45 protein-coding genes and 1 pseudogene (1 of these 46 running past the window's edge) are annotated in these 57,671 nt (G+C 61.4%); 17 read left to right on the top strand and 29 right to left on the bottom strand.

Annotated elements, in window-relative coordinates; all coding sequences use genetic code 11:
• Both ACWR1S_RS15800 and ACWR1S_RS15795 read left to right on the top strand, forming a co-directional pair.
• Window positions 1-679, top strand: partial view of a sterol desaturase/SRPBCC family protein gene (locus tag ACWR1S_RS15800; RefSeq protein ID WP_454564146.1) — the 3' portion only. Its footprint begins 467 nt before the window's first position; 679 of the gene's 1,146 nt are visible here — the last part of the coding sequence; the start codon falls outside the window, past its left edge; it ends in the stop codon at window positions 677-679.
• A complete protein-coding gene (locus ACWR1S_RS15795; protein WP_454564145.1) occupies window positions 676-1,752 on the top strand; it encodes an SMP-30/gluconolactonase/LRE family protein in 1,077 nt (358 codons plus the stop codon). Before ACWR1S_RS15800 ends, ACWR1S_RS15795 begins: the two co-directional genes overlap by 4 nt.
• Before the next feature lie 80 nt (window positions 1,753-1,832).
• Here ACWR1S_RS15795 and ACWR1S_RS15790 read toward each other — a convergent pair whose 3' ends face one another.
• Both ACWR1S_RS15790 and ACWR1S_RS15785 read right to left on the bottom strand, forming a co-directional pair.
• Window positions 1,833-1,997 carry a hypothetical protein gene (locus tag ACWR1S_RS15790; protein ID WP_007912545.1) on the bottom strand — a complete coding sequence of 55 codons (165 nt, stop codon included), beginning with the start codon at window positions 1,995-1,997 and terminating at the stop codon, window positions 1,833-1,835.
• 109 nt (window positions 1,998-2,106) lie between these two features.
• Window positions 2,107-2,349: a DUF465 domain-containing protein gene (locus ACWR1S_RS15785; RefSeq protein ID WP_454564144.1), complete on the bottom strand. Its 243-nt coding sequence runs from the start codon at window positions 2,347-2,349 to the stop codon at window positions 2,107-2,109.
• Between ACWR1S_RS15785 and ACWR1S_RS15780 the strand changes: the two genes are divergently transcribed.
• Together ACWR1S_RS15780 and ACWR1S_RS15775 are read left to right on the top strand one after the other, a co-directional pair.
• Entirely contained in the window at window positions 2,348-2,524 is a 177-nt protein-coding gene (locus ACWR1S_RS15780; protein WP_454564143.1) for a hypothetical protein, read from the top strand. The genes ACWR1S_RS15785 and ACWR1S_RS15780 overlap by 2 nt on opposite strands.
• A gap of 29 nt (window positions 2,525-2,553) precedes the next feature.
• On the top strand, window positions 2,554-3,075 hold the full coding sequence (locus tag ACWR1S_RS15775; protein WP_454564142.1) for a DUF4142 domain-containing protein: 522 nt from the start codon (window positions 2,554-2,556) through the stop codon (window positions 3,073-3,075).
• Between the two features lie 358 nt (window positions 3,076-3,433).
• Here ACWR1S_RS15775 and ACWR1S_RS15770 read toward each other — a convergent pair whose 3' ends face one another.
• A complete protein-coding gene (locus ACWR1S_RS15770; protein WP_454564141.1) occupies window positions 3,434-3,700 on the bottom strand; it encodes a hypothetical protein in 267 nt (88 codons plus the stop codon).
• 249 nt (window positions 3,701-3,949) lie between these two features.
• Between ACWR1S_RS15770 and ACWR1S_RS15765 the strand changes: the two genes are divergently transcribed.
• The 6 genes from ACWR1S_RS15765 to ACWR1S_RS15740 are packed head-to-tail and all read left to right on the top strand — an operon-like array spanning window position 3,950 to window position 9,375.
• Window positions 3,950-4,801: an STAS domain-containing protein gene (locus ACWR1S_RS15765; protein ID WP_454564140.1), complete on the top strand. Its 852-nt coding sequence runs from the start codon at window positions 3,950-3,952 to the stop codon at window positions 4,799-4,801.
• A gap of 2 nt (window positions 4,802-4,803) precedes the next feature.
• A complete protein-coding gene (locus ACWR1S_RS15760; protein ID WP_007912539.1) occupies window positions 4,804-5,166 on the top strand; it encodes an STAS domain-containing protein in 363 nt (120 codons plus the stop codon).
• Window positions 5,163-5,567 (top strand): anti-sigma regulatory factor, encoded by a 405-nt coding sequence (locus ACWR1S_RS15755; RefSeq protein WP_007912537.1) that lies wholly within the window; start codon window positions 5,163-5,165, stop codon window positions 5,565-5,567. The genes ACWR1S_RS15760 and ACWR1S_RS15755 overlap by 4 nt, the downstream gene beginning before the upstream one ends.
• The gene (locus ACWR1S_RS15750; protein ID WP_454564168.1) at window positions 5,564-6,574 is read left to right on the top strand and encodes an ATP-binding protein; all 1,011 of its coding nucleotides are present in this window, start codon (window positions 5,564-5,566) and stop codon (window positions 6,572-6,574) included. The genes ACWR1S_RS15755 and ACWR1S_RS15750 overlap by 4 nt, the downstream gene beginning before the upstream one ends.
• Complete coding sequence (locus ACWR1S_RS15745) at window positions 6,567-7,442, top strand: sensor histidine kinase (RefSeq protein WP_454564139.1); 876 nt, start codon at window positions 6,567-6,569, stop codon at window positions 7,440-7,442. The genes ACWR1S_RS15750 and ACWR1S_RS15745 overlap by 8 nt, the downstream gene beginning before the upstream one ends.
• On the top strand, window positions 7,432-9,375 hold the full coding sequence (locus tag ACWR1S_RS15740; RefSeq protein WP_454564138.1) for a response regulator: 1,944 nt from the start codon (window positions 7,432-7,434) through the stop codon (window positions 9,373-9,375). The genes ACWR1S_RS15745 and ACWR1S_RS15740 overlap by 11 nt, the downstream gene beginning before the upstream one ends.
• Before the next feature lie 212 nt (window positions 9,376-9,587).
• Here ACWR1S_RS15740 and ACWR1S_RS15735 read toward each other — a convergent pair whose 3' ends face one another.
• The 3 genes from ACWR1S_RS15735 to ACWR1S_RS15725 all read right to left on the bottom strand — a co-directional run bounded on the left by ACWR1S_RS15735 (window position 9,588) and on the right by ACWR1S_RS15725 (window position 15,188).
• On the bottom strand, window positions 9,588-12,221 hold the full coding sequence (locus ACWR1S_RS15735) for an excinuclease ABC subunit A (protein ID WP_454564137.1): 2,634 nt from the start codon (window positions 12,219-12,221) through the stop codon (window positions 9,588-9,590).
• 31 nt (window positions 12,222-12,252) lie between these two features.
• On the bottom strand, window positions 12,253-14,364 hold the full coding sequence (locus tag ACWR1S_RS15730) for an ATP-binding protein (RefSeq protein WP_454564136.1): 2,112 nt from the start codon (window positions 14,362-14,364) through the stop codon (window positions 12,253-12,255).
• Window positions 14,365-14,498: 134 nt separating this feature from the next.
• Complete coding sequence (locus ACWR1S_RS15725) at window positions 14,499-15,188, bottom strand: GntR family transcriptional regulator (protein ID WP_397482788.1); 690 nt, start codon at window positions 15,186-15,188, stop codon at window positions 14,499-14,501.
• Between the two features lie 114 nt (window positions 15,189-15,302).
• On the opposite strand from ACWR1S_RS15725, the pseudogene ACWR1S_RS15720 reads away from it, so the two are divergent.
• A pseudogene (locus ACWR1S_RS15720) lies at window positions 15,303-15,440 on the top strand (flavin reductase family protein); the annotation flags it as partial.
• Between the two features lie 147 nt (window positions 15,441-15,587).
• Here the strand turns inward: ACWR1S_RS15720 and ACWR1S_RS15715 are convergent.
• From ACWR1S_RS15715 to ACWR1S_RS15680, 8 genes are all read right to left on the bottom strand, one after another.
• Window positions 15,588-16,247, bottom strand: a complete 660-nt coding sequence (locus tag ACWR1S_RS15715) for a DUF799 domain-containing protein (protein ID WP_007912525.1) — start codon at window positions 16,245-16,247, stop codon at window positions 15,588-15,590.
• The gene (locus tag ACWR1S_RS15710) at window positions 16,244-16,615 is read right to left on the bottom strand and encodes a DUF4810 domain-containing protein (protein ID WP_454564135.1); all 372 of its coding nucleotides are present in this window, start codon (window positions 16,613-16,615) and stop codon (window positions 16,244-16,246) included. Before ACWR1S_RS15710 ends, ACWR1S_RS15715 begins: the two co-directional genes overlap by 4 nt.
• Window positions 16,616-16,644: 29 nt before the next feature.
• Window positions 16,645-17,331 carry a CsgG/HfaB family protein gene (locus ACWR1S_RS15705; RefSeq protein ID WP_162483052.1) on the bottom strand — a complete coding sequence of 229 codons (687 nt, stop codon included), beginning with the start codon at window positions 17,329-17,331 and terminating at the stop codon, window positions 16,645-16,647.
• 264 nt (window positions 17,332-17,595) lie between these two features.
• Window positions 17,596-20,694: an error-prone DNA polymerase gene (locus ACWR1S_RS15700; protein WP_454564134.1), complete on the bottom strand. Its 3,099-nt coding sequence runs from the start codon at window positions 20,692-20,694 to the stop codon at window positions 17,596-17,598.
• Window positions 20,670-22,085, bottom strand: a complete 1,416-nt coding sequence (locus tag ACWR1S_RS15695; protein ID WP_454564133.1) for a Y-family DNA polymerase — start codon at window positions 22,083-22,085, stop codon at window positions 20,670-20,672. Before ACWR1S_RS15695 ends, ACWR1S_RS15700 begins: the two co-directional genes overlap by 25 nt.
• 7 nt (window positions 22,086-22,092) lie before the next feature.
• Window positions 22,093-22,710, bottom strand: a complete 618-nt coding sequence (gene imuA / locus ACWR1S_RS15690; protein WP_454564132.1) for a translesion DNA synthesis-associated protein ImuA — start codon at window positions 22,708-22,710, stop codon at window positions 22,093-22,095.
• Window positions 22,710-23,327 carry a transcriptional repressor LexA gene (lexA, locus tag ACWR1S_RS15685; protein ID WP_454564131.1) on the bottom strand — a complete coding sequence of 206 codons (618 nt, stop codon included), beginning with the start codon at window positions 23,325-23,327 and terminating at the stop codon, window positions 22,710-22,712. The genes imuA and lexA overlap by 1 nt, the downstream gene beginning before the upstream one ends.
• A gap of 178 nt (window positions 23,328-23,505) precedes the next feature.
• Entirely contained in the window at window positions 23,506-24,423 is a 918-nt protein-coding gene (locus ACWR1S_RS15680; protein ID WP_454564130.1) for a LysR substrate-binding domain-containing protein, read from the bottom strand.
• Window positions 24,424-24,526: 103 nt separating this feature from the next.
• On the opposite strand from ACWR1S_RS15680, the gene ACWR1S_RS15675 reads away from it, so the two are divergent.
• The 3 genes from ACWR1S_RS15675 (at window position 24,527) to ACWR1S_RS15665 (ending at window position 29,038) form a co-directional block, all read left to right on the top strand.
• Entirely contained in the window at window positions 24,527-26,269 is a 1,743-nt protein-coding gene (locus tag ACWR1S_RS15675; RefSeq protein WP_454564129.1) for an amidohydrolase, read from the top strand.
• Between the two features lie 151 nt (window positions 26,270-26,420).
• Complete coding sequence (locus ACWR1S_RS15670; protein ID WP_454564128.1) at window positions 26,421-27,158, top strand: TorF family putative porin; 738 nt, start codon at window positions 26,421-26,423, stop codon at window positions 27,156-27,158.
• Window positions 27,159-27,379: 221 nt separating this feature from the next.
• Window positions 27,380-29,038, top strand: coding sequence for a phosphoethanolamine transferase (locus tag ACWR1S_RS15665; RefSeq protein WP_454564127.1), 1,659 nt, complete (start codon window positions 27,380-27,382; stop codon window positions 29,036-29,038).
• A 127-nt stretch (window positions 29,039-29,165) separates the two neighbouring features.
• Here the strand turns inward: ACWR1S_RS15665 and ACWR1S_RS15660 are convergent, their stop codons facing one another.
• The 11 genes from ACWR1S_RS15660 to ACWR1S_RS15610 form a co-directional block, all read right to left on the bottom strand.
• Window positions 29,166-29,444 carry a DUF971 domain-containing protein gene (locus ACWR1S_RS15660; RefSeq protein WP_322846956.1) on the bottom strand — a complete coding sequence of 93 codons (279 nt, stop codon included), beginning with the start codon at window positions 29,442-29,444 and terminating at the stop codon, window positions 29,166-29,168.
• Window positions 29,441-30,403, bottom strand: a complete 963-nt coding sequence (locus ACWR1S_RS15655) for a HEAT repeat domain-containing protein (protein ID WP_454564126.1) — start codon at window positions 30,401-30,403, stop codon at window positions 29,441-29,443. Before ACWR1S_RS15655 ends, ACWR1S_RS15660 begins: the two co-directional genes overlap by 4 nt.
• On the bottom strand, window positions 30,400-31,248 hold the full coding sequence (locus tag ACWR1S_RS15650; RefSeq protein WP_454564125.1) for an ABC transporter ATP-binding protein: 849 nt from the start codon (window positions 31,246-31,248) through the stop codon (window positions 30,400-30,402). Before ACWR1S_RS15650 ends, ACWR1S_RS15655 begins: the two co-directional genes overlap by 4 nt.
• Window positions 31,248-32,021, bottom strand: a complete 774-nt coding sequence (locus ACWR1S_RS15645; protein WP_454564124.1) for an ABC transporter permease — start codon at window positions 32,019-32,021, stop codon at window positions 31,248-31,250. The genes ACWR1S_RS15650 and ACWR1S_RS15645 overlap by 1 nt, the downstream gene beginning before the upstream one ends.
• 131 nt (window positions 32,022-32,152) lie before the next feature.
• Window positions 32,153-33,577: an ABC transporter substrate-binding protein gene (locus tag ACWR1S_RS15640; protein ID WP_454564123.1), complete on the bottom strand. Its 1,425-nt coding sequence runs from the start codon at window positions 33,575-33,577 to the stop codon at window positions 32,153-32,155.
• Between the two features lie 278 nt (window positions 33,578-33,855).
• The gene (locus ACWR1S_RS15635; RefSeq protein ID WP_042559450.1) at window positions 33,856-34,101 is read right to left on the bottom strand and encodes a 4Fe-4S dicluster domain-containing protein; all 246 of its coding nucleotides are present in this window, start codon (window positions 34,099-34,101) and stop codon (window positions 33,856-33,858) included.
• Between the two features lie 27 nt (window positions 34,102-34,128).
• The gene (locus ACWR1S_RS15630) at window positions 34,129-35,859 is read right to left on the bottom strand and encodes a fumarate reductase/succinate dehydrogenase flavoprotein subunit (RefSeq protein WP_454564122.1); all 1,731 of its coding nucleotides are present in this window, start codon (window positions 35,857-35,859) and stop codon (window positions 34,129-34,131) included.
• Complete coding sequence (locus ACWR1S_RS15625) at window positions 35,856-36,608, bottom strand: GntR family transcriptional regulator (RefSeq protein ID WP_454564121.1); 753 nt, start codon at window positions 36,606-36,608, stop codon at window positions 35,856-35,858. Before ACWR1S_RS15625 ends, ACWR1S_RS15630 begins: the two co-directional genes overlap by 4 nt.
• 190 nt (window positions 36,609-36,798) lie before the next feature.
• Window positions 36,799-37,758, bottom strand: a complete 960-nt coding sequence (locus ACWR1S_RS15620; RefSeq protein WP_454564120.1) for a Gfo/Idh/MocA family protein — start codon at window positions 37,756-37,758, stop codon at window positions 36,799-36,801.
• A 10-nt stretch (window positions 37,759-37,768) separates the two neighbouring features.
• Window positions 37,769-38,656, bottom strand: a complete 888-nt coding sequence (locus ACWR1S_RS15615; protein WP_454564119.1) for a Dyp-type peroxidase — start codon at window positions 38,654-38,656, stop codon at window positions 37,769-37,771.
• Between the two features lie 235 nt (window positions 38,657-38,891).
• Window positions 38,892-39,986 (bottom strand): AraC family transcriptional regulator, encoded by a 1,095-nt coding sequence (locus ACWR1S_RS15610; protein WP_454564118.1) that lies wholly within the window; start codon window positions 39,984-39,986, stop codon window positions 38,892-38,894.
• A 211-nt stretch (window positions 39,987-40,197) separates the two neighbouring features.
• On the opposite strand from ACWR1S_RS15610, the gene ACWR1S_RS15605 reads away from it, so the two are divergent.
• From ACWR1S_RS15605 to ACWR1S_RS15595, 3 genes are all read left to right on the top strand, one after another.
• A complete protein-coding gene (locus tag ACWR1S_RS15605; RefSeq protein WP_454564117.1) occupies window positions 40,198-41,145 on the top strand; it encodes a SphA family protein in 948 nt (315 codons plus the stop codon).
• Window positions 41,146-41,400: 255 nt separating this feature from the next.
• Window positions 41,401-41,595, top strand: coding sequence for a type II toxin-antitoxin system RelB family antitoxin (relB, locus tag ACWR1S_RS15600; protein WP_095123340.1), 195 nt, complete (start codon window positions 41,401-41,403; stop codon window positions 41,593-41,595).
• Window positions 41,528-41,869: a type II toxin-antitoxin system RelE/ParE family toxin gene (locus tag ACWR1S_RS15595; protein WP_127930382.1), complete on the top strand. Its 342-nt coding sequence runs from the start codon at window positions 41,528-41,530 to the stop codon at window positions 41,867-41,869. The genes relB and ACWR1S_RS15595 overlap by 68 nt, the downstream gene beginning before the upstream one ends.
• 47 nt (window positions 41,870-41,916) lie before the next feature.
• Here ACWR1S_RS15595 and ACWR1S_RS15590 read toward each other — a convergent pair whose 3' ends face one another.
• The 4 genes from ACWR1S_RS15590 to gspF form a co-directional block, all read right to left on the bottom strand.
• On the bottom strand, window positions 41,917-54,411 hold the full coding sequence (locus tag ACWR1S_RS15590; RefSeq protein WP_454564116.1) for a filamentous haemagglutinin family protein: 12,495 nt from the start codon (window positions 54,409-54,411) through the stop codon (window positions 41,917-41,919).
• Window positions 54,412-54,627: 216 nt separating this feature from the next.
• A complete protein-coding gene (locus ACWR1S_RS15585; RefSeq protein ID WP_454564115.1) occupies window positions 54,628-54,804 on the bottom strand; it encodes a hypothetical protein in 177 nt (58 codons plus the stop codon).
• Window positions 54,805-54,888: 84 nt separating this feature from the next.
• A complete protein-coding gene (locus tag ACWR1S_RS15580; protein ID WP_454564114.1) occupies window positions 54,889-56,001 on the bottom strand; it encodes a substrate-binding domain-containing protein in 1,113 nt (370 codons plus the stop codon).
• Window positions 56,002-56,613: 612 nt separating this feature from the next.
• Window positions 56,614-57,671 (bottom strand): type II secretion system inner membrane protein GspF (gspF, locus tag ACWR1S_RS15575; RefSeq protein ID WP_454564113.1); only part of this gene is annotated, 1,058 nt, incomplete at its 5' end.

Below are 57,671 nucleotides of genomic sequence, written 5' to 3'. Positions count from 1 at the left end.
CGAAGTGTTCCACGCCTGCGAACATCTGCCGCCGCACAACCCGCTGACACGCCTGCCGTGGATCCGCCAGATGCGCCGTCTGCACGAACTGCATCACCGCCGCGAGCGCATGCAGGCGCGCAACTTCAACATCGTCCTGCCGCTGATGGACTACCTGTTCGGCACCCTGTCCTGGGAGCCGGAAACCGCCCCTTTGAGTTATTCGAGAATGCCCATGACCCGCCTGCAGCACACCATCGATATCGCTGGCGACCCCATCGCCGTGCTCGCCTACGCCGCCAGTGTCGGTCGCTGGCCGGAGTGGCACCCGTCGTCGCTGAAGATCGACGGCCCGCCCGGCCCGCTGCATGCCGGCTCACGCTTTGAAGAGGACATTCATGCCGGCGGGCGCGCGGGCCACTTGAGTTGGGAAGTCAGCGAATACCTTCCCGGCCGGCGCTGGTGCGCGCGGGCGCAAGGCGATCATGGCTTGTCGTTGCTGCTGACCTATGAATGCAGCGCCGAAGGCAGCGGCACGCGGTTTGTACGCACGCTGGATTATCGCTTCGACGGTCTGGGCATGCGCATCGCCAATCACTTGCTGCTCAAACGGCGCATCGAGCGCGAATCCGCCGCATCAATGCTGGCGCTGCGCGACATGGCCGCCCGCTACCTGGCCTCGGCGAGGGCCAGCGCGTGAAGCGACGACATCTGCTGTTGTTGCTGATTCTCATCGTCATCGCGTTCTTATTGTTGATGCCCACCAAAGTCGAACCCGTCGCCTGGACACCGGCGCCAGCACCCTCGCTGAAAGAAGGCATTTACGCCGAGAACCAGAAACTCAAAGGCGCAGCGCGGGTCGGGCCGAGCGACATCGAAGGGCCGGAAGCGTTGCTGCTGGAGAGTGACTTCCTGATCACCGGGCTGCACGACGGTCGACTGATCCGTACCAGCCTCGACGGCCAGCAACGCAAAGTACTCGCCGACACCGGTGGCCGTCCGCTGGGCCTGGCCCGGCATCCGAACGGCATGCTGGTGATCGCTGATGGGGTCAAGGGCTTGCTGTCCCTTGATGCGCAGGGTCAGTTGATTCCTTTGACCACGGCGGCCAACGGTCTGGCGTTCGGTTTCACCGATGACGTGGCCATCGACGAGTCCGGGCATTACGCCTATTTCAGCGATGCTTCCAGTCGTTGGGGTTATGGCCATGACGGCGAGGCAATCATCGAGCATGGCGGCGACGGACGTCTGCTGCGTTATGACTTCCAGAGCGGTAAAACCAGCGTGCTGCTGGACAAACTGGAGTTCGCCAACGGCGTGACCCTTGGCCCCGACGACGCCTATGTGCTGGTCAATGAAACCGGCGCTTACCGCATCAGCCGTTACTGGCTGACCGGGCCGAAAGCCGGCACTCACGACCTGTTCATCGACAACCTGCCGGGGCTGCCGGACAACCTCGCATTCAATGGCAGCAACCGGTTCTGGGTGGCGTTGTATGCGCCGCGCAATGCCTTGCTCGACGGCACGGCCGGGCACCCATTCGTGCGCAAGATGATTGTGCGGGCGTTGACGGTTTTGCCTAAGCCGGTGGAGAAGCGCGGGTTTGTTTTGGGGCTGGATCTGGACGGCAAGGTGATTGCCAATTTGCAGGACGCGAGCAGTGGCAATTACTCGCCGATTACCACGGTGCGCGAGTATGGGCCGTGGTTGTATTTTGGCTCGTTGAAGGCGATGCATATGGCGCGGATGCCGTTGGATGCGGCACTGAAGTGAACCTGGCAGTTTTGTGGTGAATGGGCTGACGTCTTCGTCGGAACGCCGCCCGGAGCGAGCCTGCTCGCGAAAGCGGTCTGTCAGTTACTGGACTTGTCGAACTTGTCCGGATCTTCGTCTTCAGGCAAATCCTCATCCGGCTCTTCAGGATTGGCCGTGGTATGCGCCGGGCTGTTCGGTTCAGGATGCGTGGGAACCGGGTCGAATGCGCCCTGCTCTTCACTGGGGAATTTGGGATCGTTCATAAGGCACCTCGCAAAGAGTCGGGAGTTGAAGACTCTGTACATTCGAGGTGCCGCTCGTGGCTGTCGTTCCCGTCAATCCGCAACCGCAGGTCGGCGGATCAACAAGGCTTCAGGTTCGCGCCTGTAATTGCTCGACGATCTTGTCCTTGACCTGCAAGCGCTTCTCTTTGAGTTTTTTCAGCGTGTCGTCGCTGGGTGCATCCGAGGTGGCCGTCTCGGCCTTGACCACGTCGGCGTCCGCCTGGGAATACTTATTGATCAGTGCGTCCAGATGTGGATCCACGGTGCGTTTTTGCTGGATCTCTTCCTTCGTAAGCTTCAAGTCCTGTAACAGATCATGGGTCACCGGCATGGAACACCTCCGTCAGTTGATCGGCTGGCCAACGCGACCGATTGCGCTGGCCAGTTATCAGAATGGCCTTGGTTGGGCGCTTCTGTCGACCACCTGTCAGACCAGCGGTGCCCGTTCGTCGCCCTGTCGCAAATGCGATCAAACCTTTATCCGCCCGGTTGCCTCCATTGGTTAACACCTACAAAAACTGCGTGGAGATACACAATGGACGGATTCAACCTGCGTCATCTGGTTCTGGCTGTCGCTTTGAGCAGCGGCATGGGCAGCGCTTTCGCCGCGACGGACAATGACTTCGTCGATAACGCCGCAGCCGGTGGCATCGCCGAAATCGAAACCAGCCGTCTGGCCCTGGAAAAAAGCCAATCGGCAGACATCAAGGCGTTCGCCAACATGATGATCACCGATCACGGCAAGGCCAATGACGAACTGGCGACCATTGCCAAGGCCAATGACATCGAAGTCCCGGACACCACAACCCTGGTCAAACAGGCCAAGGAAAAAATTCTCGACCTGCGCGATGAGTCCTTTGACGCCGCTTACGCCAACAATCAGGTGAAGGCGCACGAGGAGACCATTGAGTTGTTCAAGAAAGAAGCCAATACCGTGACGGATGACAAGGTTAAAGGCGCGACTGAATTGAAGGCTTTTGCGCAGAAAATGCTGCCGGCGCTGGAGAAACACCTCGCCGCCGCCAAAGAATTGCAGGCCAAGCATCCGAGCAAGTAAAAAGCCTTACCCTCACCCCAGCCCTCTCCCGGAGGGAGAGGGAGCCTACCGTGTTGGATATTCGAGCTACGCCGACCTGAACGTCCGGAGTCGAACTCAGGTTCTGAACAGCCGCCGACCGGCTCCCTTTCCCTTTGAGAGAGCGGGAGGGATTCGGGCGGGTTGAATGTTCGGGTTACATCGACCTGAAATCTTGAGTTGAACCTGGATTTTGAAAAGCACCGAGATCGGCTCCCTTTCCCCCTCGCCCCTGGGGGAGAGGGCTGGGGTGAGGGGGATCGATATCCGCAACACCACAAAATCAGAACGTAAAAAAGGCCGCATCCATAAGATGCGGCCTTGTCATATCCGCCGAAAATCAACCCCCATCGGTATCAATATCCGCATCCGTCTCTTCCCCCGGTTTCGCCCGATCCGGCTGCGGTTCAAAGCCCGGGCTGAACTCGTTGTCGTTGTCCGTGTGCTGGTTCTTTTGATCCACCGCCGGATCGGCACTCTGCGCCTGACCATCCTCGCCCTGCTGCTGCGTCGGCGCTGGTTGCCCCGGCACCTGCGGGTCAATCGCTGGATCGTTGCGGTTGATCGGTTCGCCGGATTGACTCTGCTGATTCTTTTGCTCGTTCATGACCACCTCGCTCGTCAAATCAAGCCCGACGCAAACACGCCGGGCCTTAAAGATTCGAAGCCTGCCCCACGCCAACGTTCAAAACTTCGCCGCGCCCGGCCACGCCGACTAGAGTTACCGGGACGTTAGTTGCGCCAGATGAAAAAAATACGCGCAGCAACGAACAACTATTTCGAACGGCAAATGTCGATCACTTCGCGGCGGTCATTTTTCACGATCGCCCCCCTTTCGCGACGGAGCAACAGGCACATGGCAGCACTGCAGAACAGCACACTCGATGCGATGAAAAACAAACAAGCGCAACTGCTGGGCGAATGGATCAATGGCCTGCAAGCCAGCGGCGCCACGCGCAATCTGAAAGACCACGATGTGCAGCAGCAAACCAGCGAGTTCCTGCAACTGGTGGTCAGTGGCCTGGAAAGCGACAACGGCACCCACATCAATGCACCCGGTTGGGAATCAACACGTCAGTTCCTCGAAAAGCTCTCCCACAGCCGCGCCCTGCTCGGCCAGGATTCGCAGCAGACCGCCAGTTTCATCTTCGCCCTCAAAGGCCCGCTGTTTAACCTGCTGCAGAGCCATTACAACGACCAGCCTGCGCTGCTCGCCGAACAACTCTGGGAAGTCTCCGAGCTGCTCGACGCGTTCGGCATGCACACCATCCGCACCTTCCAGAAATCCCGCGAAGCGGTGATCAAGCGTCAGCAGGAAGAACTTCTGGAGCTGTCGACCCCGGTGGTCAAGTTGTGGGACGGCGTGCTGGCGCTGCCAATGATCGGCACCCTCGACTCGCAGCGCACGCAAGTGGTGATGGAATCGCTGCTGCAACGCATCGTCGACACCGGTTCGGAAATCGCCATCATCGACATCACCGGCGTGCCGACCGTCGACACCCTGGTCGCCCAGCACCTGCTGAAAACCGTGACCGCGATCCGTCTGATGGGTGCCGACTGCATCATCAGCGGTGTGCGTCCGCAAATCGCGCAGACCATCGTCCACCTCGGTCTCGACCTGCAAGGCGTGGTGACCAAGGCCAATCTGGCCGACGCATTGAAACTGGCCCTGACCCGTCTGGGTGTCAGCCTCGTCAAGACGGCTTGAATATGGAACGTATCCCGATTCTCCAGATGGGCAAGTTCCTGCTGGTGACCATTCAGGTCGACATGCATGACCAACTCGCCCTCACCTTGCAGGACGACTTGTCCGAGCGCATCAGCAAGACCTCGGCACGGGGTGTGCTGATCGACATCTCGGCGCTGGACATGGTCGACTCGTTTATTGGCCGGATGATCAGCACGATCTCCGGCCTGTCGAAAATCATGGACGCCGAAACCATGCTGGTCGGCATGCAGCCGGCCGTGGCGATCACCCTGGTCGAACTCGGCCTGACCCTGCCCGGTGTCAGCACGGCATTGAACGTCGAGCGCGGGATGAAGCTGCTGCAGGAACGAGTAGACCGGCAATGACCGTACGCAGCAGCGGTACTCAACCCATCCACATCGAGCAGGATGTCGTGCTCGCGCGCCAGACCGCACGCAAACTGGCCACCGAATGCGGGATGCGCCTGATCGATCTGACCAAAATGGTCACCGCTGTCAGCGAACTGGCGCGCAACACCATGGTTTACGGTGGCGGCGGCGACATGGACTGGCAGATTCTCGATGAGGATCACAAGGTCGGTCTGCGCCTGACGTTTCGCGATGAAGGTCCGGGCATTGCCGATATCAAACTGGCGATGACCGACGGCTGGACCTCCGGCAGCGGCATGGGCCTGGGTCTGACCGGGGCGAAACGGCTGGTGGAAGAGTTCGAACTGGAAACCGAGCCCGGTAAAGGCACGCGCATAACGATTACCCGATGGACATGAATATCAGCGGGTCGATGACCCAGGTTTTACTGATCGAAGACAGCAGTCAGATCGGCCACGCACGGCGCACCGCGCAGCAACTGGCCGAACAACATGGCTTCGACGAGCGCGATGCCGGGCGCGTGGCACTGGTGGCGACGGAGCTGGCGAGTAACGTGCTCAAACACGCCAGCCACGGTGAAATGCACCTGCGGGTGTTGCCGCGCGCGAATGGTTTTGGCATTGAGTTACTCGCCATCGACCGTGCTCAGGGGTTTGATCTGCAGGCCTGCATGGCCGACGGGTTTTCTACCGGCGGCACCCAAGGCATCGGCCTCGGCTCGATATCGCGTCAGACCGAAGTGTTTGATGTGTACGCCGATGCCCGTGGCGCAGTGTTGTTGGCCAGACTGTACGCGCGCACGGATCGCGCCCCTGACATGCGTTTTGGCGTCAGCCAGCACTCGCTGCACAACGATCCGGCGTGCGGTGACGTCTGGCACCTGGCGTATGAAGGCGCCAGCATTAGCGCACTGATGATCGATGGTCTCGGTCATGGCGAGGAAGCTGAACGCGCCGGTCGCGAGGGGGCGAGAGCCTTTGCCCTGACGCCATTTGCCGACCCGGTGATGCTGATGGAGGACATGCACAGGGACATGATCGGCACCCGCGGTGGCGCCGTTGCGTTCACTCAGTTCGACGGCAGGCGCGACCACCTGACCTTTGCCGGCGTCGGCAACATCGGCGCCAGCCTGATCAGCGCCGACAAGTCCCGCGGACTGGCCTCGCACCCAGGCATCGTCGGCGTGCAATACCGAAAAGCCCGGCCCTTTGACTATGCTCACGTGAACGGACATCTATTGATCATGTACAGCGACGGCTTGCAGTCCCGTTGGAATCTTCAAAACTACCCCGGCCTGGTGCACCGCCATCCCGCCGTGATAGCCAGCGTCCTGCACCGCGACTTCTGTCGCGGGCGCGACGATGTAACGGTATTGGTCGTTGCCCTGGAGGCCGCCCATGGCTGAGTCGCCCACATTGAGCACTGCCGAGCAGGCCGCGCTGATTGCGCAGTTGCAGAGCGAAACCGCGGCCCTGCGCGAAGAACTCGATGAAACCAACCAAGGCGTATTGGCCCTGTACGCCGAACTCGACATGCAGGCGGAAGAACTGCGCCAGGCTTCGGACCTGAAAAGTCGTTTCCTGTCGTACATGAGCCACGAATTCCGCACGCCACTGGGCTCGATCCTCAGTATCAACAGCCTGCTCGCCGACGAACTCGACGGCCCGCTCAGCCCTGAACAACACAAGCAGGTCGCGTTCGTCAGCACCGCTGCCCGCGAGTTGAGCGACATGGTCGATGACCTGCTCGACCTGGCGAAGATCGAGGCCGGGCGCATCACCATTTCCCCGGCGTGGTTCGACATGTTCGACCTGTTCTCCGCGCTGCGCGGGATGTTCCGGCCGATTGTCGACGCCTCCGCCGTGGACCTGATTTTCGAAGAACCGGTCGGCTTGCCGCGCCTGTACACCGACGACAAGAAACTTGGGCAAATCCTGCGCAACTTCATTTCCAATTCACTGAAGTTCACCACCCGTGGCGAAGTGCGGGTGTCGGCGCGCCTCGAAGGCGTGGACAAGGTGCGTTTTGCCGTCAGCGACACCGGAATCGGTATCGCACCCGAGCTGCATGGTGCATTGTTCGAGGACTTTTCCCAGGTCGACTCGCCGCTGCAGAAACGTCTGCGCGGCACCGGGCTAGGGTTGTCACTGTGCAAACGCTTTGCCGCCCTGCTCGGCGGTGAAGTCGGGCTGGAAAGCACGCCGGGGGTCGGCTCGACCTTCTTCGTGGTCATTCCACTGGCGATCGCTCTGGAGAACGTCGATGAAACGTGACATCCGCCTGTTGATCGTCGACGACAACGTCGCCACCCGCTACGCCTTGCGCCGACGGCTGGAGCGGCACGGTTACGAGGTGCTGGAAGCCGGCACCGGCGGCGAGGGGCTGGCGCTGATTGACAGCGAAACGCTCGACGCGTTGATCCTCGACGTCAATCTGCCGGACATGAGCGGTTTCGACATTGTGCGGATTCTGCGTGCTGACTCGCGCACCGCGCTGCTGCCTGTCATCCATGTGTCCGCCGCGTCGATCCAGACCGGCGACATCATCACCGGCCTCGACGCCGGGGCCGACGCTTACCTGATCCACCCGGTCGACCCGGACGTGCTGCTGGCCACCCTGCGCACGCTGTTGCGGGTGCGCGACACGGAAAATGCCCTGCGTGAAAGTGAAGCGCGGTTCCGCGAAATTTTCGTCAATGTGTCCGCGCCGATTGCCGTACTCGACGCCAGCCTCAAGGTGCACGAATGCAACCATGCCTTCGCACAACTGATTCTCGACAATCACGACCCGCAAACCCTGCGTGAATGTTTCGCCGAGGACCAGAGCGCCATCCTCAATGAACTGCGCCTGCGGCTGGTCGATGGCGAGCGCTGGAAAGGCACGCTGAACATGCACGTGCAGGGCGAGATTCGCGAGACTGAGTGGCAGATTTCGCCGTACCGCACGCCCGAACTGAGCCTGGTATTTGTCGAAGACGTCACCGAACACCGCCATCGCGAGCGCTCGCATCTGGCCCGTCTGGACGACACCACCACGCAACTGGCCAAGGAAACCGCCGAACGCGTGCGCGCCGAAGCGCAGCTGCTGCAAGTGCAGAAGATGGATGCCCTGGGCAAGCTCACCGGCGGTATCGCCCACGACTTCAACAACCTGCTGACCGGGATCATCACCAGCCTGGAATTGATCCAGAAACGCGTCGCCGATGAGCGTCTGGACAAGGTGCAGTTTTATTCTGAAGCGGCGCTGAATTCGGCGATGAGCGCGGCGTCCCTCACCCATCGTTTGCTGGCCTTCGCCCGTCAGCAACCGCTGGATACGCGGCCGGTGGACATCAACGATCACGTGCGTTCGCTGGAAGAACTGCTGATGCGCACCATCGGTGAACGCATCAGCCTCAAGCTTGAGCTGACCAACAAACCGGCAATCGCTCTGGTCGACCCGGTGCAACTGGAAAGCGCGGTGTTGAATCTGGTGATCAACGCCCGCGATGCGCTGCCGGCGGGGGGCAATATCTGGGTCAGCACCTACGCCGCCTACTCCCATGGCGACCCGAATCTGGCCGATGGCGCTTACGTGGCGTTGTCGGTGCGTGACGACGGCACCGGGATCGAGCACAACGTCATCGACAAGGTCTTCGACCCGTTTTTCACCACCAAACCGTTGGGCCAGGGTACTGGGCTGGGGTTGTCGACGATCTATGGTTTCGCCCGCCAGTCGGGCGGCGATGCGCACATCCGCAGCGTCGCCCGGCGCGGCACCGAAGTGACGATCATGTTGCCGGCCACCACCGACCCGACCGGTGCCGACATCCCCGCGCCCGTGGTCGATCCGCAAGGCACCGGCGAGCATGTGCTGATTGTCGAAGACATGCCGTCGGTGCGCATGTTTGTCACGGAAGTGCTGGAGGACGCCGGTTATCGCTGCACCCAGGCGGCGGATATCGAGACAGCGCTGGAGCGCTTGCAGAATGACCCGTCGATCAACCTGCTATTGACCGACGTCGGCCTGCCGCGCATGAGTGGACGGGAATTGGCGGATGTTGCGCGGGGGTGGCGTGAAGGCTTGCCGATTCTGTTCATGACCGGGTATGCGGAGACGGCGATCAACCGTCAGGTGTTTCTGGGCAGTGGCATGGACATGCTGGTCAAGCCGTTCCAGATCAGTGAACTGCTCGACAAGGTCCGCCGCACCCTCGATGGTGCCTGACCGCAGCTCCCACGGGGATTAATGTCGAACACAGATCCACTGTAGGAGTGAGCCTGCTCGCGATGGCGTCAGGTCAGCCAATTCATCTGTGGCTGACACCCCGCTATCGCGAGCAGGCTCACTCCTACAGGGTTCGGCGTGTACGCGGGATATGGGTAGGCGAGCTTGCTCCGGGCGGCGTTCCGACGAAGACATCAGCCCTGCCAACCCACCTATCGGTTCAACGCTCTAGCCAGAAACGGCGCAGTCTTGCTCTTCTTGCTCGCCGCAACCTTCTGCGGCGTGCCCGCGACCACGATTCGGCCGCCCTGATCCCCCGCCCCCGGCCCGATGTCGATCACCCAGTCACTCTGCGCCACCACGCGCATTTCGTGCTCGACGACAATCACCGTATGCCCCGCCGTCACCAGCGTATCCAGTTGCTCCAGCAACCGATCGACATCGCGCGGATGCAGTCCGGTGGTTGGTTCATCCAGCACGTACAAGGTTGCGCCGCGCTGGTTGCGCTGTAACTCGGTGGCCAGTTTGATCCGCTGCGCTTCACCGCCGGACAGTTCCGTGGCCGGCTGACCCAGGCGCAGATAACCCAGGCCGATGTCTCGCAGCACTTCCAGTGACCGGCGAATCCCCGCTTGCTCGGCGAAGACTTCCACCGCCTCCTCCACGGTCAATTGCAGCACTTGCGCAATGCTCAAACCCTGCCAGAGAATCGCCAGCGTCTGCGGGTTATACCGAGCACCATGGCAGGTCGGGCACGGCGCATAGACACTCGGCATGAACAACAACTCGACACTGACAAAGCCTTCGCCCTCGCAGGTGGCGCAACGGCCCTTGGCGACGTTGAAGGAAAACTGCCCGGCGTCATAGCCCGCCGCCCTTGCAGCGTCGGTCGCGGCGTAGAGCTTACGGACGTTGTCGAACAGCCCGGTGTAGGTCGCCAGATTGGAGCGTGGCGTGCGGCCGATGGGTTTCTGATCGACCTGCACCAGTCGCTTGATCGACTCCAGCCCCGACGTGACCTGGCCGCTGCTGAGTTGCGGTGCGTCGTCTTCAAGGCTGAGCTCTTCCGGCTCGCTGTCCACCGTCGACCGCCCCAACTGCGCGCCGACCAGTTCCAGCAACGCCTGACTGACCAGACTCGACTTGCCGGAGCCGGACACGCCGGTCACCGACGTGAAGCAGCCCAGCGGAAATTCGGCACTGAGGTTGTTCAGGTTATTGCGGCTGATGCCGTCGAGTTTCAGCCACGCCGTCGGTTTGCGCGCAGCGCGTGTCTGACGTTGCGATTCGGCAAACAGATAAGCCCGCGTCTGCGACTGTTCGATCTCGGCCAGACCTGCCGGCGGGCCGCTGTACAGCACCTGTCCACCCTGTTCGCCCGCCGCCGGGCCGACGTCGATCAGCCAATCGGCGCGGCGCATGGTTTCCAGGTCATGCTCGACCACAAACAACGTGTTGCCGTCGGCCTTCAAGCGCTGCAAGGCCTCGAACAACGCTTCGCCATCAGCCGGATGCAAACCGGCGGAGGGTTCGTCGAGTACATAGATCACCCCGAACAATTGAGAACCCAGTTGCGTTGCCAGCCGCAAGCGCTGCAACTCACCCGACGACAGCGTCGGCGTGCTGCGCTCCAGCGCCAGATAACCGAGGCCCAGATCGGTCAGGGTGCTGACCCGCTCCAACAGGTCCTCGGCAATGCGCTGCGCCGCCAGGCGTTTCTCCAGCGACAGGTTCGGCGTGTGGCGAACGTCGGGCGCGGAGCCGTGGCCGCTGGCGCCGTGGGCCACGCGTTGCTGGCGGGCCTCGCGGGTTTGCGCATGGCTCAACGTCTCACCGGTTTCTTCAGCCTGCTGCAGATAACTGGCGGCCGCCACCGGCCGTAATACTTCGGCCACTTGCAGTAAAGGCATCTGCGACAGCTCACCGATGTCATACCCGGCAAAGGTCACCGACAACGCCTCACGCTTCAGGCGTTTGCCGTCACATACCGGGCAACGGCTGCCGAGCATGAACTGTGAAACGCGCTTCTTCATCAGCGCACTTTGCGAATGGGTGAAGGTGTGCAGGATGTAGCGGCGGGCGCCGCTGAAGGTGCCTTGGTAGCTCGGTTCCATCTTGCGCTTGAGGGCGACGCGGGTTTCTTCCGGGGTCAGCCCGGCATACACCGGCACCGTCGGGGTTTCCTCGGTGAAGAGAATCCAGTCGCGCTGTTTTTTCGGCAATTTCTTCCACGGGATGTCGACGTCGATGCCCATGGTCACGAGGATGTCGCGCAGGTTCTGCCCTTGCCACGCCAGCGGCCAGGACGCCACGGCGCGCTGGCGAATGGTCAGGTTCGGATCCGGCACCATCAGCGCTTCGGTGACTTCATAGACACGGCCGAGGCCATGGCACTCCGGGCAGGCGCCTTGCGGGGTGTTCGGTGAAAAATCCTCGGCGTACAACATCGGCTGCCCCGGCGGATAACTGCCGGCGCGCGAATAGAGCATGCGGATCAGGCTCGACAACGTCGTGACGCTGCCCACCGACGAGCGCGTACTCGGCGTACCGCGCTGCTGTTGCAGGGCCACGGCCGGTGGCAGGCCTTCGATGGAATCGACATCCGGCACGCCGACCTGATCGATCAGCCGTCGCGCATACGGCGCCACTGATTCGAAGTAGCGGCGTTGGGCTTCGGCATACAAAGTCGAGAAAGCCAACGAGGATTTGCCCGAACCGGACACCCCGGTAAACACCACCAGCGCATCGCGAGGAATGTCGACGTCGACGTTTTTCAGGTTGTGTTCACGGGCGCCGCGCACCCGGACCATGCCGGCGGGCGCTTTGGAGGTGCGTTTGGAAGTCATCGACCTGCCTTGGTGAAGGAATGTTCAACGCTCAGCTACCGAGCACCACCCGAATCATCTGCAACATGGCTTCCGGGCTGTACGGTTTGCTCAGCAAATGGGTGTCGGGGCTTAACTGGTGATTGCGCGAAATGATGTCGCGGGTATGCCCGGAGGTGAACAGCACCGCCACCGGCGGCGTCTGCACCTTGGCCCAGGCGAACAGGTCGGAGCTTTTGATCAGCCCCGGCATGACCACATCGGTGAAGATAAGATCGACCTCGACACCTTCGAGAAGCATTTGCATGGCCGCATCGCCGTGGCCGGCGGTCAACACGCGATAGCCCTCCTCGCGCAACAGCTCGACCGCCGAAGTGCGCACGGCGTCGTTGTCCTCGACCACCAGAATCGTCTCGTGGCCGCCGCTCTGCTGCCTTTGCAGATTGGGCGCCTCATCAAGGATCGGCCGCAGGCTGCGCGGGAAGTACAACTGCACCCGCGTGCCCTCGCCCAAAGCGCTGGTGATCTCGACATGCCCGCCGCTCTGCTTGACGAAGCCGAACACCATGCTCAGGCCCAGCCCGGTGCCCTGACCATCGGCCTTGGTGGTGAAAAACGGCTCAAACACTTGCTCGAGAATCTCTGGCGGGATACCGGCGCCGGTGTCACAGACCGCAACGCGGACAAACTCGCCGGGGACGATGCCTTTACCGGCACAGAACTCGCGTTCGAGTCGCACATTGGCAGCGCTGAGCGCAATGGTGCCCTCGCCCTTCATCGCATCCCGGGCGTTGATCGCCAGATTGAGAATCGCGTTTTCCAGTTGATTGCGGTCGACGTTGATGTGCCAAGGTTGCTGCGGCAACTGCACATCGATCTGAATGGTTTCGCCCAGCGCCCGCTGCAGTAACTCGCCAACGCCTTCGAAGATTTGCTGCGGATTGCACACCGCCGGCGACAACGGCTGGCGCCGGGCAAATGCGAGCAATTGCGAGGACAGCTTGGCGCCGCGCTCGACCGCTGCCAGCGAGGCACTGACCCGGCGCTGTACATTGGCGTTGTTCGGTTCGTGGCGCGCGAGCAGATGCAGATTGCCGGCGATCACTTGCAGCAAATTGTTGAAGTCGTGAGCGACGCCGCCAGTCAGCCCGCCAATCGCTTCGAGCTTCTGTGACTGGCGCAACTGCTCTTCAGCCGCCAGCCGCGCCTCGACTTCCTCGCCCACGCGCTGTTCGAGGTTGCGGGTAAATTTGAGCAGGGATTCTTCGGCGATCTTGCGTTCATGGATGTCGATCAGTACGCCGGGGAAGCGTAACGGCTTGCCCTGTTCGTCGAACTCGCAGCCGCCACTGGCCAGCACCCACAGGTAACTGCCGTCGCTGCGCTGCACACGGTATTCGGCGTTGTACGGCTCGCCGGTCTGCACGGAATGAGCGACGCGCTCTTGTACCCAGGCGTGGTCATCGGGATGAATGCGCGATTCAGCAATGTCCTGGGCCAGATTGCTCAGGTCCTGATTCGGCGGATAGGAGAACGTACGGGCGAATCGCTCGTCTGCCGACAACGTGTTGTTTTTCACGTCCCAGACAAACGAGCCGAGCAAGGCCCCGGCATTCAGCGCCAGCCGCACCCGTTCGTTGTCGGCGCGGTAAGCGCTTTCGGCTTCCTGACGCCGGCGTTCGGAGTGCACGAATTCGGTGGTTTCCACCACCATCGCCATGACCCCGGCCGGCTTGCCGTCATCATTGGCCACCGGGCTGTAATACAGGTCCATCCAGACGTCTTCGGGAACACCATCGCGCAACAACACCAACTCTTTATTGCGAAACGACAAGGTGCCGCCGGCCAGGCAGGTATCGACCACGTGCCGGTTGAAGTCGGCAACTTCCGGCCAGCCCAGTTCAACCGGCGAGCCGAGCAGATACGGATGGCGACCACCGGCAAATATCGAGTAGGCATCGTTGTAGATCATGTAGCCGGCACGGCCCCAAAGCATGACCATCGGCAGCGGCGAGGCCAGCATCAATTGCACGGCGCTGCACAAGCTGGCCGGCCAGTTATCCAGCGGGCCGAGCTCGGTGTGGCGCCAGTCGAACGCACTGATACGCCCGGCCATCTCGCCTTTCCAGCCGTCACACCCATGGCTATCGGATAAAAACTGCATCGACTGACTCAGTGCCCTTAGGTGATTGCCCGATAAATTGCCGCGCCAGCGCAACGCGACGCCCGTCTGTTTCGAGCGTCTTCATTCGCAATGGTTTCATCTGAGGTATAGCCGATTTCACGCTCGGCCGAAACTCACACCCCGATCAAGTGTTTGAGCGGATGGTAGCCAGTTTTCATCTTTGCGGCGACGTCGAGAATGGCCTTCTCGATGCCGTTCAAATGCATGCAGGTCAGCTCGATGGCGGCGCTCTGATTGCCCGCCTCGATGTACTCGATCAGGCGCAGGTGTTCGTCGTCGCGACACACTTCATGACTGTCATCGTCCAGCGCAGCGGCGTACAGCGAGGCGCGCGAAATCAGCTTCTGGAACCAGTCGAGCAACACCGGATTATTCAGACTGCGCGCCAGTTTGATGTGGAACTCGCCGAGCAGATGAATCAACCGTTCGTGATCGCCGGCGGCGTGGGCTTCATCTTCCAGCAGCAGGTGTTCGCGTAAATCCTGCATCGCGGCAGTGTCCTTGCGCCGGCACAGTTCGGTGACGATGCCGATCTCGATCAGCCGCCGGGTTTCAAACAGCGAACGGATCTCTTCGTTGCTCGGCAGCGACACCGATGCACCTTTATTGGGCTCGGTGGTGACCAGTCCGTCGGCCTCCAATTGCTTCAATGCAGCGCGCACCGACGTGCGGCTGACATTGAATAACTCGGCCAGTGAGGCCTCGCCCAGCTTCATGCCCGGGCGCAACGAGCGCTTGCTGATCGCCTCGTAAACCCCTTGGTAGACGCGGTCGACCGTGGTTTCCGGTTTCTTTTCGGTCATTCGAACACTCCTTTAGCGTCAGGCAACCAGCCCCTGGCGATGCCTGGCCATGGAAAAGGGCGGCAGACGCAGGTTAATCCGGGCCTTGGCAAATTGCATTCATATATTGCATACCGACGGAGGATGACGCTGAACATCGGTCAGTCGCGGGAGATCATTTTTGGCGAGGTGGTGATGGCGCATGTACGCGATGAGTTGATCGATCCGAAGTCGCTGTACATCGATCAATTGGGCCTGGATGCGATCGGGCGGTGGTGAGCGGTTTTGGCCAGAGCGTTGACTACTGATCGTTCCCACGCTCTGCGTGGGAATGCCGCCATGGACGCTCTGCGTCCACTGTGACGCGGAGCGTCACGGGATGCGTTCCCACGCAGAGCGTGGGAACGATCATTACCGGGCTTAGTCCGTGCCGTACTTCGGCGAGCGCGGGCCGTACAGCAGGCCTGCGCGATGTCCGGCCGAGAGCAGACGATTGCTCGCCACACCGGCAATCGGGTAGCCGGCATCGGTGGAGCTGTTGATGATCTGCTTCACCGCCGCCGAGATCAGCATGCCGACGATACCGCCGGCATTGCTATTGCCGCCCTCTTCGCTCGACGCCCGCGCCGAGCCGGTCCACAGCGTCGTGCCGCTTTTCAGGTCGACCAGTTTCGCCGTTGCGGTCACTGCTGTTTCGCTGCTGATCACCATGTAACGCGTGCCGTACTCGGTCACGGTGATGTACAGCGCCGCATCCGCACCGAAGATTTCCTTCAGTTTGCTCGGCGGTGCCTGGTGGATGTCGTCCGGGGTGGTCAGGCCGTTCTGGCGGAACGTCTCGTCAACCAGCGCGATCGGCAGCACGTAGTAACCGGCCTCGGCCAGCGGAAACGTCACTTGCGACAGCAGGCTGTACGACGCCTTCACATCCGGCGAGGTGTTCAGCGGTGGCAGCACCAGAATGGTTTTCGGCCGCGCCTGCTTGTAGGCCGAGTAATCCACGGTCTTGGGCGCAACGCAGCCACCCAGCACAGTCAGGGCCAAACCGGCGGCCAGCAGCTTCAAAGTGCGCGCGATCATTTCGCGTCTCCGGTCTTGGCGTTCTTGAGCAGGAAATCCATGTACGTGCCGGATTCGGGGAACAGGGTTTTCTCGGTTTTGAACTGCTGCACCATCTGGTCGTCCTTGCCCATGCTCAGATAGAGCAGGCCAAGGTGCGCGTGGTAACCCGGCGGTACGGCTTTGCCGGTGGAGCGGATTTTCTGCAGGTCACGTTCCAGCGCTTCAGCCTGGGCTTCTTTCGGCTCTTCGCCTTTGAAGTATTCGTAAACCTGTGGCTCGTAGCCTTCCCATTGGTACAGGGTTTGCGGGCCGGAGGCACAACCGGCCAGCAAGGCACTGGCAGCCAGCGTCAGCGCCATCAACGCGCGCGAAAAATTCAAAGTCATGGGGTGTTGCTCCTTGCAATGGGCGTCGATCAGTTGCCCGGTTTCCAGGCACCGGCGTTCATGCCATCGACCAGACGATTGATCGCCTCGCGCATGGCCAGATCCAGTACTTTGCCGTTGAGGGTGGAGTCGTAGGCAGCGGTGCCGCCGAAGCCGATGATTTCGCGGTTGGACAAGGCGTATTCGCCGGCGCCCTGGGTCGAATACACCACTTCGGAAGTGCTGATGTTGACGATATTCAGGTTGACCTTGGCGTAAGCCACTTGAGTCTTGCCGCGACCGAGAATGCCGAACAACTGGTGATCGCCAGTCTCTTTGCGGCCGAACTCGGTGACGTCACCGGTGACCACGTAATCAGCGCCTTTCAAGCGTTGGGCCTGGCCCTTGATCGCGGCTTCCTGCTGGATTTCACCCATGTTGTCGCGATCCAGCACGCTGAAGCGGTTGGTCTGCTGCAAGTGGGTGATGAGGATGGTCTTGGCCTGGCCACCGAGACGGTCGACGCCGTCGGAGAAGATCCCGCGCATGTAGCTGGAGCGGTTGTCGAACTTGCCCACGGCCATTGGCACACGAACACCGGTCCAGACCTGGGAGGCGCTTTCAACCTTGGCCACCGGCAAGGCGCGCGAGCTTTCCGTCGCGCAACCTGAGAGTGTGCCAGCCATCGTGCCAAGCACAGCAATCGCGACGCCTGAGACCAGCATCCGGGAGATCATTCTCACTGAGTATTCCTTTGAAAAACGGGGATGTCCCGGCGCGGCGATGCGCGGCGGGAGCTGAAAAGGGGCGGCATTATGACAAAGTGCCATCATTGAGGACAGGTTTTTTTGACGCCAGTGAATTGGCTGTACCGGACTTGATCGTTCCCACGCTCTGCGTGGGAATGCAGCCACGGACGCTCCGCGTCCGCTGTGACGCGGAGCGTCACTGGAAGCGTTACCACGCAGAGCGTGGGAACGATCAGACAAGGGGTCGGTGCGCTAATGGAAATCGCGGCTCTGCACGCGGATGCCGTTGAGCAACGGGCTGAGGTCGCTCAGCCGGCCAGCGATCAGGTGGCGCACTTCGCCTTCGCGCTCCCAGCGGCCGTCGACCTTGAGCAGTTGCGAACCGACCAGCACTTGCCGCTGACGCTCGGCCAGATCGCGCCAGACCACCACGTTGACGTTGCCGAATTCGTCTTCCAGGGTCACAAACGTCACACCGCTGGCGGTGCCCGGTCGTTGGCGTCCGGTCACCAGCCCGGCGACGCTCACCGGCCGACCGTGCTCGACCTCAAGCAGTTCCTGCGAACTGCGGCAACGCCGGGCTTTGAGTTCACCGCGCAACAGCGCCAGCGGATGCGGCCCCAACGTGGTGCCGACGGTGCTGTAATCGGCATGCAGATCCTCGCCAACGCTGGGTTTGGGCAGCACCACCTCGGCCTCCTCCTGACTCGGCAACCCGGCAAACAGGCCCAGTTGCTTCTGCACCCCGGCGACTTCCCAGCGCGCCCGATGCCGATGCCCGGCCAGGCCGCGCAACGCCCCGGAGTCGGCCAGCAATGCCTGCGCCCGACTGTCGAGTGCCGCCCGCTCGCCCAGGTCAGCAACATCGGCAAACGTCCCACGCGCCCGCGCCGCTTCGATGCGCCGGGCATCCTCCTCGCGAAACCCTTTGATCATGCGCAGGCCCATACGAATCGCCGGTTGCGCCGCCGTGGTGGTTTCCAGGCTGCAATCCCAGTCACTGGCGCGCACGTCGACCGGGCGAATCTGCAACTGATGGCGGCGTGCGTCCTGGAGAATCTGGTCCGGGCTGTAGAAACCCATCGGCCAACTGTTGATCAACGCGCAGGCGAACGCCGCCGGTTCGTGGCACTTGAGCCAGCAACTGGCATAGGTCAGCAAGGCAAAACTGGCGGCGTGGGATTCGGGAAAACCGTAGCTGCCAAAGCCTTTGATCTGCTCGAAGATCTGCGCGGCGAACTCCGGCGTGTAGCCGTTCTTCTTCATGCCGGCGGCGAGGCGTTCCTTGTGTGGTTCCAGTCCGCCGTGACGTTTCCACGCGGCCATCGAGCGGCGCAACTGATCGGCCTCGCCGGGGCTGTAATCGGCGGCGACGATGGCGATCTGCATGACCTGTTCCTGAAACAGCGGCACGCCGAGGGTGCGTTTGAGCACCACTTCCAGCTCCGGCGACGGGTAGGTTTCCTCTTCCTCCTTGTTCCGTCGCCGCAGATACGGATGGACCATCCCGCCCTGAATCGGCCCCGGGCGGACAATGGCCACTTCAATCACCAGGTCGTAGAACTTCGCCGGTTTCAGGCGCGGCAGCATCGACATCTGTGCGCGAGATTCGATCTGGAACACGCCAATGGTGTCGGCGCGGCTGATCATCTCGTAGGTCGGTTTGTCTTCGGCCGGGATCGTCGCCAGGCTCAAATTCTGATTGCGATGACGGCGCAGCAGGTCGAAACACCGGCGGATCGCGCTGAGCATGCCGAGGGCGAGGATATCCACCTTGAGCAGGCCGACCGCGTCGAGGTCGTCCTTGTCCCACTGAATGATCGTGCGCTCGGCCATCGCGGCGTTCTCCACCGGCACCAGCGTGTCCAGCGGCTGCTCGGAAATCACAAAGCCGCCGGGATGTTGCGACAGGTGCCGGGGGAAACCGATCAACTGCCCGGTCAGGCTCAGCACCCGGCGCAACACCGGGCTGTCCGGGTCGAAACCGCCTTCGAGCAAACGCGCGAGCGGCGGGGTTTCATCGCTCCAGTGGCCGCAGCAATCGGCCAGTGCATTGATCTGATCGGGCGGCAGGCCCAGGGCCTTGGCCACATCACGCACCGCGCCGGCAGCGTGGTAGGTGCTGACCACCGCCGTCAGCGCCGCACGACCACGGCCATAACGGCGAAACACGTATTGCAGGACTTCTTCGCGACGTTCGTGTTCGAAGTCGACGTCGATGTCTGGCGGTTCGTTACGCTCTTTGGACATGAAGCGCTCGAACAGCAACGTGGTGCGGTCCGGGTCGATCTCGGTGATGCCCAAGGCAAAACACACCGCCGAGTTGGCCGCCGAGCCACGGCCCTGACAGAGGATTTTTTGCTCACGGGCAAAACGCACCACGTCGTGTACGGTGAGGAAGTAGCTTTCATAGCCGAGTTCGGCGATCAGCTTCAGCTCCTTGTTGATCTGCCTCAGCACCTTGAAGGGCGCGCCCTTCTCCCAGCGCCAGGCGATGCCTTCCTTGGTCAGTTGCCTTAGCCAGGAACTGGCGCTGTGCCCCTCGGGCACCAGCTCCTTGGGATATTGATAACGCAACTCGCCCAGATCGAAGGTGCAGCGTCGGGCCAGATTCACCGATTCATCCAGCAAGGCCTGCGGATACAACTCGCGCAACACCTCGACGCTGCGCAAATGGCGCTCGCCATTGGGGTGCAAACGCAGCCCGGCTTCGGCCACCGGCACGTGATGCCGGATCGCGGTCATGGTGTCCTGCAAGGCGCGCCGGCCACGGGCGTGCATGTGCACATCGCCGCTGGCTACCGGCGGAATCTGCAACTCGGCGGCCAGACTCAACAAGCTCGCCAGCCGTTGCTGATCGTCTTGACCGCGATGCAACTGTACCGCTAGCCACAGGCGTTCGCCGAAGGTCTGCTGCAGCCAACGGCCCTCTTCCACGTCATCGAGTGAGTCCGGCACCCACAACACCAGCAACCCCGGCAACGACTCAGCGAAGTCCTCGCGCAGCACCTGATACTGGCCTTTCTGCGTGCGCCGTCGTGCACGGGTGATCAAGCCGCAAAGCGCCTGATAGCCCGCAAGATTCTCCACCAGCAGCACCAGTTTCGGGCCGTTTTCAATGCGCACTTCACTGCCAATAATCAGCGGCAGCTCAACTGACTTCGCCGCTTGCCAGGCCCGCACAATCCCGGCCAGCGTGCATTCATCGGTAATCGCCAGTGCCTGATAGCCGTGCTTTTTTGCCCGTTGAAACAGTTCCAGCGCACTGGACGCACCGCGCTGAAAACTGAAGTTCGACAGGCAGTGCAGTTCGGCATAACCGTCACTCATGCAAACCAGCCCTGCAGCCACAACGGACCGCCCTCGCCCACCGCGCGATAAGCCCAACCCTGCTGACCGGCGCGGTTCTGGATCAGGTAATAATCGCGGCGCACATCGGCGCCGTCCCACCAGCCGGATTCGATGCGCTCCGGGCCCATGAGAATCCGCGCCGAACCTTCTGCCACGCTTTGCGGCTCGCCAAGCAGCCAGCCTGGACGGTGCACACTGGGCAAACCTGCGCAGCGCTGTTTGTCGACGCCGTGCTGCCACGCGCACTCGGGGCGATGATCGGCCTGAAAGCGCAACCCCTGCACGGCGTCATCGCCCAAGCGTGCGCGCAGGCGTTCGCGCAATTGCTCCCACGGCAAGGTCTGTTGCGGACGGTCATCGAACAGTTCCTGAAACTGCGGCACGAAGCTCGGCAGATCCTCGGCACGCAGACGAAAGCCACGCACGGGCGCCTCGACCTGCACTTGCTCCAGCCGCCCGCGCGCCAGTTCAAAAAGCATCGCCGGATCACGTTCGGCGCTGAGCAAACCGACCTTGATCACGCTGTCCGGCAGCCCGGCGTGTTCCAGATGCAGGTCGAAACGCTGCACGCCGCTGTCGCGCCCGCAAAGGAACGCCGACAGATCGCCAGTCAAACGCCGTAGCGGAAACAGCAGCGCCTGATGGGATTGCACGTCAAAGTTGAGTTCGATGCGCACATCGAAACGATCGGGCGGCAAGTAGAATTCCAGCGCCAACGGTCGCGCGCCAAACAAGGTGTCGAGGTGCTTGAGCATCTGCGCTTCGAAGCGTCGGGCCAGCGCCTGACGCGGCAGGCTCTGCACCTGAGTGAGGTTGCGCAAGCCCATGCGCGACAACGCCGTGGCCACGCTCGGCTCCAGGCCGACACGGTCGACGGGCAACTGGCCGAGGTGATGCTGCAAGGCTTCGCCGTCCGGCACCACCAAGCCGTCGTAAGCATTGGCCAGTACCCGCGCCGCCACCGGATTCGGTGCGGCAACGATGCGATGGCGAAAGCCCAGATCGCTCAGTTCCTTGCGCAACCGTGCTTCAAACTGCGCCCAGGAACCGAACAGACCCAGGCTCGATTCGATCTCGAACACCACGGCGCGCGGGTAATGCACGCTGACCTGCGCGCTGAAACCGTAGGCCCACGCAGCGAGAAACTGCTGCCAGTGCTCAACCTCGGCGGCCTCGTAATCGGCGGTGGCGAAACCTTTGCTCATGGCCTGGGCAGCGGTCATCGACTGGCCAGGACGCAAACCGAGTTTGCGCGCCGCCGGGTTGACTGCTTGCAGCACCCGGCGCTGGGCCGGGCCGTTGAGCAGCACTAATGGCTCATCGGGATCGGGACGCTGACGCAGCACGGCGTCGAGGGCCAATTGCGGAAACAGAATACACACCCAGCGCATGGCGACCTCAGTGACCCACGGCAAAGGCAATCGGTGCCGCACGCGCCAAACCGCCACGGCACTTGAGCACGCGCAACTGCGCGGGTTTGGCGTCGATGGCAATGCGCAGTGCCGCCGGTGACGGGTTGACCGCTTCGCTCAACGGACGCCAGGCAAACGCCAGGGTCTGGCCGGTTTCCGCCGCCACCTGCAAACGCCGCAACGCGCGGTCATCGGCCTTGTGCGGCCAGCACAGCACCGCGCCGCAACTGCCTGAGCGCAGGCATTGTTCCGCCGCCCACAAGGCATCGCGTTCACTGGCCTGAATCACCGACAACTGGCGCAAATCGATCCCGGCGTTCTCCCACGCCTGCGGGTACGGCACGAACGGCGGCGCCACCAGCACAATGCGCTCGCCCGCCGCCGACAACCGCGCCAGCGTCGGCCAGACCAGTTGCAGTTCGCCGACACCGGGGCCGGCCAGAAGGATTTCGCTCAGTGCCGCTTCCGGCCAGCCACCGCTGGGCAGGGCCGCGTCCAGCGCGGCATGGCCGGTCGGTTGCGGACTGGCGGCCGGCGGCGCAGCCCGGCCCCTCCAGACCTGGCCGCCATTGAATAGCGTATCCAACGCAACGACGGCGCCCATCAGCCTTGCCTCACCAGACCGCAGAACACCCCTTCGATGGCCAGGTCCTGAGTGTCGCGCACGACAATCGGCTGGTACGCCGGGTTGCGCGGCAGCAGCCGTACCTCATCGCCGAGCCGTTCGAAGCGTTTGATGGTGACTTCACCGTCGAGCCGCGCCACGACGATCTGGCCGTTGAGCGCCTCGGGATTGCGCTTCACGCCGACCAGATCACCGTCGAGGATGCCGTCCTCGATCATCGAATCGCCCTGCACCCGCAGCATGTAATCGGGTGTCCGCGAGAACAGCGCCGGGTCGAGCAGCAAGCGGCTATGAATGTCGGCATCGGCGCCAATCGGCGCACCGGCAGCGACGCGGCCGAGCACAGGGATGTCGAGCAGCTCCGGGCGCGGCGGTTGCCCGAGCAGGCGAATGCCCCGGGCCTGATGCGGGTTGACCTCGATAAAACCGGCTTCGGTGAGCGCGAGCACGTGCTTGCGCGCCACGCTGCGCGAGGCAAAACCAAAAGCCTCGCTGATTTCAGCGAGGCTTGGGGGCTGACCGTGTTCGGCGATGCGATCGCGGATAAACGTCAGAATGGCGGTACGGCGGGGAGTCAGGTTCGTCATGGAGTACATTTGTACTCCTGTAGGATTTTCCTGACAAGCGCCGCCAGTCGGCCTAGGCCGACGTAGGAGCTTGATCGTTCCCACGCTCTGCGTGGGAATGCCTCTAGGGACGCTCTGCGTCCAGTGACGCGGAGCGTCACGGGCTGCATTCCCACGCCGGAGCGTGGGAACGATCAGTGCGGGGGTGTTAGCCAAGGCCTCGTGAGGCCAGGAAACCGGCGATGTAATCGATGAAGGCAACAACCTTGGCCGTGGCCCGCCGATGACTCGGGTACACCGCCAGAATATGCGGGCCAAAGGTATCCGGATCGATCTCGTAATCGGCCATGACCCGCACCAGTCGCCCGTCGGCAATGTACGGCGCGGCGCTCCACAGCGGCGTGTGCAGCAAACCGCGCCCGGCCAGGGCACTGGCCAGCAACAAATCATAATTGTCACTGCGCAACAACGGCGCCGTAGGTTGCGCCAGACTCAAACGCTGGCCGTCACGCTCGGCCCACCAGAACTCGCGGCTGAGCAACGGGTGCTGATAAAGCAGCCATTCGTGCTGCTCAAGCGTCTGCGGATTCACCGGCAAGCCCTTGCGCGCCAGATATTCCGGGCTGCCGCACAGGGCCAGACGATTGCTGCCGACCACCCGCGCAATCAGCCCCGGCAAATCATCGTGGCCTTCGCGCAACGCCAGGTCATAACCACTTTCCAGCAGATTGACGAAGGCATCGCACAGGTCCACTTGCAGGCTGATCTGCGGGTATTGCTGCAAAAAGCCGTCACACACCTCATCGAGAAATGCCCGGCCATACGCCAGCGGCGCGGTGATTTTCAGGCTGCCGCGCAAGCCGTGCTGCAACTGCTCGATTTCCTCGCTGGCCTCGTCCAGCCGTTGCAACACCAGCCGCGCGGTTTCCAGATACACCCGGCCGATTTCGGTGAGCAGAATCCGCCGCGTGCTGCGTTCGAACAGCCGTGCACCCAGCTCCGATTCCAGGTGATTGACCGCTTTGGTCAGCGCCGACGGGGTTTTGCCCAATTGCTCGGCGGCGCGGCTGAAACTGCCGAGCTGCGCGGTGACCACGAACATTTTCAATGCACCCAACTTGTCCATGCTTTTTCCATTCAGGCAAAAACGTTTTTCGTGAGGGAGGCGTTCTGTCCGCCGTTGCCAGCCACTAATCTCGCCATCAGACGCAATAACAAGGAAATCTTCAATGAAAAGATTCATCCCGAGTCTGCTGGTAACCGCTGTAAGTTTTGCCTCGATGGAAGCCATGGCCGCGCCCGATCTGATCCTGCTCAACGGCAAGATTTTCACCGCTGATCGCGCTCAACCCAAGGTGCAAGCCTTGGCAGTGGAGAACGGCAAGGTGCTGAAAGTCGGCACCGACGCACAGATCAAAGCCTTGATCGAACCTGGCACCCAAGTCATCGACCTCAAGGGCAAAGCGTTGATGCCCGGCCTGATCGACAGCCATTCCCACGCGATTTTCGGCGGACTGGAAATGGTCTCGGCGAACATGGAAGACGAGGTCGTCGGCCTCGACGAACTGCAAAAGCGTCTGCGCGACTGGCGTGCAGACGGCAAGGCCAAACATGGCGACGTGCTGAGCATTGCCGGGATGAGTTCGGCTTATTGGGCGCAGGCCGAGGCCTTGGGCAACACTTTCAACAACGGTGAATGGGCCAATGTGCCGGTGGTGTTTATCGGCAGCGACCACCACACCGCGTGGGCCAACAACGTCATGCTCAAACGCGCCGGCATTGACGCCGCGCTGCTGAAAACCCTGCCCGACGCGGAAAAAGACACCCTCGGCAAACTGGCCAGCGGCGAACCGAACGGCTTTGTGGTCGACGCCGGTTGGGATCGGGTCGCCTCGAAAATGCCGGTGCCAAGCCCCGCCGACATGTTGAACGCTGCCAAATCCGCAGTGCGCTACAACAACAGCCTCGGCATCACCGCGTGGATGGACCCGGCCGCCAACGCTGCGCCGGGCGAAGCGGTGTTCGCGCTAAAGCCCACCGAGAAAACCGTCGGCGTGCTGCCGGCCTATAAAGCCCTCTCGCAAAGCGGCGACATGAGCGTGCACGTCGCGGCGCTGCTGGTGGCCAACCCGAAAAGCGTGCCCGCCGATCTCGATACGCTGGACAAGGTGCGCCAGCAATTTCAGGGCATCCCCAACCTGACATTGCCCGGGATCAAGATCTTCGCCGACGGCGTCATCGAATTCCCGGCGCAGAGCGCGGCGATGATCGATCCGTACAGCAACTCGCACAAACAGGGCGAATTGCTGATCGACCCGCAGCATTTCGGCGAACTGGTCAGCGCCATCGACCAACGCGGCTGGCTGGTGCACATCCACGCTATCGGCGACCGCGCGGTGCGTGAATCGCTGAACGGCATCGCCCAGGCGCGCAAGGATCGCCAGAGTGGCGTGACCCACTCGATCACTCACCTGCAAATGGTCAACCCGAAAGAGTTCGCCCGTTTCAAACCGCTCAACGTCATCGCCTCGATGCAACTGCTGTGGGCCAGCGCCGACGACTACACCACCGACATGATCAAGCCCTACGTCAGCGCCCTCGCCTTTCGCTACCAGTACCCGGCGCATTCGCTGTTGAAACAGGGCGCGACGATTGCCGGCGCCAGCGACTGGCCGGTGTCGACGCCGAACCCGTTCAACGCCATGGCGCAGGCGATCACCCGCGTCGGACCGTTGGGCGTGCTTAATGCCGACGAGCGTCTGGACCGCGACACGATGTTTTATGCCTACACGGTCAACGCGGCGCGCACGATTGGCCTGGAGAAGCAGATCGGTTCGCTGACGCCGGGCAAGCAGGCGGACTTTATCGTGCTCGACCGCGACGTGTTCAGCGTCGACAACAAAGCCCTGCATGACACCCAAGTCCTGCAAACCTGGTTCGGCGGCCGTCAGGTCTACACCGCCACAAAATAACAACACAATCTTTCCTTTGTAGGAGTGAGCCTGCTCGCGATAGCGGTGTGTCAGATAACACATCGACACCTGACACACCGCTATCGCGAGCAGGCTCACTCCTACAAGGTTTTCGTACTGCCCAAAAATAATCACAACATCGGGACTTCACATGAAAGCCTTGCCCCTGTTCGCCCTGAGTTTCTTGAGCGTGCTGCCGTTGAGCAGCCAAGCGATCCCCTTGAACGATGACTTTGCGCTGGAGGTAGACCTGACCCTCGCCAGCGACTACCGCACCCGGGGCATCTCGCAAACGCAAAACGACCCCGCCGTGCAGGCCGGCCTGACCCTCGCTCACAGCAGCGGCTTGTACCTCGGCGCCTGGAGTTCCAACGTCGATTTCGGCGGCGGCCTGAAAACCCGTCAGGAGGTCGACTACTACGCCGGTTGGCTGTGGCAGGCGACCGAAGACGTCAGCCTCGACCTGGGCTACATCAAGTACGCCTACCCCAAGGAAAGCCAGTTCAACCAGAGCGAGGTCTACGGGATTCTCGGGGTTTATGGGGTGAAGCTGGCGGCGTATTACTCCGGTGATGCGCCGGGGATCGATAGCAAGCAGAGTTCGCTGTACAGCTACATCGGTTATGAAACCGAGCTGCCGTACGACTCAGGATTGAAGTTGCGCTACGGCAATATGGATTTCAAGGACCCGCATTTGTATTCGGCGTCCGGGCAGGCTGAAGACAGTTATCGGGAATGGGAAGTCAAACTCACCCATAACCTGGCCGGCGTGGTGTTGGGCCTGAGCTACATCGACACCGATCTCTCACAAACCCAATGCCTGAGCAATTGGGGCTTCAAGGATGTCTGCACCGCCACCGTCGTCGCCAGCGTCAGCAAATCTTTCTGACCCCACCGAGATCCATTGTAGGAGTGAGCCTGCTCGCGATAGCGGTGTGTCAGGCAACACATCGACACCTGACACACCGCTATCGCGAGCAGGCTCACTCCTACAAGGATTTGCTTTGAATTCGGTAGTTGTTACAGGATGTTTACGAATTTTTTACTAATGTTCTTCTACAGTTACACGCGCAACCGCGTGGTTTTCATTCATGTAGAGGAATGTTTGACATGGCTTTGGGCAACGGACTGCGTTTACCGTCCATCACTCCTACCCGACTGGTGCTGCTGTTTTCCCTGGCACTGGTGGCGTTGTACAACCTGGCGACCTGGAAGGCGCTGGGCACACTGATCACCCTGCAAGGCGCGCACAAAGTGGCATTCTTTGCTTCGTTTGGGCTGTTTTTGTGGGCGGCGATCACACTGTTGCTGACCCTGGTGTCGTTCCGCTGGACACTGAAACCTGTGCTCACCGTGGTTGCCCTGCTCTCGGCCTGCGCCGCGTATTTCATGAACGAGTACGGCATCACCATCGACACGGTGATGATCCAGAACGTCTTCGAAACCAACCCCGCCGAAGCCACCGCGCTGTTCAACGGCAAGCTTCTGGCTTACGTGCTGCTGCTCGGCGTACTGCCGGCGGCGTTGATCTGGCGTTGGCCAGTGAGTTATCGGCCGTTCTTTCGCGGGTTGCTCAACAAGGTTCTGGTGATCGTCGGTTGCGTGCTGGTGATCGCCGCCTCAGTGGGCACGTTCTATTCAACTTACGCGCCGATCTTTCGCGAAGAAGACAAGCTCACTCACTTCATCAACCCGACCAATTACATCTACGCGATCAGCAAATACACCAAGCAACGCCTGGGCATCAAAAAGCACTTCGTGGTGCAGGCCATCGGCGAAGACGCGGTGATGAGTGCCAAGGCGGCCAGTCGCGAGAAAAAATCGCTGATGGTCTTCGTGGTCGGGGAAACCGCCCGCGCCGATCACTTCTCGCTGAACGGCTATGAGCGCGAGACCAATCCCGAGTTGAGCAAACTCGACATCCTCAATTTCACTCAAGTGCATTCTTGCGGCACGTCGACGGCGGTGTCGGTACCGTGCATGTTCTCGATGTTCCCGCGTGAGGACTACAGCGACAAGAAAGGCAAAACCTACCAAGGCCTGCTCGACATCCTCCAGCGCGCCGGCGTGCAGGTGCTGTGGCTGGACAACAACAGCGACTGCAAAGGCACCTGCCTGCGCGTACCGCACCGCGACATCGCGAAGAACCAGCCGGGGCCGTTCTGCGACGGCAACAACTGCCTCGATGAAGCGCTGCTGGCGGACCTGCAAGGCTACATCGACAGCCTCAAGGGCCACGCGATCATCGTCCTGCATGCGGACGGTAGCCACGGCCCCGAGTATTACCAGCGCTACCCGAAAGACAGGGAGCGCTTCAAACCGATCTGTCACACCAATCAGTTGGGCAGTTGCAGCCGCGATGAACTGGTCAACGTGTACGACAACACGATTCTCTACACCGACCATTTCCTCGCCAAGGTCATCGAATTGCTCAAGCGCAATCAGGACTCGCTGGACACCTCGATGGTGTACGTCTCCGATCACGGCGAATCATTGGGCGAAAACGGCTTGTATCTGCACGCGGCGCCGTATGCGCTGGCACCGCAAGCGCAGACCCATGTGCCGATGGTGATGTGGTTCGGCAATGGCACGCTCGCCAGTGAGGGGATTGATCGCGGCTGCCTGCAAGGCAAGACCGGGCAGACGGATCTGAGCCACGACAACCTGTTTCACTCGGTGCTGGGGTTGTTTGAGGTGAAGACGTCGCTGTATCAACCGGGGCTGGATATTTTCCACGGCTGCCGGCCGTCGATGACGGCCGCCCAATAACCCGGATATTGCGTAGATCCCTTGTAGGAGTGAGCCTGCTCGCGATAGCGGTGTGTCATTCAACAACGATGTTGGCTGATCCACCGCTATCGCGAGCAGGCTCACTCCTACAGGGGGCTGTGGTGTATCAAGGGTTGAGGTTCGCCAGGTAGGCCCAAGGGTAAATGCCGCGTTGATGGCCGTCGCTGAACACCAGTTGCACGCCATAGCCCTGGGGGTTGAGTTCGATCAGGCGCACGCGATCATCCACCAGCGGCGTCAGACCTTTGAGGCGAAACGCGCGGCACTGCGAGCACGGGCACTGGCGGCGCAGTTCGGCATGGTTCAGCTGTTGTTCGCGGCCGTCCGGCCAGCTCAAGCGTAAGGTGCCTTCGCTCTGCGAGTTACCGACTGACAGTGGGTTCATTGCAACTGACTCAGGGCGATGCGCACGGCTTTGCGCACTTCCGGGTCGCCGTCATCCTGCGCGGCCTGCAACGCGGCCACGGCGCCGCGATCATTCAGTTCGCCCAAGGCCAGCGCGGCTTCCTTGCGCAGGTTGCTGATGCGATGGCCGAGGGTGTCGATCAGCGCGTCCAGCGCCGGAGCAAATTGCAAACGGCCGAGGCTGCGGGTGGCGCGTAAACGCACTTGCCAGTAGTCATCGCTCAGGGCTTCGACCAAGGCCGGGCCGGCGTCGCGGTGGCCGACCTTGCCCAGTGTCGTTGCGGCTTCTTCGCGCACTTGCCAGGCGTTGTCCTGCAAGGCCTGGCGCAGGGCTGGCAAGACTTCGGCGCTGGAGGCTAAACCGAGAGCACCGGTGGCGGCGCGGCGAACTTCGGTGTCCGGGTCGTCGCTGGCCAACCGGGCCAATGCCGATAACGCGTCGAGCTGCTTGAGCCAGCCGAGCACACCCACCGCTTCACGACGAACGCTGGCGTCGGCATCGTTCAGCGCCGCGACGGCAGCCGGCGCAGCATCGGCAAAACGCAGTTCACGCAAGGCGCGGAACGCGGCGATACGCACGCTGACGTCGGCGTGATCGGTCCACGGCAGAATCACCCGCCCCGCCGCTTCAGTCTTGAGCAGACTCAGGCTTTGCGCAGCGGCGGATTGCACGGCGGGCGACGAGTCGGTCAAGGCTTCACACAAGGCTTGCACGACATCCTCATCTTCCCAGGCCTCGAGCAAACGCGCGGCTTCGGCGCGGACGTCTTCGGCAGGATCCTGCCCCAGGCGATCGACCAGCCAGAGCAAGCCATCCGGCTCTTCGAGATCGGCCAGATCAATCAGCGCAATACGCCGCACACCCGCATCTTCAGCAGTAAGGCGCGGTTGCAGGGCAAGAATTTCATCGTTATCGGTCACAGCAAATATAGAGGTCATAGGGCAAATCGCGGCAAAGGGTTTTCGGGAGGCAGGCCGAGCGGGTTGAGGCGCGGCAGCGGCCGGTCGTTGTCGTGGCGCAGCAGGTCGAGGCAGTGGCGTTTGAGGCGCGAGAATTCAGGACTGGTGACCAGTTCGCTGGTGCGTGGCCGGGCGAAATCCAGGCGCAAGTCTTCGATGATTCGCCCCGGTCGCGCGCTCATCACCAGCAAGCGATCGGCGAGGAACAGCGCCTCGTCGATGTCATGGGTAACGAAGACGACGGTGGTACGAATGCGCGTCCAGATGTCCAGCAGCAGTTCCTGCATGTTCAGACGGGTCAGCGCATCCAGCGCGCCGAACGGTTCGTCCATCAGCAACAAGCGTGGGCGATTGACCAGCACCCGGGCGATCTCCACCCGCTGCTGCATGCCGCCGGAAAGCTGATCGGGCCAGCGTTCGGCGAAACCTTCGAGGCCGACCAGTTTGAGGATTTCGTCGGCGGCGCGATGGCGTTCGGCCTTGCCGATGCCACGCATTTTCAGGCCGAACGCAACGTTGTCACGCACCGTGCGCCATGGAAACAGCGTGTGGTGCTGGAACACCATGCCGCGCTGCGGTGACGGACCGGACACCGCTGCGCCATCGACTTTCAGGCTGCCGGCATGCGCACTCAGATGCCCGGCCAGCGCGCCGAGCAAGGTCGACTTGCCGCAACCGGACGGGCCGAGAATGCAGACGAATTGGCCGGGTTCGATCTGGCAATCGAGTTCGCGCACCGCTTCGAACGCTTCTTTTCCTTGACCAAGGACGATGGACAATTGGCGAATGTCGATCCGCCCTTCCGGGGTTTGCATCGCGCTCATCAGGCTTTTCCTCGCGGTCGATGCCAAGGCGTGAACAACCCGCCCAGACGTTTGATCAGCAGACTGCTGCCCATGCCCAACACGCCGATCAGGAGCATGCCGACGACGATGTCGGCGTAGTTCTGAATGGTGTAGGACTCCCAGGTGTAGTAACCGATGCCGAACTGGCCGGAGATCATTTCCGCCGTGACCAGACAGAACCATGAAGTGCCCATGCCGATCGCCAGGCCGGTGATGATGCTCGGCGCGGCGCCGGGCAGGATCACTTCGAGCAGGATCGCGCGGCGCCCTGCCCCGAGGCTTTTCGCCGAGGCGATCAGGCGCGGATCGACGCCTTCGACGCCGTGCACGGTATTCAGCAGGATCGGGAACAACGCGCCGGTGAAAGTGATGAAGACCATCGACAATTCAGAGGACGGGAACATCAGGATCGCCAGTGGAATCCAGGCGACGGCGGGGATCGGGCGCAGGACTTCGAGCGGTGGCAGCAGCAGATCTTCGGCCCATTTCGAGCGGCCGATGGCTAGACCGAGGGCGATGCCGATGATTAGCGCCGCAATATAGCCGGCGAAGACGCGGCTGAGGCTGGCGGTCAAGTGTTGCAGGAGCTTGCCGGAATCGCCCAGACCCAGCGCCGCTTCGATCACCGCGATGGGTGTTGGCACGTTAGCGAAGGTGACCAGGCCGAGGTTCCAGTGGTGGCTGGCGGCGAGTTGCCAGAACAGCAGGCAGAGCAGCAAGGATGAGGCTCGGGGGATCCAGCGTGAAAACATATATCACCTCTGATCGTTCCCACGCTCTGCGTGGGAATGCATCCCGTGACGCTCCGCGTCACATCCAAAGCGGACGCAGAGCGTCCATTGAGGCATTCCCACGCAGAGCGTGGGAACGATCTGCGTTTGAGTTAACGGGTGGCGACGGCCTGGGTGGTGGCGTCGGTGAAGTCGAGGACTTTGCCACCCTGCGCCGAGGCATATTGCTGAGCCTGCCCCTTGAGCAAAAACGCACTCAACCGCCCCTTGCCATCACTGGCAAACCACGCCTGCTCCGCGAGCAACTTGATCCCGCTGTCACTGGCCTGCGCATACACCGCCCGCACGTTTTTGCCTGCCTGCTTCAAAGCCGCCAGCGCGGTAAACGCCTCTTCCGCCGACGCGTACTGGCGCACCTTGTCCTCACCGCGCACCCAGATTTCAGCCACATGGTTGACGTCGGTGATCGCCTTACCGGTCGCGGCATCTGTAGCCTGCAACGGCGTCTGCGCGTAATTGGCCAACTGCGCCGTGTAATCCAGCCCCGACGCCTTGAACGCCGCACGAATGTATTGATCGTCAATAAACGTATTCAGATCGAGCCCGCGATCAGCCTTCTTCAGCAGCTTCAACGTATCGATCGCCGTGCCGACTGCCTGGCGATATTCAGGCTTCCAGCTCAGGTCGCGGGTCTGCACGCCGAGCGGGCCGTGGAACAGGTAGTTCACCTCGGCATCGACGCCGGTGACTTTGGCGATCAGCTCGCTGTACTTCTCAGGCTCGGCGGCGAGCAGTTGATTGGCCTCGATACTCGCGCGCAGGTACGCGACGACGATCTCCGGGTACTTCCTGGCGTAAGCCTGATCCACCAGCGCACCATGAAACGTCGGCGCGTTGGCCTGCGCGCCGTCGTAAATCTTGCGCGCGAAACCCCGGCTCGGGAACAGTTCGGCGAACGGCACAAAATCGGCGTGAGCGTCGATCTTGCCGGCCTGCAACGCCGAGCCGGCGACCTCTGGCGGCTGGGCGATGATGTTGACGTCCTTCAGCGGATCCCAGCCCTGCGCCGCCACCGCCCGCAGCAGCATGCCGTGGGCGGTCGAAGCGAACGGCACGGAAATGGTCTTGCCCTTGAGCTCGCTCAGCGCCTGCACGCCCGACGCGCTCGGCACGACAATGCCGTTGCCGCTGCCCTTGATGCTGCCCGACAGCACGCTGATGAACAGGCTGTGCTTGCCGGCGGTTTCAAACGCGACGCCGTTGAACGCACCGGGGAAATCGGCCATGGCGCCGAAGTCGAGTTTGCCGGCGACCATCTCGTTGGTCAGCGGTGCGCCGCTGGTAAAGTTTTTCCACTGCACGTCGTACTTGGCATCTTTGTAAGCGCCGTCGTGGGGCAGGTATTTGTCGAGCAGACCGAGTTCACGAATCAACAAGCCGCCGGCGGCGCAGTTGATGGTGGTGTCCTGGGTGCCGATGGCAATGCGGATGGTTTCGGCGGAGGCCGACAAGGTAAACGAAGCCAGTACCAGACCGGCGATTGCTGCACGCAACATGAGTGTTTCCCCTCGAATCATTTATTGGATGTTCGTCTCCGCCGCGATCAGGGCGCGGTGGGAAACGAGGGGTTATCGGTGAATCCAGCGTCCGGGGTTGTCGGATGGCTTTGGGTTGTCTGGGGTGGCCTCTTCGCGAGCAAGCTCGCTCCCACAGGATTTCTGGCGTATTCAATTTGTGCAGTAACTCGATCCACTGTGGGAGCGAGCTTGCTCGCGAAAGCGGAGTATCAGTCGACATCATTGCGCAATGACCCACCGCATTCGCGAGCAGGCTCGCTCCCACAGTGGTCCGGGTTTCAACGCAGGAGATAGGGGATGTCGACTTTGACGGCTCCCGTCGGGCAATCCTTCTCGCACGGCATGCAGTACCAGCATTCATCGAACGCCATATAAGCCTTCTGCGTCGCCGGATTGATCGCCAGCAAGTCCATCGGGCAAACGTCGACACACACGGTGCAGCCCTTGTCGGCGATGCATTTGTCCTCGTCCACGGTGACGGGGGCGTTGGAGCGGAAGAAGATTTCCTGAGCTTGATAGGCCATGGTTCGGGCTCTCTGGTTATTGATGTATCAAGCGGCGAAAGCGCCGACCCGCAAGCGGTCGTAGGCCTGCATTTCTTCAGCATCGAGCGGGATGATGTAAGGCTCGACGGCTTTCTTGAAACTGGTCATCTGGCCGTCATCACCCTTCTTCAAATGGCAATGGCAGAACCACTCGCTGTCGTTGCGCTGCGGGTGATCGACGCGATAGTGGTACAGGCCCCAGCGGCTTTCGGCGCGGAACAACGAGGCGCGGGCGGCCATTTCGGCGCAGTCGCGAATCACGCTGGTTTCCATCGCGCGCATCAGTTCGTGGGCGTTGTTGGCCTTCATCTGCTCGAGATCGCGTTCGATGCCGCTGAAGCGTTGCAGGCCGATCTGCATCTTCTTGGTCACTTTTGGCGGTTGCAGATAGTCGTTAACGAAGCGCCGCAACTTGTACTCGACCTGCGCCGGCGGCAGACCGTGTTCGCGATCCAGCGGTGCGTAGACCCGGGCTTTTTCCTTCTCGATCTGCGCGGTATCCAGCGCAGAAAACTCGCGACCGGCGACGAAATCGGCGGCGTTGTGTCCGGCAAACCAGCCGTAGGTGAATGCACCAAGCATGTAGTTGTGCGGCACCGCAGCCATGTCACCCGCCGAATACAAACCCTTCACCGAGGTCTCGGCACGTTCATTGACCCACACGCCGGACGCCGAGTGACCGCTGCAAAAACCGATTTCGGAAATGTGCATCTCGACCATTTGCGTGCGGTAATCAGTGCCACGATTGGCGTGGAACTGGCCGCGACTCGGGCGCTCGTTGCTGTGCAGAATCTCCTCGATGTTCTGGATGGTTTCCTCGGCGAGGTGATCGAGTTTGAGGAACACCGGGCCGTTGCCGCTCTCCAGTTCCTGGTGGAACTCCCACATCATCTGCCCGCTCCAGTAGTCGCACTCGATGAAGCGTTCGCCCTTGTTGTTGGCGGTGTAGCCGCCCAGCGGGCCGGTGACGTAAGCGCAGGCCGGGCCGTTGTAATCCTTGATCAGCGGGTTGATCTGAAAGCACTCAAGATTCGCCAGTTCAGCACCGGCGTGATAGGCCATCGCGTAACCGTCGCCAGCGTTGGTCGGGTTTTCGTAAGTGCCCATCAGGTAACCCGACGACGGCAGACCGAGGCGCCCGGCAGCACCGCAGGCGAGGATCACCGCTTTGGCTTTGATCACATGGAAATCAGCGGTGCGGCAGTCAAAGCCCATCACCCCGTTGACAGTGCCCTCCTCGTCAGTCAGCAAACGCGTGCAAACCAGGCGATTGGTGATGCTCACACGCGCACGTTTCAACTGGCGATAGAGGACCTTTTTGATGTCGTGCCCTTCCGGCATCGGCAGCACGTAGGCGCCCATGTGGTGGACTTTTTTCACCGCGTAATCGCCGGTTTCGTCCTTCTCGAACTTCACGCCCCAGCGATCAAGCTGTTCGATGGTTTCGAAGCTGTGCGTCGCGTAGGCATAGACGGCGGCCTGATTGACGATGCCGTCGTTGGCGATGGTGATTTCCTTGGTGTACTGCTCCGGTGTCGAGTGGCCGGGAATGATCGCGTTGTTCAGGCCGTCCATGCCCATGCTGATCGCGCCGCTGCGTTTGACGTTGGCCTTGTCGACCAGCAACACGCGCAAGTCGCGGTTCTTTTCCTTGGCCTTGATCGCGGCCATCGGGCCTGCGGTGCCGCCGCCGATGACGACGATGTCGTATTCCTGTTCGAGAACGTTGCGGGTCATGCCTGCTCCCCTTTTTGCCGGTCGATCCGCAGGCGGTACTGGAACGCATCGCCACGGTAGTAAAGGTGTTCGAAGTCCAGCGGCTGGCCTTGCGCGTCGTGGGTCAGGCGTTCGATACGCATGATCGGCGAGCCGGCCTCGACGTTCAGCGCCTGGGTCAGGTCGCTGTCGGCCAGCACCGCGTCGATGGCCAGATCGGCGTGACCGAGGGCGAGGCCGCAGTCGTTTTCGAGGATCAGAAAGATATCGCGGGTGACCAGATCGGCCTTCTCCAGCCGCTCGCCGACGGCTTTGGGCAGGTAGGTGATTTCCAGCGAAATCGGCTCGCGATTGATCAGCCGTACACGTTTGATCTGCGCGACGATCTCACCCTCGGCAACCTGCAAACGCTCGGCGACGCGCTTGTCAGCCGGGATGAATTTGAAGCTGCGCAGGCGGTTGATCACTTCGTAGCCACGCCCGGTCATCGACTCGGCGAGGCCTTGCAGGCTGCTGACGTTTTGAAAGGTTTTCGGTTTGGCGACGAAGGTGCCTTTGCCGTGGATCTTGAAGATCAGCCCTTCCTTTTGCAGATCGCCGAGCGCCTGGCGCACGGTGATGCGGCTGACTTTGAACAGCGCACCGAGTTCGCTTTCGGAGGGCATCTGGCTGTCTTGCGGGTATTCGCCGTCGAGAATCCGCGCACGGAGGACGTCGCGCAGTTGGGTGTGCAGAGGAACGCTGCTAAGGGAGAGAACGTTATCGGTCATCACGGGATCACTTGTTATAACGAGTTATGACGTGATCTTAGGGTTGTTATGACAAGGTTGAGAAATATTTTTTGGGCATAACCTTAGATTCGGTGTTGAAGATCAAAAGATCGCAGCCTTCGGCAGCTCCTACATGAAACCGCGATCCCCTGTAGGAGCTGCCGAAGGCTGCGATCTTTTGATCTTAACGTCAGAGGATCTGGTCCATGACCCAGTCGGTCTTGAGGGCTTGTTCGGCGACGGCGGGATGTTGTGAATCGCCACGAATATGCGCATTCATGCCCAGCACGTGATGCCACTGGATGTGCTCGTGATGGGGGATTTCCAGGCTGAGGTGTTCATCGGCATGCAATTGCACGGGATGCTCATCGAATACGGAAAAACTGATCCGCCCAAGGCTGCCGATGATCTCGACGCGATCCTCACGCCGATCCGCCACAAAACTCCAGCAGCCCATGCCCAGCGCCCCGGAGGCGAACCGCCAACTGGCGCTGACGGCATCTTCGGCGGCATACAAACCGGCCTGACGCGCGGTGAATCCGGCCACTTCAACGATGTCGCCGACCAGGTACTGGAACAGGTCAAAGCCATGGCTGGCCAGGTCAGCAAAGTAACCGCCGCCGGCCACCGCCGGATCGGTGCGCCAATTGTCGCGTCCGTCCAGATCCGCCGGCGACGGCGCTTTGGTCAGTGTCCAGCTCAGATGACGGACATCACCGATTCGCCCCTCCTCCAACCATTGCCGCACTTGCGCAAAGCGCGGCAACGAACGGCGATAGTAAGAAACGAACAGGTGCAAACCCGCCTCGGCAAACGCCTGCTGCATTTCGCGGCTTTGTCCGGCATGCAGCGCCATGGGTTTTTCCACGCAACAATGTTTGCCGGCAGCGGCGACTTTCAGGCTGTAGGCATGGTGGCTGTCGGGTGGCGTAGCGATGTACACCGCGTCCACCTCGGGATCGTTGATCAGCGCATCGACGTCGGTGTAGACCTGGGCAATGCCGTGGCGCGCGGCGTAGTCGGTCACGGCTTCCAGGCGTCGGCCCATCACCGCCACCAGCGCTGAACCGGGTGCTTTGTAGAAAGCCGGGCCGCTCTTGCGCTCAGCGACGCTGCCACAACCGATCATGCCCCAACGCACCACGTCCATGTCTCTTCCTTTAGCCGATGCGCAGGGCGCGCAGATCGAGGTGACCGTCCTTCAGCGGCGGGCACCAGTAGTAGCCGCCAGTAATCGGGCGGCTGATGCGATAGAGGCCATCGGTGATGCCGTCTTCCAGGCCGCTCATGCGCCGCAGTTGTGCTTCGAAAGCATCCAGCGAGAAACCGAAGGCGAGGAACATCAAACCGGCACGATCACCTTCGATCCACGGCATCGAGCGGCGCACGACGAACGCCTCAGGGGCGAAGCTTTCCTGCGCGGTGCGTTTGACGTGCGCAGAGACTGGCGCGTCGTCGATCTCTTCGTTGTCGCTCAGGCGACGGCCCATGATGTTGTCTTTGTCGTCGGCGGACAGTTTGTGGAAACCCTTGAGGTCGTGCTGCCACTGCTGGATCGCGGCGAAACTGCCACCGACCATGCCGTCAGTGCCTGCGCTTTGCAGGGCGGCAGCGATGGCGGCTTCGTCGTGGGGGTTTTCGGTGCCATCTTCGTAACCGGTGAGGTCGTGGCCGTCCTTGTGGCGGAAGGCTTCCTGCCTCTCGACCAGGCGCAGGGCCGGGGCCAGTGCGGCCTCAAGGGCATTGCAACGGTTGAGCAGTTCACCACGGTCGACGCCGTGCAGCCACACCCACAGTGCGTGCTGGGTCGACGGGTTTTCCACGCCAACGCCGGTCATCGCCGGGAAGCTGCGCAGGCCGTCGATCTGCACGTTGAGGGCCTTGACCAAGGACTCACCAAAACCGACCACCGCCGACTGGCCGTCCACCTGATTGATCAGGTTGTCGATCGCCTGCGGCAGCGCTTCCACCGACTCAAGGGCGAAAAACAGGTGACGTGCTTGCGCAGGAACTGGGGTGGCGAGAATGCCCGGCTGGTAGTAACTCATGTGAACTCCTTGGGAAAGTGCGCGGGAGTTTACCTGTGGCCGGAGGGTTTGTGGGGGTTTGGATGGAAGTCAAAAGCCCCTCACCCTAGCCCTCTCCCGGAGGGAGAGGGAACTGATTCGGGGATATTAGAGATCTACACCGACTTGAACGTGCATCGGTGAATCCATCATTTCAGGTCGATGCATGACACTGCCGTCGGCCTCAATCTCTCAAGTCCATAATCGACGCAATCTTTCAGGTCGATGTAACTCGCAAGACACTGCGGTCGGCTCCCTCTCCCTCCGGGAGAGGGCTGGGAGGGTTAGCGACATTACGCCAGGCACTCGGGCTCAGCCCCGTCCAGCGCTTGAACGCCCGGCGAAAACTGCGCACATCGCTGTAGCCGACCTCTTCAGTGATCCGCTCGATCGGCATATCGGGATTGGCCAGCAAACTCAGGGTCCGCGCCTGCCGCACCTGCTCCAGCAGCGCCTCGAACGTCAACGCATGCTCGGTCAGCCGCCGGCGCAACGTGCGACTGCTCATGTTCAAATCACCGGCAATCTTTTCAATATGGCTGCCACGACTCAGGTCCCGGGCAATCGCCCGTTCCACCGCCTGAATCAGATCGAGTTTCTGATGCACCTGCGCCGCTTCCAGCTCCAGCAATGCCACCGCCTGACGCAATGCCAGCGAATGATGATTGGGTAAATTCACATCCAGCCACTGCACATCGATCAGCATGCGATTGTGCAGGCAACCGAAACGCACCTCTGGCCCCAGCAGACGATGGTATTCGCTGAGGTAATCCGGTGCGGCATGCACGAACTCCACGGCAATCGGCTTGAAATCAGCACCTGCCAATGCCCGGCCATACACCAGCAGACTGGCGAAAAACTCCTCGACCGCGAACACCTGCACATCGGCAAACGGCAAGCGGCATTCGGCATCGAGGTGCACCTGCCCGCCCACCACATCGACGCTGGACACCACAATCCCGCCCGACGTGTGCTGATGCCGAATCCCCAAAGCAAAGGCATCGCGCAAGGTCTTGCACAACGACAACACATGCCCGAGCAAGCCCAATGTGCCAAGAACGTTCTGCGCACCCACCCACAGCCCCAGACCTTGATTGGGCAGTACTTTGAGTGCGCGTTGAATCATCGCCACGGCCTGGCGATAGGAAATTCGCTGCGCCGGATCCTGCAGATCTTCAAGGGTGAAACCCAGGCCACGGCACAGGCTCTGGGGATCGATGCCCTTGTTCTGTACGACTTCAGCGAGGGTTTGCAAGAGGAACGGCGAGACCAGCGCCAGTTCGAAGGTCGGGTCTAGGACTTTTACGTTCATGGGGGCTGACATTCCGGATCACGCTTGATTGTTATTTTTGTAACCGGTTATGTCGAAGGAAGTTAGCACAAGGTGCGCGCACTGTCCGCAGATGCCCCCCTCGGTGTCCGCCAATACCCTGCCCCAACGTACGCCAAACGCTTATTTCTAGCGTACCGGCGCTCCGAGCGACCGGTACCAGGTCCCAATCACAATAATAATGAGGACAGTCATGAGCCAGAACCGTGCAACATCCTTCTTGCCGCTCGCCCTTTTCATCGCGGGTTGCCCTCTGACGTTGCCCGCCCTGGCCACCGAAGCCGGTGTCGACAACATCGGCACCGGCACCGACGGTTTCTTCATGCTGCCGCTGGAAGTCGACAGCCTTCCGGAGAACATGGTCGCGTTCAACCTCTACTACAACCATTACAAAGCGACCCAGTTCAACATCAGCTCGCTGGGCGGCAAGGTGCCAAAGGTCGAAATCGAATCCACCGCGGTGATTCCGCGTCTCGATTACTTGAGCCCGGTGCGGGTGTTTGGTGGGCGACTGGCCGGTTACATCGCACAGCCGTGGTTGAAGCAGGAAGTCTCGGTGTTTGGCTTGAGCGACACCCGCGAAGGCATGGGCGATACCACGTTCGCCCCGATCATTCTGTGGGACATGGGCAAAAACCTGACCCTCGGCGCCGCCGTAGAGGTTACCGTGCCCACCGGTGAGTACAGCGTCGATCGGCTGGCCAATACCAGCAACAATTTCTATACCTACAAGCCGTTGTTCTCGTTCACTTGGTTGCCGACTGACAACACCGAAGTCTCGATGAAGACCACTTACAGCTTCAACGAGAAGAACAAGGACACCGACTACAAGTCGGGGCAGATCTTCCACTTCGATTATTCGGCCAGCTACAAGATCACCGACGACTTGATGCTCGGCGTCAACGGCTACTTCCTCCAGCAGACCACCGACGACAAACAGTTCGGCCACACCGTGCAGTTTGCCGGGCAGGACGTCGACGACGGCGTACGCGGCAAGGTCTTCGCAATTGGTCCGGCGCTGCACTTCACCTTTCTCAAATACGCCAGTGCGGAGATTCGCTGGGCCAAGGAATTTGATGTGGAGAACCGGCCGGAGGGGGAAATGTTGTGGGCGAAGGTGAGTATTCCCTATGCGTTCTGAGTGTATTTGTAGGAAAGCGCACCTGGATTTGTAGCCTGAAAACCTGAAAAACGCATGGGTGGAATACGCCTACAGCGGCGGTCGAGATTACCGGCCAACAGGGGGAAACGTCTGGCAGATTTAAAGGGTGCGCTTGCAGATACTGGGCTCCGTTATCCCATGGTTTCTCAAGGGCTCATGGGGTGCATCGTCTGCCAGTGACGACAATGGGCCATTCCCCCCTTTAAACTGCTGAGATTGATCACGGAGATCACTATGAGCATATTACTTTCCCCGTTTTACTCTGACTTCGAATCCGAAGAAGAGGCCGAGAGCTACGATCGCTGGTTTCGTGCAGAGGTACAGGCTGCACTCGATGATCCTAGTCCTGGTATTCCCCATGATGAGGCTATGGCGATGCTCGACCAGATGCTGGAAGAGATGCGCAGGAAGCGCCGCTCTGCTGCTTGAATGGAGCAGCAAGTCCTCGCGTCAACTGGCTGACATCTTCAAATACATCGAGCAACACAACACCAACGCTTCAATTTCGCTAAGACACAAGGTTGGTGCGGCAGCACAACGGCTTTCATCAATACCTTACGGTTACCGACCTGGCCGAGTGCCTGGTACTCGTGAGATGGTGATTCATCCGAACTATCTGCTGGTCTATCGAGTGAATGGGCGCATCAGAATACTGAGGGTGCTTCACGCCCGGCAAAAATACCCTTCAACTTCATCAACATAAAAAAAGGGCGACCCACCGGTCGCCCAAACGTACTACACGAGAGTCTTTTACAACGTCAGTTGCCCGCGCTCCTCCTCGGTCAACTGTTGCTTCGCCTGTTCATCCAGCGCCCCGGCACCCAACACCTGCACCGGGCTGTTCGGGTTGTAACCCGGGGCCGGCGCGCGGCTGGCACCATCGCGAGACGGCGCAAGTTGTTCATTGCCGAAGCTCAACACCTGCACGGTAAACACCGACGCCTGATTCTGTCGCGAAGCCGCCTGCTGCTGACGCGCGACATCTTCCGCCGCTTGGGTGGCCGACGATGCCGCCGAACTGGCCGAGGTGATCGCCCCGGTGTTCACCGCCGACACCACCGGCACACCAGTCGCCTTGCCCTGCACCGAAATGTTCGCGGCGTTGACCACCGTCAGCGCGGCGATGTTGACGTTGCCCGACACACGGATCCCCGCCTCGCCGGCATCGATGGTGCCCAGCGGCGCGATCAGGTCGATGTCGCCCGGCGCCACTTCGGCGATCGGGTTGAGCGTGGCGATACCGGCGCCGGTGCTCGGCACCGATGGCGACAGGGTGACGTTGCCCCAAGCGTCGTAAACCCGTTTCGGCGGGGTGTAGACCACGGTGGTTTTCGAACCTCGACCGGCGTTGATGTCGCCCTCGGCCGACCAGCCGAGAATCGAGCCGCCGAAGGTGGTCATGATCCGGCTCTGGCCGAGCAAGATACTGCCCTGCGAATAGAGCTGAATGTTGCCCGAACCCTGAGTGATGATCCCCGCCGTGGACGGTGGCGCCGCGCCTTCGATGCCGAACACCTGACCGCCACCGGGGGTGAGCATCTGGATGTCGCCGCCGAACAGGGTCTTGACCCCGGCGCCGCCGTACAGCGTGATGTCGCCGTCGTAACGGATCGGATTACCGGCCACGTCGGTGGTCGGGAACAGAGCGGCAATCGCGTTGCGACCACGCAGATAACTGCCTTGGCGCGGGCCGTCGACATCGTTGTATTCCAGGCCACCGGCGCGCAGTTCGGCGAAGTACACCTGGCGGGCAAAGATCGCCTGCTCGGCACTCGGCAGCGCGGCGTAGAACGCTTGCGCCTGTTCGGCGTTGCCGCTGAAGCCATATCCAAGAGTAAGCCAGCTCTGCAGCTCGTCGAGGTAGGTCTTGACCACTTTGCCCGGCTGACCGTTGAGAGAGGCATTCGGATTGGCAAGGTTCTGCGGGTTCAGGTAACGCGCGATGAACCTTGTGTAATCCGGCCCCTGCGCGCCCACGCCCGCCTGCAATACCACGCTGGCACCAGGGCGCTGATCCCCGGCAACTATCGAGCCGAGACTGGTGATGCTGGCACGGTTTTCCATGAGGATGTTGCGCCCGGCATTAATGTCCAGCGTACCCGGACCGGCAATATCGAAGCTGCTATAAAGGATGTCTCGTCCTGCCGACACCCGCGATACATCTCGCGGATCGTTATGAACGAACAGGTTGCCGGTCGAGGTGACGCCCTCCCGACCCACGCCCATCTCATCGGGCTGCACGGCTGTCGGTTGGCCCAGGTTGGTCCCGGATGCCACGATGTCACGTCCGGCAATCATCCAGACAGGGCCGGCGGCTTCGTACCAGGTGCGTTTCGACGTATCGAAACTCAACGTCTCACCACTGCGTATCCCCACCAGATCGCCTGTCAGGGCATAGAACCGTGCCGGCCCCTGCACATCATTCAAACCGGAAAAACTGTCGGGTCCAAAAGCGAACAATGGATAACGCAAATTACTGTCCGGTTTAACGCCGTCACTGCCGTAGTTGCTATTGAATGGCGTGTTGGGGTTATTGCTGGCAAAGGCGAGAAATGACGGCCTTAACGGCGTGGCGATGGCCAGCGGGCTGGCACCCGACTGATTGATTGCGTAGCCGCCGGCGTAGATGGAGTCGCCAGCCAACAGTTCGAGTTGTCCGGATGTCGAAGGGGCCAATAACAGTGAATAAGCGGTTGTCCGCGACAAGTCGCGCTCGCTGTACGCCGCCGATGGCCCGGCATAAATCGACCCCTGAGCAGCCACAGCCCGAAGAATCGACGGGTACACAAAACGTCCATCGGTGGGCGACGAATTGGCGCCGCTCACAGGGGTAAGATTCGCATCGGCCTCGGCCAATTGAGTGCTGGGAGTGAGATTGCCTCCGGCGGAAAACAGATCGATGGCGGTGTGATCGGTCCATAGCGAGAAGCCGCTCAGGATACCGCCAGTACGGATATTGCCGTTGTCATCAAGCAGTGGCGTGGCATTGAACAGGCCCACGCGACCGGGATCGCCCGCGCCGCCCAGCACCAGGTCACCACGGGTACTGAGACTCATGCCCGAGTCGCCGGGAATCAGCACCAGGCCTCCGGAGGCGTTGCTGGTCGTGGAGGTGAACGGATCCAGCGGTCGAGTTTCGCGGACATCATGCGACCGGGAAAAGGCACCGTATTGCAGATTGATGCCGCCCAGCGCCCCGCCCGTCAATTGCGCCGCCCCGCGTAAATTGATCAGCGTCCCTTGTAGATCATGCCTCGGCGGCTGAGTCCCGTTATCCCCGGCCCGTGCTTGCAGCGATGGGTTGAGTGCGCCGCCGATGCGAATGTCCATGTCGCCCCCACCGGTCATCTGTACGCTGCCATCGCTGGCGACTCGCCCGGTGCTGCCCACGGCAACGATAAGCCCCTGGCTGCGCGGATAATTGCCCGCATCGCCCAACGGTCTGAGCATACCGGCGTCACCACCGACACGCAGACTGATGTTGCCGCCGCCCAGGGTGCCGAATCCGGTGAAGCCCATCAGATACGGTTCGGTATTACCGTCAGATGTCAGCAACTGCGTCGCGTAGCTGCCGAAGTTGATCCACCAGGCCGTGGGCACATCCGGGTTTCCCGTGCCTTGGCGCCACAGCCAGTTGCCCACTGACGTACTGGCGATCTGCTCGCGGAAACCGCCCGCTGTCGATTGCGATTTAGTCCCGACCGAATCACCGGAGACCGAGCCACCGGCATTGATTGTCAGGTTCCCCCCCATCTGCGGATACCAGGCCTGATAAAGACTGTCGGCGCCACCACTGACCCACTTTTCATAATCAGCGCCGGCGCTGCCCAACACTGAATTATTGTCCGAGAGATGCCCGCGTTTCTGGTTATACAACGGGTCGACATTCGATGACTGTGTACCGGCGGTGTAGACGCCGAAAGGCGAGTCCATGCTCAGGTTGCCGGCAGCCATCAGATCGAGATCGCCAGTACCGGTGCGCAGGACGCTGAACATCTGCGTATGGGCCTTGGCGGTGGTGCCGGGATTATTGGCGATACAGAGCTCCGGATAGATCTCGCAAATGACTTGATACTCCTCGGTGACCGGTTCGTAGTCAGGTCCCTGACCGTTCCCCGGTGCCCAGACCCAGCGTGCCATCGGTACACAGAGTCCCGGAACCTGGTCACATACCTCCAGTTGGTCATCGGGCACCGGGTAATACGCCGGAAGGTCATAGGGATTATCCGCGGCCCAAACAAGTTGACCGGCGCTCTGTGTGATCGTCACACCGTAATGAGCGTCAGCCAGTCGCAAGTTGCCATCCGCTGTCACCGGTTTCACGGCGCGGCTGTCGGCCGCCAGAAGATCGGCCCCGGCGACCGCGCGCATCGACCACGACGCACTACCCGACGGCAGCATGCTCGCCACAGCCCAGTTTTTACCTTGTTGCGTGCCGTTGAGCGGACGCAGTTCAATCACCGAAGTGCCTTCTGCGAGCTTTACATCGGTCATCGACGGAATCAGCGAACCGCGCAGCAAGGCCAGCTCGCCCTTTAACTTCACGCCGGAGAAGGTCGTCAGATCTGCATCGTAAACGCTTGGCAACGGCACGCCCTTGGGCCAGTTCAGCGCTTGCAGGGCGGTGGCCTTGTTCAAGCGAATACCGGCACCCAGACGTGTTTCGGCAGGCAGCGTCACACTGTCGCTGAGCAGCGTGCCGGCGGCGTACAACAGGTTACCGTTCTGGTCGTGAATCGCCCCCGACAGCACGGTGCCCGCACTGAAGGTGTACGCCTCTCCCAGCACCGCCTGAGTCGGCAACAACGTGCCGCTGGCCAATACCGCCCCCTGGAGGGTCACGTCGTAATTGAGTGTGGCGCCTATCGGGAACTGCGTACCTTCGGCCAGCGACACACCGGTGCCCGGCACGATCAGGTCGCCACCGAACGGCTGCACACCGGCGATCAGTTTCCAGCCGGCGTCATCCTGGGTTTCTGGCGGCGGCGCGAAGCCGTCGTTGATGCTGCCGTAAATGTCGAGGTTGCCGCCGGCGCGGATCACCAGACTGCCAGCCTCCCCTGACCCGTAGATCGACGGATTCAGGCGCGTGTGTGGATTCAGGCTGGCGTAACGGTAACCGGACAAGTCCAGATCGCCCTCCACCACCAAGTCGCCATCAGCCGACTTGCTGGCGATTTCCACGCCTGGGCGCAGATGGAAAGCGTCGGCGTAAGTGGCGTTGTTCAGCCCGGCAAGTTTGCGTTGCAGCAGATCGCTGTTGCCCAGCGCGGCGTTGATAAAGGTGGCGCTCTCAGCGTGAATGCGCTCGAGCATGGCTTGATCGATGACTTGATACGGTCGGCCACTGACCGCCTGATCGACGCCATCGCGGGCATCGGTGTAGCGGCGTGTACCGTTGAGGCCAATGGAGCGAGCACCCTGAATGGTCAACGCACCGCTGGCGTCGATGGCGATGTCATTGCTGCCCAGACGCGGCGCGTTGAGTTCAAGAGTGCCGCGCAGCATTCCATCGTTTTGTCCTGCAAGGAAACCGGGCACCGAATCGGTGCCGTGACGCAGGTCGATCCGCGCGCCGGACGCCAGCGTGAGTACACCCTCACCGGAATTGAGTTCCACCGTGGCGCGGTTCGGCGCGTCGATGATCTTGCCGTAACTGTCGACGCGCAGGACTCGACCGTGAGCGTCGAGCACGCTGTTGCCAGCCAGCGCCAGACCATTTTTCGCCGACAGACGAATGTTGCCGACGCGCTCGCCACTGGCGTCGATCAGACCGGCCACCGTCAGGCTGCCGCTGTCCACCGAAACACTGATGTCACTGGCCTTGAGGCCATCGCCGACCAGCAGATTACCTTGCTTGAGTTGCAAGCTGCGGCTGCCGAACACCTGCCCGGCGTTCAGGCGCTGATTGAGCGCGGCAAACTGCACGGTGGCATCTGCGCCCAGATTTTGCGCGCGAATGTCCACGCCCCCGGCCTTGTAAGGCACCAGCGTGCCGCCGGCATCGTAATAACCGCTGCTGCCGCCGAGGATTTCACCCTGCAAATCGACGGTCCCGGCCGCGTCGGCCAACGCAATGGCGCTGAGGTTACCGGCCTGATTGTTCTTCGCCGACAGATCGATCCGCGAGCCCGCCGCTTGACGGATATTGCCGTTGGCGCTGTACAGCGACACATCGCCGCCCCAGCTGTATTTGTTCACATCGTTGAACGGCAGCGTACGCCCGGCCATGTCCAGTACCGCAGCGCTGCCCAGGGTCAAATCGCCTTCGGACTTCACCGTCAGTTTGCCGCTGGCCAAGGCGATACGGCTGTCGAGCACGATATTGCGTGCCTCAAGATTGAGTTCTGCGCCTAACGCCTCCGCGACCCCGGAAGCGCCACCACCGCTGAGAGTCAGGTTATTGCCGGCCTTGAGCAGGTTGACCGACGCCGCTTCACCGGTGAGCAACGGCGTACGCAGATTCAGGTTACCGCCGCTGTAGCTGTAGCCCGTGAGCGGGTCGTAAGCGCCCTGCTGCTGATACACCGCCAGGCTGCCCTTGTGGTTGGCGGTAATGCGCTCGCTGGCTGTCAGGTTGACGTTGGCAAAGCCCAGCGCCAGACGATTGTTCTGATCCAGCCCGCTCGGTTGTGGCATCGGGCCGTAACCCAGTTCGATGCGGCGCGCCTGAATATCCAGCGTGCCCTGCCCCGTGCCGGCGCCGGCGGTGATCACCCCGCCGGGGCTCTGCGTGGCACCGTTCCAGATCAGGTTGTTGGTGCGGATGGTCGCCACATCATTGGCATCGCCCAGACCGTAGATCGCCGGTGTGACCAGCACCAGGTTCTGCAGTTTGCTCAGGCCGGTCTGTGGATCAAGCGTGTCGAGGGTCACACTGCCATAGAAATTGAAGGCATCGCGGGTGGTCAGGCTCAGGGTTTCCAGGGCGGGTGCGCCGAATTGCGTGTCACCGCGCAACAGTCGATCGAGCACGTTCTGGTTCAAGGTCAAACCGGCCGGCACGCGACTGCCCGCCGCCGCCAGCGCCTCGGCACTCCCAGCGTTGACCGCGCCGACAGCCAGCGCCAGTTGGCGAGTACCGAAGCGCACGGCTTCGCCCAGTTCGAACTGCTTGTCGGTCGCCGCCGTGATGCTGCCATTGGAGTAGAGCTGCGATGGGCTGCTGCAATCCCCGGTCGAACAGAGGCCGATACGGATCGCCCCCGCACCGTCGAGATTGTTAGCCAGCGCGGGCGCCAGGACATTGGTCCAGCCGTTCGAAACCACCAGCAACCCTGCCTTGCCGGGCTCATAGAGAAACCCTGACGTTGAATCGTAAGGCACGTTGCCGCGACCGAGCGTGTTGATCCCGGCCCCCGCCTCGACCGTGATCCCGCCCGTGGCCGCAGTGGTGCGCAACAAGACTTCCGGCGCTGACAGGACCGCGCCTTCACGCAAAACAATATTGTTGGTGGAACCGACGAAACCAATGATGTTGCCGGTCGTGCCGTACAGAACATCCGGCATTGCACCGAGGGTCAGACGCCCGGCATTCAGATTGTTGAGCGTGTCGGCGTACAACGACACACCTCTGGAGTCCGCCGTCGGCGCCTGCCCGGCACCGAGGATTTCCAGGTTGCTGCCGGCATAACCGCCGCGCACCACCGCCGTCCCGACCCGACCACCCTCGGCGGCATTGAACAGTGCACGCCCGTTGAACTGCAAAGCGATGTCTTGCTGACCACCGCTGCTCAGCCGCAGATCGAGGGTCTTGCCGTCGATCGGCGCCAACGCCTGAGGCACCCCGCGCCGAGCGGCATCGCTGCGGATGAACGAGGTAAAACCGGTTTCGTTGTACTGCGAGTAGCGGCGCAACACGTCCGCCGACGTCAGGATCACCTGACTGGCCAGGCTGTCGCGCAGACCGGTGTTGGCGATCGACATCTGCCCGCTGCTGGTCCACGACCCATTGCGCAGTTGCAACGCTGCCGTCGTCGCACCCGGCGTCGCTTGGCCGTTGACCTCGACCCGGAACGCTCCCGGCAACAAGGCAAAGGTGGACGGCAGAAGCGTGTAAGTGCCCGCCGCCAGCCCCGGCACGCCGGCACCAATAGTGATCTGCTGGCCGATGCGCGGATCGACCGCGCCGGCTTCGGCCAGCATCGGCGCGTAGCTGCCCTGATTGCCCGGCACGATGGCGTAGACCGGGTTGCTCGCCAGCCCCGGCAAACTGAAGGTGCCATCGGTGGCATTGCGCACCAGTGGATTGAAGCGCGCATCGGTAGAGCCGCCGCGCCCGGAGATGAATCCGGCACCGCGCAGATCGCCACCGCCGGACAGATCGATCAGCGCACCGTTCTGCACCTCAACGTATTGCCCACCGATTGCCACGCCGTTCCTTTCGCCCGTGACGCCGTTCAACACCACCGATTTACCGTTGTAGAGATAGTCGATGCCGTCCGTAGTGCCACCGTATGGCATGACCAGCCCGGCGCCACTGACCGACGTGGTGCTGCCGGACAGCAGTCGCACCTCATGACTGGTGGTCAGCAAATCGTCGCCCAGAACAATCTTGCCCAGCGGCGCCCGCACCACACCGCCCTGCTCGATGTACGCAGCGGAAAAACTCAGATTGCCAAAGACCGAGTACGGCACCGCAGCGGGTGCCGCACCGTGGCTGCTGATCCGCAGCGTATGGTCGGACACCGCAACGGCGCCCTGATAACCGACGCGCACTTCAGCCTGGACACCACTGGCGGGATAGATTTGTGCAGCCCCCAGGTTCAAGTCACCCGGCGTCCACAGCCGGGTTTTTTCGGCACCATCATTGGGCGCAAGGAAACGCAGATCGCCGCTGCTATCGAGGTTCACCAGACCAAATGCCCGTCGGCTATACGCAACCGCCGGCGCGCTGAGCTGCAGGATCGAACCCTGCGTACCGAACGACAGACCATTGCCCACGTCCAGCAGGTTCGCCGACGCATTGAAGGTCGCGTCCGACAGCTCAGTCGTCGGATTCAGGGTCAATCGCGGCCGTATCAGGCCGAAACCCGCGTGGTAAGTGCCCACGCCGGACAAGCGCAGGTACGGCGCGCTCAAATCGACGCGACTCGTGCTCTCGGAGGTTTGCGCCAGAGACAACGCCCCGGCGTACATCGTCAGGCTCTGTTTCATATGCAGATTGACGTCGCCGTCAAACGACAGCAAACCGTTGCTCAACAGGCTCAGGTTATCGAAGCCGCCCGCCATCAAGCTGTCTGCACTCAAGCGCGTCTGACCATAACGCAGGCCATCGGCGCCCTCGCCCGGCCGCAGATCCTGCGCGAGCGACTTGTCGCCCGCCCCCTGGCCAATGATCATCTCTCTCGGTGCGCGTACTGCATTGCTTGCCGAGTCAGCATACAGCGGCGTTTCCAGGGCAATGTCCAGACGACCGCCAGCTGCGCCGACACCGCCCGCCGCTGCATGCAAGTTGCCATCAAGGAACAGGCCGTTGTAAGCACTCAGGCTGATACGCCCGCCATCCGTCGCAACGCGGGTCAGGCCCTGGCCGGCGATATCGAGCATGACCTCGCTGCCAGAGGCGTCCAGCCGGGCGCCCTGACGCACGATCACGTAGGCATCGGCGGCCGTGGCAGTGGCCAGTTTCGAATCGATTTCGCCGCCAATGATGATGCTGCCACCCTTGCCGACCTGACCGTAAGTTCGGCCCAACGCATCGATTGCCGTGTTGGCGCGCCCGGCGACATCGAGGACAGCCTGCTCACCGATCCATATAGACCGGTCGTGGGCGTTCGGATCGGCCACGACAATGGCGGTCGCCGGTTTGTTCGAACCGAACTGCTGCTGACGAATATCAATCGTACCGCCCCAGGCATTCAGTTCACCTTCAACCGTAATCTGCCCGGCACCGCGCAGCTTGATGCTCTGCCCCGGATCGACGCTGATGCGCGAACCGCGACCCAGCGTCAACGTGCTGTTAGCGGCATCGATCAAGCCGATCAGACTGGCCCCGCCTTGCAACGTCAGGTTGGCGCCAGCGCGCTGGGTCAGCAGGCCCTTGCTCGGGTTTTCCTGGAACAGCGACGGCGTCCACAACTCCAACGCCGTTTGCGGGTCGGCACCACTGACCTGATTCGGCGCGACATCAGCGAAACGGTACACCGGCATGTTCACGTCAATCGCCGCACCTTCGGCAACGTCCAGACCGCCCAAGCCGATAAGGTTGTAAGCGGAAAAGCCCTTGTTGAACAGGTCGGCAGACAGCTGCAAGGTGTTGTCTGCCAGCACCTTGTCAGTCTGACCGACGAGTATTTTGTTGGCCTGCACCGTCAGCGTGCCGCCGCCCGTGACACCGTAGCCACGCACATCGCCCGCAAGGTTCAGGTGGGTTTTACCGGGCGCCGAAATCGCACTGGATTCCAGCATCAAGTCACCGCCCTTACCGCCGCGGGTCTTGCCGTTGGCCAATACCGCACCGCCGGAAGACACATCGAGCAGGCTGCCCGCGCCAATGTCGATATCGCCACTGCTGCGGATCGACAGCAAACCGCCATTCAAGTACGCGAGGCTGGCGCCATCGTCCGGGTTGGTGCGCAGGTTGCTCCACACACCACGGGTATCGAGTCGGACACCGTCGGCCACTTTTACCTGCGTCGCCTTATCGACCTTCGCCGTGAGCCGAGTGTCAGCGGTATCGCTGCTGAGGAACTGATTGAGCACGTTGCCCAGGCGCACGCTACCGCCACGCGCGGTCAGGTCAGCGCCGATCTGCACGTCCGGGGAATACAGGGTGATATCGCCGCCGGTATCGACGGTCAGTGCGCCATCGACAATGACCTGATCCTTGGCCGCGACTTTGAGCGCCCCGAGCCGGAAGCCATTGAGTTGATCGTTATCGAGATACAACTTGCCTTTGCGCGCATCGGACACCGCACCGCTCAGGTCCAGATCACTGCCAGCGACCGGTCGCTCGCCGCCAATCTGCACTTGGTCGAGCGTCGGATTGAGCGAGTACAACAAGCCACTCGCGGCGGCGACATAGGTCGGGTCATAACTGCCGACGATCAACTGCGCGCGGCGCGCCAGTGCGGTCTGACTCTGCTCATAGCCATCAAGCACCGGTTTCGCTGCCTGGTTCTGTCGTTCACCCTGGTACACCTCGCCAATCATTTGCCCGTCGAGTACCGCATTGGCGGTGGCAACCACCAGTTGCCCGGCATCGCGGCCGACGGTGTAACCCGACTCGAAGCGTGAACGCGGCGCGATCAACGGGTTGTAGAAATAGCTCGTCTGACCCCAGCGTTCACTGCTGTCTTCATAACCTTTGTACAGCCCGGTGTAGAGCAGATCGCCCGGCGCACGGGACACTTCATACAACTTGCCGTCGGCGCCGCGCAGCCAGCTCTGGCGGATCTCGCCGCTCTGCACATCCAGCGTGCCGCCGGACAGATTGATCAACGACCCTTTTTCCGTGACCACGTCGTTGCCGGCAAAACTCACCGTGCCGCCCTGGGCCATCCACTCGCCAACGCTGTGGCCCTGCGTGCCGAGATAACCGCCGACTTCGAGCAAACCACCCGCCGTGTACCAGCGATCGGTGGCATAGCCGTTGGTGCCGGCGGGCACGTAAACCAGCTCACGCACATCGACCCAGATGTCATTGCTGTTGAGCGCACCCTTCTCCCGGTTGACCGAGGCATCGCGCTGCTCGTTGCCCTGCACGTTGATCTTGATGTTGTTGTTTTCCATTGCCACTTTGACGCCAAGGGCACCGGACACATCGATCATTGCGCCGTCACGTACCAGGCTGCGGCGCTGTGCGCTGACAGCGACCTGCCCACCGGTGGCCAGGGTGATCGAGCCGTTCTGGAACTCGACGCTGCCGCCACTCTGGATTTCGATGCGCGACTGATCGCCACGGATCCGGTTGTTCGCGCTGACATTGGTCAGGCTCGCGTCGCGCTGACTGTCGAGGGCGCTGAGATCACTGCTGTCGAGCATGATCGCCGTGGCACTGCCCTGCCCCAGCGTAACGCTGCCGTTGCTGTCGGTGCTGGGGTTGGTCAGGTGAATCGTGCCGCGCGTGGCTACGGAAGTGCTGGTGAGCAACACACCGTTCTGCACCACCTCGTGGCCGGTCAGGGTGATGTCGCCGGTGGCGGACTGGATCAAGCCGTTGTTGGTGACTTTACCCGTCACCGCGCCGGCCTTGGAGCCGGGAATGACTTCGTTACCGAAGGTGGTGGACAGCGCATTACCCTCGGTGCCCGAACCTTTGCGAATGTAGAAACGGTCACCGGCGGCCAGCACGGTCTGGCCTTTGGCGGTGCTGATGCTGCCGTCGTTCTGCACTTCGTTGCCGAGCAGCAACGCATAGCCGCCGGCATCGGTAGACGACGCCGGCTGGTGGGTTGCGATGGCAGCACCGCGTTCCACCAACACCTTGCCGGCGGCATCGGTGAACGTTGGCTGCGTGCCGGTGCTGTCGAAATACAGGCCACGATCGCGGAACTGGATGTCGGTGATGTTGGCCGCCGCTGCCACCAGGTTGCGCACGTTGACCTGACTGCTGCCGCTGAAGACGATGCCGTTGCGGTTGATCAGCATCACCGTGCCGTCGCCCTTGATCTGGCCCTGAATCTGGCTGGCCCGCGCGCTCGGGTCGTTGACCCGGTTGAGCACTGCCCAGTTCGACTGCTGGGCGAATTCAACGGTGGTGTTGCGTCCGACGTTAAAGGTTTCCCAGTTGAGAATCGCCTTGTCGGCGGTCTGCTCGATCTTCACGGTGGTCTTGCCATCGGCCTGAGTCTGTTGCGGGCCTTTGGCGTTCTGCCAGCCCTGGGCGAGGCTGTTATCGACTTTCAAACCGCCCTCACCCAGACCGTCCGGCACAACCTGCACCGTGCCCAACGCGGCAGCACGCCCGGCCGCCTGTGCCGCTTGTTGCGCGGCAATCGCGGCGACGGTGTTGTTCAAGGTCTGGATCGAACGCTGCAATTGCTGATTGGCTTTTTGTTGCTGGGCCAGTGGCGGCGTCATCCCCGGCAACCCGCCCACGCTCGGCCGTGCTGCTGCCGCTTGCTGCGCGGCGCCCTTGGCGGCAAACCAGCTCGAACTGAACGCCGTCTGCGCCTGCGCGCTGCCCGCCACCAGACATAACGCCACGGCGTGCGCCAGCGGCTTGAGCAGCCACAGCGCAGGCTCCACGGTTTCACGCTTGAAGGACTGAACGCTGGTACGACGGGATGGGCGAGCGAGCATCACTACGAGATCCTTTTTGATTGCCACACTTTGGTTGCCAAAGATGCCGCAGGCCTGCAAAAACCTGCTGTTACGTCATAGGCAGTTGGCGAGGGTCGCGACCGAACGGATGTCACACAAACTTCATGTTGGGGGAGTATTCGCGGACCTGGAGCGCCGAGCGCTCAAAAGAAAGGCAGCCCGCAAAAGGCTGCCGTGAATCAAAGGTGCAGGTGATCAAAGCGGACGGCCGATGCCGTTGCAGACGTAAGGGTTGTTGATGTCGAGGTTGTTGCCAGAGGTGTTGCTGAGGAAGTTGGCGGTTACCGCGTTTTTCCAGTTCGTGGGCAGTGGGCCAAAACCGTGCGCGACACTGGCGGCGACGTTGCCGGGCACACTGTATTGCTTGGTCAAAAAGGCACGACCCTCAAACGGGAGCCCAAAAAAAATGGCAGCCCCGAAGGGCCGCCATCTACACATCAGACTGAACCAACCGACTTACAAAGGACGACCGATAGCGTTGCAGACGCTGGCGTTGTTGATGTCCAGGTTGTTGCCCGAAGAGTTGGTGATGAAGTTGGCGGTGACAGCGGTTTTCCAGGCGTTAGGCACTGCGACGAATTTGTGAGCCTGAGTCGCGGTGTTGTTGCCCGGGTTGCTGTAGTGAGTGGTCAGGAAGGCTTTGACGCTCGCGGCCACGGCTGCATCCTTGTAGCACTGACCGAAGATGAAGTTGGTGTAGGCAGCCAGTTTGTAACCGGAAGCCGGGTTAGCCACCACTGGTGACCAGTTGGCAGGGTTGGCAGCCTGGGCTGGAGTCGAAGGAGCCGACACCGACGACAGGGCCAGAGTCACGTTCAGCGAAGTAGGCTGAACACCGTTGACGCGAGCAACGACAGCGTTGCTGGTAGCGTCAACGCCGTCCGGACCGACATAACCGATGGAACCGTCAACCGCATTTACGGTAGTGGCGACATCGGAAGTGTTGGCGACGCCGACCCAGTTCGACGGCAGTGCCGAACCGGCTGGCAGACGAGCGTTGGTGAAGGTGGAGTTGGTAGCGAACTGGGTCGGGCAGACCGAGTTCAAGTGACGGCTGAGGATTTCCGAAGTGCCGCTGGAAACGTTGCGATAAACCACGCGAATCGGGGTGGTGTCAGCAGTGCCCAGCAAAGCGCCCCAAGTGGTTTTAGCGCCGGAGAAGGCATCGCACAGCTGAGCGCTGGTCAGGTTCAGAGCAGTCTGACCGGCTTTTTTGTAAGGGATGGCAACCGAAGTGGCCACCGAAGGCAGTTGGATCAGCGGACCGAACGAAGCGCCGTAGGTGGTGCTGTAGGTGTTGAGTTCCGCAGTGCTGAGGATCGAGTCGCTACCGGCGAAGTGCACAGTGCCGGTGGTGCTGAAGCCGGCCGGGTTGTTGGTCAGGAAGGCAGTTTTGCCACCGCCGCTACCGATGGCGGCGTAGGAGAAGTTGGCTGGCAGGATGCTGTCGGCAGAACCTTTGTACAGAGCGGCAGGCAGCGTTGCACCACCACCGGTAACGGCCATGGCTTGAGCGGAAGCCAGAGCGGCGACGGTCAGGGAAGCTGCGATCAGAGTGCGCTTGAACATGAAGAATCTCCTTTTCAACTAGGTTTGGGAACACAGGTTTTCGGGTGACTTGCATGACACTGGGAGGACTCACCGGGGCCCTCGCTAGCGTTGGCCTTGGTTAAGTCGCACTGAGAAATTCGCAGTTTCCGGTGACAGATAAAGGAAAAAACCTCGGGAGGTGCGAGGTGTTTCCGAAGGGATTTTCTCGGGTGTTTGTCGGGTGCCGTGCAGTGTCTGGATCGCGGGTTTGGCTGAATCGGGCTGGAGCCGTTGGCGGGTGGTTGCAGATGACAGAAAGGAGAACCCGAGGATGGGGGAAACATGGCTCGGGTGATGGAGAATCTTTTGCAAAAACTTTGAATTATCTATTGGCCTGACTGGCCTCTTCGCGAGCAAGCTCGCTCCCACAGGGATTGATGTTGTTAATGCAATTGACTTCACACCACAGAACACTGTGGGAGCGAGCTTGCTCGCGAAGAGGCCGGCCCAAACACCACCAAAACATCAGAGACACCACTACTGGATCAACTCAGTGCTCGCAATGATCGAATGCCATTGACTTCACAACACCGAACACTGTGGGAGCGAGCTTGCTCGCGAAGAGGCCCGATCAGACACCATCAAAACCGGCTACTGGACCAATTGATTGATCTCAATGATCGGCAACAACACCGCCATCACAATCACCAGCACCACCCCGCCCATCACTACGATCATCAGCGGCTCCAGCAATGCAGTCATGCCCATTGCCCGGCGTTCAATATCCCGCGACAACGTTTGCGCTGCGCGCTCAAGCATCGGTGGTAGTGAACCGGTTTTTTCACCGCTGGCGATCAAATGAATCAGCACCGGCGGGAACACGTTTTCCACGCGCAACGCTGCCGCCAGGTTCACACCCTCACGCACCTTGGCCGTGGCCTCAGTGACACTCAGGCTCAGTCGGTCGTTGGACAAGGTCTGCCGCGCTGCCTCCAGCGCACGCAACAACGGCACCCCGGCGCCCCCGAGAATCGCCAGCGTCGAGGCAAACCGTGCGGTGTTCAGACCGAGAATGAAACGCCCGAACAGCGGCAACTTCAACACCCGATGATGCCAACTCAAACGTGCCGCCGGATTGCGTAGATACAGACGCCAGCTCCAGAACGCGCCTGCGATGATCGCTGCACACAGCCAGCCCCAACTGCGGATGAAATCACTGGCGTTGAGCATCGCCAACGTCAGCCCCGGCAAATCCTGCCGCGCCTGGGAAAACGCACTGACCACCTGCGGCACCACATAACTGAGCAAGAAAATCACGATGCCGATCGACACCAGCCCAACCACGCCCGGATAAATAAACGCCGTAAGAATCTTGCCCCGCAGGTTGTTGCGCTCCTCGATGTAATCCGCGAGGCGCTCCATGACTTGCGCGAGATCGCCGGACTCTTCCCCTGCGGCGATCAATGCACGGTAGATCTCAGGAAAATCCCGTGGCCGCGCCGCCAGCGATTCCGCGAGGCGCATGCCGCTGCGCACATCCGCACGAACAGCACTGAACGTATGGGCGATGTGCTTTTTCTCAGCCTGCTCGACCGTGGCGCTCAGCGCTGCTTCCAACGGCAGGCTGGCCCCGAGCAGACTCGCCAATTGCCGTGTGGCCCAGGCCAGATCGTTGTCCGAAAGCTTGGCGCTGAACAGCCCACCGCCAC

It is taken from the genome of Pseudomonas sp. AIG (genome assembly GCF_977020205.1).
Note: the sequence above shows the minus strand (reverse complement) of the source record. Positions and strands in the feature narration are given on the sequence as shown.

What these genes read in the sequence shown, in the direction of transcription:
- ACWR1S_RS15710 (WP_454564135.1), bottom strand. Translation starts at nt 16,615, where the DNA reads ATGACTTTGAATTTTTCGCGCGCGTTGATGGCGCTGACGCTGGCTGCC.
- ACWR1S_RS15715 (WP_007912525.1), bottom strand. Translation starts at nt 16,247, where the DNA reads ATGATCGCGCGCACTTTGAAGCTGCTGGCCGCCGGTTTGGCCCTGACT.
- ACWR1S_RS15765 (WP_454564140.1), top strand. Translation starts at nt 3,950, where the DNA reads ATGGCAGCACTGCAGAACAGCACACTCGATGCGATGAAAAACAAACAA.
- ACWR1S_RS15770 (WP_454564141.1), bottom strand. Translation starts at nt 3,700, where the DNA reads ATGAACGAGCAAAAGAATCAGCAGAGTCAATCCGGCGAACCGATCAAC.
- imuA (WP_454564132.1), bottom strand. Translation starts at nt 22,710, where the DNA reads ATGGGCGCCGTCGTTGCGTTGGATACGCTATTCAATGGCGGCCAGGTC.
- ACWR1S_RS15775 (WP_454564142.1), top strand. Translation starts at nt 2,554, where the DNA reads ATGGACGGATTCAACCTGCGTCATCTGGTTCTGGCTGTCGCTTTGAGC.
- lexA (WP_454564131.1), bottom strand. Translation starts at nt 23,327, where the DNA reads ATGTACTCCATGACGAACCTGACTCCCCGCCGTACCGCCATTCTGACG.
- ACWR1S_RS15790 (WP_007912545.1), bottom strand. Translation starts at nt 1,997, where the DNA reads ATGAACGATCCCAAATTCCCCAGTGAAGAGCAGGGCGCATTCGACCCG.
- ACWR1S_RS15590 (WP_454564116.1), bottom strand. Translation starts at nt 54,411, where the DNA reads ATGCTCGCTCGCCCATCCCGTCGTACCAGCGTTCAGTCCTTCAAGCGT.
- ACWR1S_RS15580 (WP_454564114.1), bottom strand. Translation starts at nt 56,001, where the DNA reads ATGTTCAAGCGCACTCTGATCGCAGCTTCCCTGACCGTCGCCGCTCTG.
- ACWR1S_RS15750 (WP_454564168.1), top strand. Translation starts at nt 5,564, where the DNA reads ATGAATATCAGCGGGTCGATGACCCAGGTTTTACTGATCGAAGACAGC.
- ACWR1S_RS15645 (WP_454564124.1), bottom strand. Translation starts at nt 32,021, where the DNA reads ATGTTTTCACGCTGGATCCCCCGAGCCTCATCCTTGCTGCTCTGCCTG.
- ACWR1S_RS15620 (WP_454564120.1), bottom strand. Translation starts at nt 37,758, where the DNA reads ATGGACGTGGTGCGTTGGGGCATGATCGGTTGTGGCAGCGTCGCTGAG.
- ACWR1S_RS15660 (WP_322846956.1), bottom strand. Translation starts at nt 29,444, where the DNA reads ATGAACCCACTGTCAGTCGGTAACTCGCAGAGCGAAGGCACCTTACGC.
- ACWR1S_RS15665 (WP_454564127.1), top strand. Translation starts at nt 27,380, where the DNA reads ATGGCTTTGGGCAACGGACTGCGTTTACCGTCCATCACTCCTACCCGA.
- ACWR1S_RS15760 (WP_007912539.1), top strand. Translation starts at nt 4,804, where the DNA reads ATGGAACGTATCCCGATTCTCCAGATGGGCAAGTTCCTGCTGGTGACC.
- ACWR1S_RS15785 (WP_454564144.1), bottom strand. Translation starts at nt 2,349, where the DNA reads ATGCCGGTGACCCATGATCTGTTACAGGACTTGAAGCTTACGAAGGAA.
- ACWR1S_RS15630 (WP_454564122.1), bottom strand. Translation starts at nt 35,859, where the DNA reads ATGACCCGCAACGTTCTCGAACAGGAATACGACATCGTCGTCATCGGC.
- ACWR1S_RS15615 (WP_454564119.1), bottom strand. Translation starts at nt 38,656, where the DNA reads ATGAGTTACTACCAGCCGGGCATTCTCGCCACCCCAGTTCCTGCGCAA.
- ACWR1S_RS15735 (WP_454564137.1), bottom strand. Translation starts at nt 12,221, where the DNA reads ATGACTTCCAAACGCACCTCCAAAGCGCCCGCCGGCATGGTCCGGGTG.
- ACWR1S_RS15745 (WP_454564139.1), top strand. Translation starts at nt 6,567, where the DNA reads ATGGCTGAGTCGCCCACATTGAGCACTGCCGAGCAGGCCGCGCTGATT.
- ACWR1S_RS15680 (WP_454564130.1), bottom strand. Translation starts at nt 24,423, where the DNA reads ATGGACAAGTTGGGTGCATTGAAAATGTTCGTGGTCACCGCGCAGCTC.
- ACWR1S_RS15610 (WP_454564118.1), bottom strand. Translation starts at nt 39,986, where the DNA reads ATGAACGTAAAAGTCCTAGACCCGACCTTCGAACTGGCGCTGGTCTCG.
- relB (WP_095123340.1), top strand. Translation starts at nt 41,401, where the DNA reads ATGAGCATATTACTTTCCCCGTTTTACTCTGACTTCGAATCCGAAGAA.
- ACWR1S_RS15640 (WP_454564123.1), bottom strand. Translation starts at nt 33,577, where the DNA reads ATGATTCGAGGGGAAACACTCATGTTGCGTGCAGCAATCGCCGGTCTG.
- ACWR1S_RS15780 (WP_454564143.1), top strand. Translation starts at nt 2,348, where the DNA reads ATGGAACACCTCCGTCAGTTGATCGGCTGGCCAACGCGACCGATTGCG.
- ACWR1S_RS15655 (WP_454564126.1), bottom strand. Translation starts at nt 30,403, where the DNA reads ATGACCTCTATATTTGCTGTGACCGATAACGATGAAATTCTTGCCCTG.
- ACWR1S_RS15730 (WP_454564136.1), bottom strand. Translation starts at nt 14,364, where the DNA reads ATGCAGTTTTTATCCGATAGCCATGGGTGTGACGGCTGGAAAGGCGAG.
- ACWR1S_RS15755 (WP_007912537.1), top strand. Translation starts at nt 5,163, where the DNA reads ATGACCGTACGCAGCAGCGGTACTCAACCCATCCACATCGAGCAGGAT.
- ACWR1S_RS15725 (WP_397482788.1), bottom strand. Translation starts at nt 15,188, where the DNA reads ATGACCGAAAAGAAACCGGAAACCACGGTCGACCGCGTCTACCAAGGG.
- ACWR1S_RS15740 (WP_454564138.1), top strand. Translation starts at nt 7,432, where the DNA reads ATGAAACGTGACATCCGCCTGTTGATCGTCGACGACAACGTCGCCACC.
- ACWR1S_RS15625 (WP_454564121.1), bottom strand. Translation starts at nt 36,608, where the DNA reads ATGACCGATAACGTTCTCTCCCTTAGCAGCGTTCCTCTGCACACCCAA.
- ACWR1S_RS15595 (WP_127930382.1), top strand. Translation starts at nt 41,528, where the DNA reads ATGAGGCTATGGCGATGCTCGACCAGATGCTGGAAGAGATGCGCAGGA.
- ACWR1S_RS15670 (WP_454564128.1), top strand. Translation starts at nt 26,421, where the DNA reads ATGAAAGCCTTGCCCCTGTTCGCCCTGAGTTTCTTGAGCGTGCTGCCG.
- ACWR1S_RS15695 (WP_454564133.1), bottom strand. Translation starts at nt 22,085, where the DNA reads ATGCGCTGGGTGTGTATTCTGTTTCCGCAATTGGCCCTCGACGCCGTG.
- ACWR1S_RS15635 (WP_042559450.1), bottom strand. Translation starts at nt 34,101, where the DNA reads ATGGCCTATCAAGCTCAGGAAATCTTCTTCCGCTCCAACGCCCCCGTC.
- ACWR1S_RS15705 (WP_162483052.1), bottom strand. Translation starts at nt 17,331, where the DNA reads ATGATCTCCCGGATGCTGGTCTCAGGCGTCGCGATTGCTGTGCTTGGC.
- ACWR1S_RS15650 (WP_454564125.1), bottom strand. Translation starts at nt 31,248, where the DNA reads ATGAGCGCGATGCAAACCCCGGAAGGGCGGATCGACATTCGCCAATTG.
- ACWR1S_RS15605 (WP_454564117.1), top strand. Translation starts at nt 40,198, where the DNA reads ATGAGCCAGAACCGTGCAACATCCTTCTTGCCGCTCGCCCTTTTCATC.
- ACWR1S_RS15675 (WP_454564129.1), top strand. Translation starts at nt 24,527, where the DNA reads ATGAAAAGATTCATCCCGAGTCTGCTGGTAACCGCTGTAAGTTTTGCC.